Raw genomic sequence first — 57,081 nt, forward strand, 5'->3', positions numbered from 1 at the left:
ATCATGCGATCCCAGGTCGTATCCGGTATTAGACCTCGTTTCCAAGGCTTATCCCAGAGTACAGGGCAGGTTACCCACGTGTTACTCACCCGTTCGCCGCTCGTGTACCCCGAAGGGCCTTACCGCTCGACTTGCATGTGTTAAGCACGCCGCCAGCGTTCGTCCTGAGCCAGGATCAAACTCTCCAATAAGGATTGTGTTTGATCGCTCCAGACGGAATATGTCTGGCAATCTGGTATTACTCTCAAAGGAATATCTCTGACGAGAGATATTCATATTACTGGCTGTGTTATCGGCACGCTGTTGAGTTCTCAAAGAACACGCGCTCACCGGATCCTCACTCCGTTTCCGGAGTTTCTCTCTCGGGGCTTGTGTTTGAAGCTTAGCCAGTTCGTTTTCGCTTTGTCAAATCGGCCGTTTCGGCTTCTTCGCTGCGGCGCAAACTCGCTTCGCATTCAATTTTTGCTTGGTTCAGAAGTTATCTGAGTGGCTTTCCCGGTGTCAAATCGGGGTCATTTTCAGATCCCGGACAGCACGTTAGGCCGATCATTTACTTCTGGGGGTTTGACGCCGTGAGACTCTACCCGGCCCGCTTCGCGGTGTCAACCGCTCGTTCCGGGGTCTCGCTTGCGACCTGGAGAAAGTTACTCACGGGCAGGACCAAAGTCAAATCGCCTGGTCAGCGGGCTGTTTGATCGGTACGGACGGCATCGGAGCAGCCGGCTTGGCCCCGACCGGACGCGGACGCAGCCACAGGGTGACGGAACGAAGTCCCTCCATCGCCTTCACGATCTGGTCCGGCGCGGCGGCCTGACGGGTCGCCACCGGCACCAGGTCGTAGCCCCAGACGCCGAACTCCTTGAGGACCGTCACCGGATCGTCACCGAAGTCGGACGTCGCGGTCGCCGAGAACTCAAGGAACACGTGCGGCCTGTCGCGGCGCAACAGCCGGACGAGTCCCGCGAGAGCGCGATGCCCACGTCCAGGCGTGTCGACCCGGACGACGGAGAGTTTCATGCCCTGCACCAACGCGATGTCGTCGAGCTCCTTGTCCAGGCGCACGGCCCGGACGCGGGCGACGTCGTCCCCGGCGTCGGCGGCCAGCGGCGACACCGACACACCGCCGGTGAGCGTCGGCGACACCGCGAGTTCGCCCGCGCTCTCCCACGCCGCGCCCTCGACCACGGTCAGCCGGGACGCCACGGCGGCGGGCAGGTTCGCCGAGACGTTGTGCCTCAGCAGAGCGGCGGCGGACGCGTCCGGCTCCACGGCGACAACGGCGCCCATCAACCCGAGCCGCGACAACACGCGGATCGAGTGGTAGCCGACGTACGCGCCGACGTCGAGGAAGATGCCGTCCGGCTCCAGCACGGAGTCGAGCAGTTCCGCGAGGTCCGGCTCCCACACGCCGTTGGACGACAGAAGCGGGAGCATGAACGCGTCGTCGGAGGGCAGCCGCATCATGCCCGCGTCGCACAGCACCAGTGACGAACGCACTCCAGGCGCGTCGCCGGCGGCCTCGTGCTGACGGACCACCACGCGGCGCAACGCGTCCGCGGTCTGCTGCGCGTGGTTGGCCGCGCGGATCGCGACGTCGAGCCGCGAGTCGCGCTCGCGGAACACCTCGACGACCTTGGACTCCAGGTTGTCGATCCTGTCCAGCGTGCGGTCGAGCGCCACGGTCAGCTTGTCGATCCGTTCGGCGAGCACCTCGTCCGACTTGGCGCGCTTGGCCGCTTCGGCGACGACCGCGTCCTCGACGTCGCGCTGCCGGCGGCCCTGACCGGCCATGTCCGCGCGCACGCGCACGACCCCGTCGTCGACGCCGACCAGCTGATCCGCGAAGTGGGCCTGACGTGCGGCGACCTGCTCGATTTCGGCGCGCAGGAGCTCCAGCTCGCCGGCACCGACCCCGGCCTTCAGCGCGTCCTGCCGGTTGACCAGCTCGGACACCGTGCGCTCGACCCCGTCGATCAGGGTGTGCAGCACTTGGCGCATGTGGTTGTCGTAGTGGTCCAACGCGCGCAACACGACCTTGCGCAGCGCGGGCGCCATCGGCGTCCGATGGGGTCCGTCGACGGTCGGCTGGCGCAGCAACGCGTGCTTGGCCGACTGCAGGGCGAGCATCGGGTCGACCTCGTCCTTCGGCTTCGGCCGACGCGCCCGCCATCCGCGGTAGGCGTGCTCGACTCGTTCGCGAAGAATTTCGGCAACGCGCGCAACAGAACGCACGGACAGCACGTGCTCACGGCCGGCCGCACCCAGCGCCACGGCCGTGGGCAGGTCGTCGGCCAACGAGCGCAACAGCCGCGAGGCCGCCTGCACATCAGGTTCGGAGCCCTGGTGGCACGGCACGAGAACGGCCGTCTTGCCGAACAGCTCGGCAACGGCGCCGTGGTCCGACGCCACGATCGGCACTCCCCGCACCGCGAGCTCGGCGAGGCGCAACGCGATCCGGTCGTCCGCCCCACCGCGGTGCAACGACACCACGGCGTCGGCGCTCAGCAGCACGTCCTGGTCGTCGACCAGCGAGATCCGCTGGTCGGAGCCCGTGGCGAGGCGCAACCGCTCGGCCGCCTCGGGGTGCTGGAACGCACCGGACACGGCGATGCGCAGTTCGACGTCCGTGCGGTCCGGGAAAGCGCTGAGGAACGCCGACACGGCACCGAGCACGTTGCCGGACCGGTCGAGGGAGTGGTCCGCGATCGCCGCGAACACCACCACATCGCCGGACGAGTGGTCACGGACGCCGAGGTCCTGCACCGGTACGGGCACCACGCGCCCGATGGGCCCGCCGATGCGTTCCGCGGCGGCGCGCGACGCCTCGGACGACAGCCACAGCTCGTTCACGCCCGTGCGGTCGTCGGCGGCCGTGGCGTCCAACGCCACCTCGACGACGAACCGCCCGTCGGGCACCTCGTCGGCGGAAGAGGTGCGCACGACCACGGGATATCCCGCGGAGGTCGACACCGGCAGGCCGGACGCCCGCGCGGCGGCGAGCACCCGCTCGGCCAGCGGCCCCGACCCGACGACGGACACCCCGAGCTGGTCGAGCAGGGCGGGTCCCTCCGACCGGGGCTGCGGCACGGCGGGCGCCGGCAACCGGCCGGAGGCCACGCCGACTCCGGCGCACCACTCGCGCCAGGCTTCCGCGTCCGCGCCGAAAGGCGCCGGGAACTGCTGCTGGAGCGACGTGTCGGCACGCCAGACCGCGTCGGCCCACCGCGTGCCGCCGCTCTCCGTCCGCTCGCACGCCCAGAGGAGGAAGCCCCCGCCGCCGTCCTCGCCGAACGCGGGCGGCGGCGGCGGCACGAACGCCCGGTAGTCGGCGCGCAGCTCCGAAGGGATCGAGGTGCCGTTGATCAGCGAGTCGAACCGGTACGGCACGGGCACCGCGGACCAGCCGTTGCGGACCAGCTCGGCGCGGTAGGCCTGGCAGAGCTCGGCGACCTCGGGGTGCTCGGACAAGAGCACGCGCGGGCGTTCGGCGAAGTCGGCGGACAGCAGCCACGGGCGACGGGGGTCGAACCCGCGGAAGTGCACGGTCAGCAGGTCCTGGCCGACGACGGCGAGCGTCCCGGACTCGGTGCGGTGCAGCGGCCGGTCGGCGACGTTCCACACCGACAAGCCGACCCGTGCGTCACGCACGACGTGATGCGGCACGATCGCCGGCATGTCCAGCGATTCCAGGTAGGGCTCGGCGCCTGCGCCGACGGCGATGAAACCGGGGTCGAACGCGCCCAGGTCGTGCAGCTCGGCGGGTCCCGGCTGCAGGCCGTCCGGCGGCAGCGGCCGCAGGGTGCGCGGCAGCAGCACGACCGGTGCGGTGCGCAACGCCTCCAGCACGAGCTTCGTCAGCGACCCGAACACCTGGACCCACGGGTCGAGGTACAGCACGGGCATGCCCTGCGACAGCAACGCCTCCAGCAGCCTCGGCACCATCGCGGCCTTCAGCCCGGCAGCGTCCAGCGCGGTGGCGAGCACCCGCAGCTCGACCTCGTCGACACCGATGTCGAGGGGCGTGATCAGCCCGGGGCCGGAGTGCTCCGGCTGCGCGTCGACGACCAGTGCGACGAACCGGCCCTCGGGGTGCTCCGCGAGGAACGAGCTGGACAGGACCTTGACCGCGGGCAGCTCGGCCGCCGTGGCGACCGTGCAGGCGCAGATCGCCGGCTGGAACTCGGGTACCTCAGTCACGGAGAGCACGGATCTGCCTCACAGCATGGGAAGAAGAGTGCGCAACTCGTACGGGGTGACGCTACGACGGTACGCGTCCCACTCCGTCCGCTTGTTGCGCAGGAAGAAGTCGTAGACGTGCTCGCCCAGCGCCTCGGGGAGCAGCTCCGAGTTCTCCATCTCGGCGAGCGCCTCGCCGAGGTTCTGCGGCAGGTTCGCGTACCCCGCCGCGCGCCGTTCGCGGTCCGTCAGCGACCACACGTCGTCCTCGGCGGGCGGCGGCAGCTCGTAGCCCTTCTCGATGCCGCGCAGGCCGGCGGCCAGCACCACCGAGTACGCCAGGTACGGGTTGCACGCGGAGTCCAGCGAACGGACCTCGACGCGACGCGACGACGACTTGCCCGGTGAGTACATCGGCACACGGACCAGCGCGGAGCGGTTCGCGTGACCCCAGCACACGGCCGTGGGGGCTTCACCGCCGACGATCAGCCTCTTGTACGAGTTGACCCACTGGTTCGTGACACCGGAGATCTCGCGCGCGTGCTTGAGGATGCCCGCGACGAACTGCTTGCCGATGTCGGAGAGCTGGTACGGGTCCTCCTCGTCGTAGAAGGCGTTGCGGTCGCCCTCGAACAGCGAGAAGTGCGTGTGCATGCCCGAGCCCGGCTGGTCCGAGAACGGCTTGGGCATGAACGAGGCGCGCACGCCCTGCGTGATCGCGACCTCCTTCACCAGGTAGCGGAACGTCATGACGTTGTCCGCCATGGTCAGCGCGTCGGCGTAGCGCAGGTCGATCTCCTGCTGGCCGGGCGCGCCCTCGTGGTGGCTGAACTCGACGGAGATGCCCATGGCCTCCAGCGCCTCGATGGCGTGGCGGCGGAAGTGCGTGGCCGTCTCGTGCGAGGTCTGGTCGAAGAACCCGCCGTTGTCCGCGGGCTCGGGCTCGCTGCCGTCGCCGGGCAGGCCCTTGAGCAGGAAGAACTCGATCTCGGGGTGGACGTAGCAGGTGAACCCGGCCTCGCTGGCCTTCGACAGCGTGCGGCGCAGCACGTGGCGCGGGTCGGCCCACGACGGGGAGCCGTCCGGCATGGTGATGTCGCAGAACATGCGCGCGGAGTAGTTCGTGCCCTCCGGCGTCTGCCACGGCAGCACCTGGAACGTGGCGGGGTCCGGCTTCGCGACCATGTCCGACTCGTAGACGCGGGCGAAGCCCTCGATCGCCGAGCCGTCGAACCCGATGCCCTCGCTGAAGGCGCCCTCGAGCTCGGCCGGCGCGACCGCCACGGACTTCAGGAAGCCCAGGACGTCGGTGAACCAGAGCCGGACGAACCGGATGTCGCGTTCCTCTAGCGTGCGGAGCACGAACTCCTGCTGGCGGTCCATAGGGCGCAGCTTAAGGGCTACCGACTCTCTACGATCAACGCATGTCCGCCCGTTGGTTGTCGCTTTGCGCACTCGCCCTGCTCACGAGCTGCACGTCAGGGGGAGATCTCCCCGATGGTGCGACCTTGCTCTCGAAGTCGGCCGAGTCCATGAGCTCGGTGAAGAGCGTCCACTTCACGATCAAGGTCGACGGCGAGCTGCCGGACGTGCCGGTGAAGGAGGCCGACGGCGACCTCACCTCCGCCGGGGAGTCCAAGGGCACCGCGAAGGTGACGTTCGGCGGGCAGTTGCTGGCCGTCGAGTACGTGCTGACCGGCGGGAACCTGCACTTCAAGGGCCCGACCGGCGGGTACAGCAAGTTGCCGGCGGCGTTCGCGGGGCAGGTGTACGACCCGTCCGCGATCCTGGACCCCGGGAAGGGTGTGGCGAAGGTCCTCTCCTCGGCCAAGGACGCGAAGACCAAGTCGTCCGGTGACGTGTCGGTGGTCGAGGCGACCGTGCCGAAGGACGTCGCGGCCGGGCTGGTGCCGGGCATCTCCGCGGACGTGAAGTCGACCTTCTCGGTCGACAGGGACAACAAGCTCAAGGACGCGCTGTTCGAGCTGCCGGGTGGCCAGAAGGTCGACATCGGGCTGACGGACTTCGACAAGCCCGTCACCGTGACGGCACCCGCGTAGAGGCTGCCCGGGAGATGAGACGAGTCGCTCTCGCCGCGTCCGGCGCGGCCGTGCTGCTGGGTGCGCTCGACGCGTACGTCGTCGTCGGTGTCCTCACGGACATGGTGCGCGACCTCGGCATCGCGGTGAACGAGCTGCAGCAGGCCACGCCGATCGTCACCGGGTACCTGCTCGGGTACGTGGCGGGCATGCCGCTGCTCGGGCAGCTGTCGGACCGGCTGGGACGGCGGTTCGTGCTGCAGGTGTCGCTGCTCGGGTTCCTGGTGGGCTCGGTCGTCACGGCGCTGGCCGCCGACGTGCCGCTGCTCGTCGCCGGGCGCGTGGTGCAGGGGCTCGCGGGTGGCGCGCTGCTGCCGGTGACGATGGCACTGGTGGCGGACCTGTGGGAGGAGCACCGGCGGTCGACCGCTCTCGGGACCGTCGGCGCCGCTCAGGAGCTGGGATCCGTCCTCGGCACCCTCTACGGCATCGCGGTGGCGTCGTTGTTCAACGCGTTGCCGCTGTTCGAGGCGTGGGAGCCGCAAAGCTGGCGCTGGGTGTTCTGGGTGAACGTCCCGTTGGCGGTCATCGCGATGGTGATCGTGCAACGGACCGTGCCGAACACACGGCGTGAGGTGCGCATCGACGTCGTGGGCGGGGTGTTGCTCGCTCTCGCGTTGTCGTTGCTGGTCGTGGCGCTCTACAACCCGACGCCGGCCGAGTCGATGCTGCCGTCGTGGGGCTGGCCCGCGTTGGCAGCGGCTTTCGTGGTGCTCGGTGCCTTCTTCTTGTGGGAACGCCGTGCTGCTGCGCGACTCCTCGATCCCGAGGGCGTGCAGTGGCGGCCGTTCTGGGCCGTGCTCGGAGTCTCTCTCGCGGCCGGGGCGGCGTTGATGGTGACGCTCGTCGACGTCGAGTTGTTCGCGCAGACCGTGTTGCGCCGCGACTCGGCGTCCGCGGCGACCCTGCTCACCCGGTTCCTGGTCGCGTTGCCGGTCGGCGCCGTGCTGGGCGGGTTCCTCGCGTCCCGGCTGGGCGACCGCTGGGTGTCGTTCGGCGGCCTTGCCATCGCATCGGTGTCCTACGTGTTCATCGCGCGGTGGCCCGCCGATGTCGGCGGGTTCGTGCTCACGCGTGACCTGGCCATCGCCGGTTTCGGGCTGGGCCTGGTCATCGCGCCGTTGTCCGGTGCCGTGCTCCGGGTCGTGCCGCCCGTCAGGCACGGCGTCGCGTCGGCGTTCGTCGTCGTCGCGCGCATGACGGGCATGCTCGTCGGAGTGGCGGCGTTGTCCGCGTGGGGACTCCACCGGTTCCGCGAGCTCACGGCAGACCTGAACACACCGCTGCCGTTCGGCGTCGAACCCGCCGAGTTCCAGCGGCGGATGGCCGAGTACCAGCGCGGGCTCACCGAGGCGCTGCTCACCGAGTACCACGAGATCTTCCTGATCACGGCGGTGATCTGCGCCGCCGGCGCGCTGGGGTCGGTCCTGCTGCCGGGGAGGCGTCAGCAGACCGAGTCCGTTTCCGGCAGTCTCAGGTCCACCAGGTAGTTCGTGCCCACACCGTCCACGCAGCCGACGCCCGCGAGGAACGCCGTGTGCTGGTTGCCGTTGAACGTCAGCAACCGGGCGCCGAGGGCCTGGGCCAGGTCCACACCGGACTGGTAGGGCGTCGCCGGGTCGCCGGTCGTCGAGATCACCAGCACCTGCGGCAGCCCGGTCACGCTCGGCGGATGCGGTTCCGACGTGTGCGGGGCCGGCCAGAACGCGCACGGGCCGAGCGCGGTCTCGTCGGTCGGGACCGTGTCGTTGCCCAGGAGCTCCAACAGCCTCCGGCGGTTGGACTCCAGGGTGGCGCGGTCCTTGATCGGCGGTTCGTCGACGCAGCGGATGGCCACGAACGCGTCCTGGATGCGGCTGTAGGTGCCGTCCTGGGCGCGGCCGAGGTACTGGTCGGCGAGTTGCAGCAGGGTGGTGCCCTTGTTCTGCCGCAGTTCCTGCAGGCCCTTGAGCGCCGTCTCCCACAGCCGGTCGGTGTACATCGCCTGGATGATCGCGGTGTTGGCGTCCGAGTGGGACAGCTTGCGGTCGCCGACCTGCAGCGGGGTCTTCTTGAGCGGCTCGATCAGCTGCCGGAACCTGGACTCCGCCGCGGTGGTGTCCCTCCCGATGGGACAGTCGCGCTGGGCGCACCAGCCCGCGAACCGCTGGAAGGACTCCTCGAAGCCCTGCGCCTGACGTGCCGACGCGGCCACCTTGTCGCCGTTGACCTCCACCGCGCCGTCGAGCACCATCGCGCGCACGTTGCGGGGGAACATCTCGGCGTACAGCGTGCCGATGCGCGTGCCGTAGGAGTAGCCGAGGTAGCTCAGCTTCTTCTCCCCCAGTGCCGCGCGCAGCACGTCGACGTCCCGCACGACGTCACGGGTGCCGACGTTGCGCAGGAGGTCGAGGCCGCTGCGCTCGGCGCACCGGTCGACGAAGAACTTGTTCTCCTGCTCGGTCTGGTTCGCGCTCTCCCCCTTGGGCCGCAGCCGTTGCGCGTCGCGTTCGGCGTCGGTCAGGCACTGCACGCGGGGCTGGCTCGCCCCGACGCCGCGCGGGTCGAAGCCCACCACGTCGAACCGCTTGCCGACCGGGTTGCCCGGCTGCATGTTCGCGACGTGCGCCATGCCCGACCCGCCGGGGCCGCCGGGGTTCAGCACGAGAGAACCGACCCTGCGGTCCTTCTCGGTCGCGGGACGGCGCAGCAGCCCGACCGTGATCGTCCCGGCGTCCGGCTTCGCGTAGTCGAGCGGGACCTGCAGCCGCGAGCACTGGATGCCCTCGCGCTCGAACAGGCCCTTGCTCTTCGCATCGGTCGCGTAGGGCTGGCACGCGCCCCACGACAGCACCTGCGAGTAGAAGCGCTCGATGCCCTTGCGACCGGCGACGGGCGAGCCGTCGATGCGCGCGTAGGACGTGGACGTGCCGAGTACGACGATCAAGGCGAACAGGGCCGCGGTGACTCGGGATCGCCTCTTCGTCATTAGGCGCACCGGGTTCCGTCGGCGGGCAACGTCTGGTCGATCAGGTACTTCACGCCGGCCGCGTCCACGCAGGGGTCGCCCTGCAGGAAGACCGTGTGCTGCACGCCCTCGAACGTGAGCAGCCGCGAGTTGAGCGCCTTGGCCAGGTTCACGCCCGCCTCGTACGGCGTCGCCGGGTCACCGGTCGTCGAGATGACCAGCAGCGGCGGGATGCCGTCGGCCTTCGGCGGCGCGGGGGTGGCGGACACCGGGGCGGGCCAGAACGCGCACGCGTCGAGCGCCGCGCCGGGCGGGTTGCCGTCGTCGAGGAACGGCGCCGCCGCCTTGTACTGCTTCTGCGTCTCCAGCAGGGCGTTCTTGTCCGTGAGCCGCAGGTCGTCGACGCAGTGCACGGCGTTGAACGCGTCCGTGATGGTCGAGTACTCGCCCTGCTCGTCGCGGTCGTAGTACGCGTCGGCCAGGCGCAGCAGCGTGGTGCCCTTGCCGTTCTTGAGCTCGTTGAGGCCGTTGACCAGCAGCGGCCAGAGCTGTTCCGAGTACATCGCCTGGATCGCGGCGGTGATCGCGTCGTTGTAGGACAACTTGCGGCTGCCGACGTCGACCGGCTTCTGGATCAACGGGGTCGTGAGCTGCCGGAAGCTCGCGTTGGCGTCGTCGCCGAGGGGGCACTCCCCCTTCTGACGGCACCACTTGACGAACTCGTCGAAGGCCTTCTGGAAGCCGGCGGCCTGGGCGACCAGCGACGCGAGCTGGTCCTGGGTCGGGTCGACGGCACCGTCGAGGATGAGCGCGCGCACGTTCCGGGGGAAGGTTTCGGCGTACTCGGTGCCTATGCGCGTGCCGTACGAGTACCCGACGTAGCTCAGCTTCGCGTCGCCGAGCGCAGAGCGGAGGACATCCATGTCCTTAACTACGTCCCGCGTGCCCAAGTTGGCGAGCATTGCCGCCCCGAATTTTGTCCCGGCGGCACACTTCTCGGCATACGCCCTGTTCTCCTGCTCCGTTTGGGCGAGTCCAGCCGGGCTGGTGTCGATGTCGAGGTCCAGGCGCTCGGCGTCGCGCTCCGGTCCGGTGAGGCACCGGACCGCCGGTTCGCTCGCCCCGACGCCCCGCGGGTCGAACCCGACGAGGTCGAACCTGGCCGCGAGGTCGGTCTTGCGGTAGGCGGAGACCATGCCGGCGGCCGACGCCATGCCGGACGCGCCGGGGCCGCCGGGGTTGGTCAGCAGCGAGCCGATCTTCTGGCCGGTGGCCTTGTACCTGAGCACGCCGATCGTGATCGTGTCGCCGGTTGGCTTCGAGTAGTCGAGGGGAACCCTCAGCCGGGTGCATTCGACATCGCGCTTCTTGCCGTATGCGTCCCTGCTGGACCCCGTCGTGGCGTACGGCTCGCAGTTCTCCCAGCCGAGCTTCTGGCCGTAGAACTCCTCCAGACCGGCGGGAACGGCACCGGCCGGGCCTGGCTTCTCGAAGGTCACGCCGGGCTTGGACGTCCCCTCGACGATCGTCGTGCAGGACGCGAGCAGCGGAATGACGAGCAACACGCTCAAGAGACGGACCACGACCCGATGGTATGGGAGATGATGAGGGCATGCCGCAGCTTCGGATCGCGCTCGCCCAGGTCAACGCCACTGTTGGCGATCTCGGGGGCAACGCTTCACTGGTCCTGGAGTGGACGCGCAAGGCCCGCGAGGGCGGCGCCCACCTCGTGGTGTTCCCCGAGATGGTGCTGACCGGCTACCCGGTCGAGGACCTCGCGATCCGCACGTCGTTCGCACGGGCGTCGTCGGAGGCCCTGGAGGCGCTGGCCGGGTCGCTCGACGCCGCGGGCCTCGGCGAGGTCGCCGCCGTCGTCGGGTACCTGGACCGCGACTCGGAGGGCCCGCGCAACGCCGCCGCCGTGCTGCACGGCGGGAGGGTCGTGGCCCGGCAGTTCAAGCACCACCTGCCCAACTACGGCGTGTTCGACGAGCGGCGGTACTTCAAGCCCGGCTCGTCGCTCGACGTCGTGCGGGTCAACGGCGTCGAGGTCGGCCTGGTCATCTGCGAGGACCTCTGGCAGGACGGCGGCCCGGTCACGGCGCTCGGCGCGGCCGGTGTCGACGTGGTGGTCTCGCCCAACGCCTCGCCCTACGAGCGCAAGAAGGACGACCAGCGGCTGCCCCTGGTCGCGCGCCGTGCGGCCGAGGCCCGCGCGCCCCTCGCCTACTGCAACCTCGTCGGCGGCCAGGACGAGCTGGTGTTCGACGGCGACTCGCTCGTCGTGTCGGCCGAGGGCCAGCTGATCGGACGGGCGCCGCAGTTCGTCGAGCACCTGATGTTCGCCGACTTCGACGTGCCCGGCGGCCTCGAGTACGCCGAGGGCCGGGTCGGGGGCTTCGAGGTGCGCCGCGTCGCCCTCTCGGACGCCGGTCCCGCCTACGAGCCGCTGCCCGCGCCGCGCGTGTTCGAGCCGCTGTCCGACGAGGCAGAGGTGTGGCACGCCCTCGTGACGGGTCTGCGCGACTACGTGCACAAGAACGGCTTCCGGTCCGTTGTGCTCGGTCTGTCCGGTGGCATCGACTCGGCCGTTGTCGCTGCTCTAGCCGTGGACGCTCTCGGTGCCGACGCGGTCTACGGCGTCTCCATGCCGTCGTCGTACTCCTCGGAGCACTCGCGGTCGGACGCCTCGGACATGGCGGCGCGCACCGGCCTGCACTTCACCACCGAGCCGATCGGCGAGATGGTGTCGGTGTACGTGGACCAGCTGGAGCTGACCGGCTTGGCCGAGGAGAACATCCAGGCCCGGTGCCGCGGCATGCTGCTGATGGCGTTGTCGAACCAGCACGGCCACCTCGTCCTCGCGACCGGCAACAAGTCCGAGCTCGCGGTCGGCTACTCGACCATCTACGGTGACGCCGTCGGTGGGTACGCGCCGATCAAGGACGTGTTGAAGACCCTGGTCTGGGACCTCGCCCGGTGGCGCAACGCCGAGGCGGAGAAGCGCGGCGAGACCCCGCCGATCCCGGAGAACTCGATCTCCAAGCCGCCGTCGGCCGAGCTGCGCCCCGGCCAGGTCGACACCGACTCGCTGCCGGACTACGAACTGCTCGACGACCTGCTCGACGACTACGTCGAGGGCGACAAGGGCTACGACGACCTGCTGGCCGCCGGCTTCGCGCCGGAGCTCGTGGACCGGGTGCTGCGGATGGTGGACAGGGCCGAGTACAAGCGGCGCCAGTACCCGCCGGGCACGAAGATCTCGAACAAGGCCTTCGGGCGGGACCGGCGGCTGCCGATCACGAGCGGGTGGCGCGAGGGCTGAGCCTCCGGCTCGGAGCGCGGTTCGGGCGGCGGCGCCGGGTGGTGCGAGGAGTGGAGCCTGCTCCACCGCGCCGGACCTGCCCGGACCGTTAGGTTCCTCCCCATGAAACGGATCTGGGCCGCGGTGCTCTACCTGGCCACGGGGCTGCTGACGGCCATCGTGTCGTGGCTCGCCCTGGGTGTCTTCCTGCTGTCGGTCGTGGTCCTTCCGTTGCTGCCCGTCACGGCGCCCTACATTCGCCGGATCGTCGAGCTCGACCGGTGGCGGCTCGCCCGCTACAACGGGGTCCGGCTCCCGTCGCCTCCACCGCTCGACGGGCCGTGGCTGCACCGGGCCCAGCGGGTGCTGGCCGACCCGGACAGCCTGCGCGACGGGCTCTGGCTGATCACGCACGCCCTGTTCGGCACGGCGTTCGGGGCGGTCGCCATCGGGATCACCGGCTCGCTGGCCCAGCAGCCGTTCGTGCTGCTGACCTGGTGGATGATCCCGGGCGGGAACGAGAACTCGTTCGGCATCCGCGTCGACTCGTGGCCCGAGGCGTTGCTGAGCGTGCCGATCGCGATCGTGCTCGCGCTGATCGTCACCCAGCTGCCGCGACTGGCCGACCTCGACGCGCGGTGGGCGCGCAAGATGCTGTCGCCGCCGAAGGCCTCGCTGGAGAAGCGGCTGGCCGAGGTCGTCGCCACGCGGGCCGCCGCGTTGCAGGCGCACGGGGCCGAACTCAGGCGGATCGAGCGGAACCTGCACGACGGGACGCAGAACAAGCTGGTCGGCGTCGTGATGATGCTCGGCATCGCGGAACGCACGCTCGAGCAGAACCCCGACAACGCGTTGCAGGCGTTGCTGCGGGCCCAGGACGCGGCCGGGGACGCGCTGGAGGAGCTGCGCAACGTCGTGCGCAGCATCCACCCGCCCGTGCTGGAGGACCTGGGGCTCGACGGGGCGATCCAGGCCCTCGCCGCCCGGTGCCCGGTGCCGTGCGTGCTCACGGCCGAACACCTCGGACGGCTCCCGGCGGCGGTGGAGGCCGCCGCGTACTTCGCGGTGGCCGAGGCGCTCACGAACGTGGCCAAGCACAGCGGTGCCCGGCACGCGTGGGTCAGCCTCGGCGTGAACGACGACAAGCTGGTCGTCGTGGTCCACGACGACGGCAAGGGCGGTGCGGACGAGAAGCAGGGCACCGGCCTGGAGGGCATCCGGGGACGGGTCGCGGCGCTGGACGGCACCGCGGAAGTGAGCAGTCCCGAGGGTGGCCCTACCGTTCTCACCGTCGTGCTACCTGTGGGGAAGTGACCTATGCGCATCGTGATCGCCGAAGACGACGCTCTGCTCCGTGAAGGGCTGACGTTGTTGTTGCGCAACGAAGGCATCGAAGTCGCCGCGGCGACGGACAACCCGGACGACTTCCTCGACGCCGTGGCCGAGCACGAGCCGGACATCGCCGTGGTCGACGTGCGGATGCCACCGACGTTCACCGACGAGGGCCTGCGGGCCGCCGTGGAGGCACGCCGCAGGCATCCGAAGCTGGCCGTGCTGGTCCTCAGCGCGTGGGTCGAGCAAAGCTACGCGCACGAACTGCTCGCCGGCACCAACGGCGGCGTCGGCTACCTGCTCAAGGAACGCGTCGGCAAGGTCGCGGACTTCCTCGAGTCGCTGCACCGCGTCGCGAACGGCGGCACGGCGCTCGACCCCGAGGTCGTGTCGCAACTGCTGGTGCGGCGCAAGACCGACGACGCGCTCAGCGTGCTGTCGCCGCGTGAACGCGAGGTCCTCGGGCTGATGGCGGAAGGTCTGTCGAACACCGCCATCGGCGAGAAGCTCGTCCTCAGCGCGGGAGCCGTGCACAAGCACATCGGCAACGTCTTCCTGAAGCTCGGCCTCAACAGCGAGGACGGCTCGGGCGACCGCCGGGTGCAGGCCGTGCTCGCGTACCTCGAACGCTGATCACCGGGGCCGGACGAACGGGAAGAGCACGGTCTGCCGGATCGACGTGCCGGTCAGCATCATCAGCAACCGGTCGACCCCCAGGCCGAGCCCACCCGTCGGCGGCATGCCGTGCTCCAGCGCCCGCAGGAAGTCCTCGTCCAGCTCCATCGCCTCGACGTCGCCGGACGCGGCCTTGAGCGACTGCGCCTCCAGCCGGCGCCGCTGCTCCAGCGGGTCGGTCAGCTCCGAGTACGCCGTGCCGATCTCCGCCCCGAACGCCACGAGGTCCCAGCGCTCGGCCAGGCGCGGGTCGGCCCGGTGCTGCCGGGTCAGCGGGGACACCGAGGTCGGGAAGTCGATGTAGAAGGTCGGGCCGACGGTGCCGGCCTCGACGAACGAGTCGTACGCCTCCTGCACGAGCTGCCCGTGGTCCCAGTCCTCGTTGACCTCCACGCCGCGGGACGACAGCAGTGAGCGCAGCTCCGCGACGGACGTGTCCGGCGTGACGGAGGCGTGCAAGGCCGTGGAGACCGCCGTGTAGACCGGAATCACCGGCCACTCCCCCGAGAGGTCGAACGCGCCGTCCGGGCGATGGGCGACCTCTTCGCCGAACGCCTCCCTCGCCGCGTGCTGGACCAGCTCGCGCACCAGGTCCAGCATGACCCGGTAGTCCGCGTAGGACTGGTAGGCCTCCAACATCGTGAACTCTGGGTTGTGCGTGGCGTCCGCGCCCTCGTTGCGGAAGTTGCGGTTCAGCTCGAACACCCGGTCCACGCCCGCGACGCAGAGCCGCTTCAGGTACAGCTCCGGCGCGATCCGCAGGTACATCCGCATGTCGTAGGCGTTGATGTGCGTGACGAACGGCCGGGCGTTCGCACCGCCGTGCACCGCCTGCAGCATCGGCGTCTCGACCTCGAGGTACGAGTGCGAGTGCAGGAACTCCCGCACGGCGCGGATCACGTCGCTGCGCAGCTTCAGCAGGTGCGCGGAGTCGGAGTTCACCACCAGGTCGAGGTAGCGCTGGCGGACGCGCGCCTCCGGGTCGGTGAAGCCCTTGCGCTTGTCCGGCAACGGGTGCAGGCACTTCGCGGTCATCGTCCACGACGACGCCAGCACGGAGATCTCGCCGTGGTCGGACTTGACCACCTTCCCGGTGACGCCGACGTGGTCGCCGAGGTCGACGTCGGACTTCCACGACGCCAGCGCGTCGCCCAGCGAGTCGACCGACAGCATCAGCTGGATCTCGCCGCTGAAGTCCCGCAGCCGCGCGAAGCAGAGCTTGCCCATCTCCCGCAGCGCCATCACGCGCCCGGTGACCGAGACCTCCTCGCCGAAGCGCTCCCGTGCTCCCGCGAGGAGGTCCGAGCGTTCGAAGCCCACCGGGTACGGGTCGACGCCCGCCGCCACCAGCCGGTCGACCTTCGCGATCCGCACCCGGACCTGCTCGGGGCGGCGGACGGCCTTCGGCTCGACCCGGATCGCGTCGATCTCGGCGACCTTGGCCGCGAACTCGTCGCTGACGTCCGTCTTCTGCAACGCCCTCCTGCGCAACGACCGCAGCGACGGCACGAAGCCCTCGGCCACGCCGGCGGCGATGCTGACCCGCGGCAACGACCGCGACCGTGCGTAGCAGAGGAACCGCGGCTCCCACTCCGGCAGGTACTTGGCGTTCGAGCGGTACAGCGACTCCAGCTGGAAGAACCGCGACGCGAGCGACAGCACCCGCCGCCACGCCCGCAGCACCGGGCCGGCGCCGATCTTCTCGCCCTCCTCGAACACCGCGCGGAACATGGCGAAGTTGAGCGAGATCCGGTGCACGCCGAGGTGCCCGGCGGCCGCCGCGAGCTGGGCGACCATGTACTCGTTCAGGCCGTTCTCCGCCGCCCGGTCGCGCCGCATCAGGTCGAGCGAGACACCCCGGCGGCCCCACGGCACGAACGACAGCAGCCCGCGCAGCGCACCCGAGGCGTCGTAGGCCTCGACCATCACGCACCGGCCGTCGCTCGGATCTCCCAGTCGCCCCAACGCCATCGAGAAGCCGCGCTCGGTCTCGGCGCCGCGCCACGCCTCCGCGAGGTCCAGGATGGACGCCATCTCGTCCGGCGCGATCTCGCTGTGGCGCCGCACGCGCGTGGTGTACCCGGCCCGTTCGACGCGGGACACCGCCTGGCGCAGCCCGCGCCGTTCCGGACCGGCGAGGTTGAACTCGCGGACGTCGAGGACGGCCTCGTCCCCGATCTCCAGCGCCTTCAGCCCGGCGTGGGAGTAGACCCGCGCCCCTCGCTCGGAAGCTCCCAGCACGCCGGGCATCCAGCCGTACGTGCGCGCCTCGGACAGCCACGCCAGCACGGCCTCGGGCCACGCCTCCTCGTCGCCGACCGGGTCGGCCGAGGCCAGCGTGACGCCGCCGATCACCCGGTACGTCAGCGCCGCCCGGCCGGACGCCGCGAACACGACGCTCTTGTCGCGCCGGGTCGCGAAGTAGCCCAGCGAGTCGGGCTCGCCGTCGGCCGCGAGCAGCCGGCGCACGTCGAGCTCCTGGTCCGGCGTGATCATGCTCTGGGTGCGGACACCCCGGAAGAACACGTACAGCGCGCCGATCGCGACCAGCGTGCCGCCGAGGCCCAGCAGCACGCTCAGCCACTGCGGGCCCTCGGGGATGTCGAGCCGGCCCAGGCGGACGACCTCACCCGTCGCCTGGTTCGCCGCCCACGCGAGCTTGTCGGTCTGCGCGAGAAGCCTGCCGGGGAAGACCTCGGTGAGGCCCCAGCCCAGCAGCACCAGCGCGACCATGCCCAGCACGAACGCCGCCAGCGCCTGCCGCCACGCGCCGCGGGCCAGCCGGGCGGGGAACGCCTCGCGCACCACGAACAGCAGCGCGACGAACAGCAGCGACGTCGTCACCCCGGTGCCGAGGAAGACCCAGTGCGGTTCCTCGCCCGCCTCCAGGACTTCTTCAGGAGCCAGGGCCAGGATGACCATGATGAACCCGACCAGCAGCAGGCCCGTCACCTGGAAGAGCAGCAGCGCCCACAGCGCCGCTCGCTTGCGCCTGCGCAGGGCGGCGCCGAGGACGAAGAACACCAGGGCGATGAAGAGGTTGCCGTCGATGGGCAGGCCGAAGAGGAACCCGATGCCGTCCGTGACGTCGGTGAACCGGCTGTCTTCCGGGAGGACGACCCTGAGCAGCGACAGCGCTCCGGCGAGGTACACGATCGTCGCGATCGCGCCCGCGGTCTTCCACTTCCACGCCGGTGCCACATCCACTCCCGAGGTCCGCCAGTGTCGGTCATGATCCCCTCTTCGGCGGGCCGGGTGCATGTCACCTCGTCCGGGCGTGTTGACCAGCCCGTCGTGGTCCTGAGCTCCGGCCTGGGCGGGGCCTGGTTCGACTGGGACCGGACCGTGCGGCTGCTCGAGCCACTCGCCAGGGTGGTCGTGTTCGACCGGCCGGGCCTCGGGCTGAGCGGTCCCGCGCGGCGCGGGCCGTCCCTGGCGCGCGAGGTCGCCGTGCTCGACGCGGTGCTGCGCGGGGTGCCGAAGGCGGTCCTGGTCGGGCACTCGATGGCGTCGATGCACGTCGAGGCCTACGCCCGGCTGCGGCCGCACCGGGTCGACGGGGTCGTGCTGCTCGACCCGGACGCGGAGACGCCGGGCGCGGGAGCGCCGTTCGACGTGTCGGCGGTGCTCGCGCAGGGTGTGCGGGCGATCGGCAGCCGCTGGCTCGGCGCCCGGCTGACCCAGCGGTACGGGCACTCGTTCCGCAACCTGCTGACCGCGGTGTCCACGCTCGGGGTGACCGACCCGGCGCCCGCCGACCTGGTCGAACTGGTCTACCGGCGGCCCGGCGTCGGGCGGGCGGTGCTGTGGGAGCTCGCGTCGTACCCCGGCCAGGTGGCGACGCTCGAACGGCTGCGGACGCGCCGGCCGTTCCCGCGCGTGCCGTTCCTGGTGCTCACGGCCGGGCGGGAGGTCTGGCCGGAGCACCGGTCGTTGGCCGCCCTCGTGCCGTGGGGGCGCAACGTGCCGGTGCCCGGCAGTCGGCACATGATCCAGATGGACAGGCCGGACGCCGTGGTCATGGCCGTGCGGGAGGTGCTCAGGGGTCTGCCCGACCGCTGAGCAGGCAGAACTCGTTGCCCTCCGGGTCGGCGAGGGTGTACCAGCTCACGTCGCCCTGACCGATGTCGACGTGCGTGGCGCCGAGCGCGAGGAGGCGCTCCAGTTCTTCGGCCTGGTCGCGGTCCGTGGCCTTCACGTCGATGTGCAGGCGGAGCTTCTGCAGCTTGCGGTCGGGGTTGCGCAGGAACAGCAGGGTCGTGCGCCTGTCCGGCGGTCCGATCTCCACGGACTCGTCGTCGCGGCCGAGCACCTCGTAGCCCAGAACTCCTCCCCAGAAGGCGGCGAGACGTTCGGGATCGGTGCAGTCCAGTACGAGCTCGGTGATTCGCGCTGCCACGTGTGTGACGGTAGCCGCACTTGCCTCCCGTTTCCGGTCGGCGGTGTCACCCTGGAGTCCGGCAACCGTGCACCAAGCGCCCGGGGACCTGCTGACGCGGGCCTCGAGGAAAGGACCGGTCGACGATGACCACTGCCGAAGTTCCCGCGCCCTACGGCTCCGGAGCGGGCCAGAAGCCCCCCGCCAAGCGCGTTCGCGTCCACCACCTGCGGGAGATGAAGGAACGCGGCGAGGCGTGGCCCATGCTCACCTCGTACGACACGTTCACCGCCTCGATCTTCGACGAGGCCGGCATCCCCGTCCTGCTGGTCGGCGACTCCGCGTCGAACACCGTCTACGGGCACGACTCCTCGCTGCCGGTCACGGTGGACGAGCTCGTACCCCTGGTCCGCGCGGTGACCCGCTCGGTCAAGCGCTCCCTCGTCGTGGCCGACCTTCCGTTCGGGTCCTACCAGGTGTCGGTCGAGCAGGCCGTGGCGACGGCGGTCCGGTTCATGAAGGAAGGCCAGGCGCACGCGGTCAAGCTGGAGGGCGGCTCGTACTTCGCGCCGCACATCCGCGCGATCACCGCCGCGGGCATCCCGGTCATGGCGCACATCGGCTTCACCCCGCAGTCCGAGCACCAGCTCGGCGGCTACCGCGTGCAGGGCCGTCACGACAACCACGACGTCGTGGTGCAGGACGCGCTGGCCGTGCAGGAGGCGGGCGCGTTCGCGGTCGTGCTGGAGATGGTGACCGCCGAGGTCGCGAAGCAGATCACGCACGACCTGGTCATCCCGACCGTGGGCATCGGCGCCGGTCCGGACACCGACGCCCAGGTGCTGGTGTGGCAGGACATGATGGGCCTGAACCGCGGCAAGGCACCGCGGTTCGTCAAGCGCTACGCCGACATCGGCAACGTCATGCTGGGCGCGGCGGCCGAGTTCGCCGCGGAGGTGCGCGGGCACCAGTTCCCCGGCCCCGAGCACACCTTCCACTGAGCCGTGCCCTTCAGCGGGTCCAGGCCTCCGGGTCTGGGCCCGCCGGCACGATTCCGGTCGGATTGATCCGGTGGTGCGTCACGTAGTAGTGGCGCTTGATGTGGTCCCAGTTCACGGTGTCGCCGAACTGCGCGTGTAGACGCCGTTGTCGACGTTGTGGAAGATCGGCTCGATCCAGGCATCGACCTCGTCCCTGAGCTGGGGCGGGTAGAGGGTGCTCTCCGGGCTCCACTTCAGGCTGAAGTCCAGGGTGATCTGCGGGTAGTCGTTGGTGACGACCTGCTTGGTGGTCGTGTCGACCAGCGCCGGAACCGTGACGCGGCCCTCGTGGTGCTCGTCGGCGTTGTCGTAGGCCTGCTCGAGGTAGTCGATGCCGAGGACCGGGTCGGTCTCGGGGAAGCGCCAGCCGCGTTCGTCGCGGATCGGGTCGACGACCGCGAGCGGTGAAGCGGTTCGGCTGCCGGACGAACGCGCCGGTGGCCGACGTCTCCTTCGCGAACTGCGCCGTGTGCTCGACGATAGGCCCATGTACCCGGAGATCGACCCCCACACGTCAGGCCACCTGGACACCGGCGACGGCAACCTCGTGTACTGGGAGGAGTGCGGCAACCCGTCCGGCAAACCCGTCGTCTTCCTGCACGGCGGTCCCGGTGGCGGGTGCTCCCCGACGCACCGGCGTCTCTTCGACCCGTCGGCCTACCGGATCGTCCTGTTCGACCAGCGCGGCTGCGGCCGTTCGACGCCGCACGCCTCCACGACGGACGACCTGTCGCTGAACACGACCTGGCACCTCGTGGCCGACATGGAGCTGCTGCGCGAGTCGCTCGGCATCTCGCGGTGGCAGGTCTTCGGCGGCTCCTGGGGCTCGACGCTGGCGCTCGCCTACGCCGAGAAGCACCCGTCCCGCGTCTCCGAACTGGTGCTGCGCGGGATCTTCACGCTGCGTTCGTCCGAAGTGGACTGGTACTACCGCGGTGGGGCGGCGCACCTGTTCCCCGACCTGTGGGAGGAGTTCACGGCGCCGTTGGCCGGACTTGCCGGTGATCCCGTCGAGCTGTACGCGGAGCTGCTGTCCTCGCCCGATCCCGAGGTGCACGGGCCGGCGGCCGTCGCGTGGAGCACGTGGGAGGGCGCGACGGTGACGCTGCTGCCGCGGCCGGAGTTGGTGGCGGAGTTCGCCGAGCCGTCGTACGCGCTGGCGTTCGCGCGGATCGAGAACCACTACTTCGTGAACGGCGGCTGGTTCGAGGAGGGGCAGCTGATCCGGGACGCCGTGCGGCTGGAGGGCATCCCGGGCGTGATCGTGCAGGGCCGGTACGACATCGCGACGCCCGCGGTGTCGGCGTGGGACCTGCACAAGGCGTGGCCCGGTTCGGAGCTGGTGCTGGTGCCGGACGCCGGGCACGCCTACGACGAGCCCGGCATCCTGTCCGCGCTGCTGGAGGCGACGGACCGGTTCCGCGACTAGCGGAGCCCGACCCACTTCGCGCTGGACGTCGTGCACGCCGCGACGGTCACCGCGGCGGTGAGGCACTTGCGCGGTCCGAATCCACCCGGGGGTTGTCAACCCCGGACGTAGGCGAGCGCCCGCTCCAGGCTTCGGCGCGCCTCGACGAGCGACGGGCCGTACCACGTCAGGTGCCTGCCGTTGACCAGCACGTACGGCAGTCCGGGGAAGCTCTCGGGGCCGTCTTCGTGCGTGAACTCGTACGGTTCGTCGGGCAGGACCACGACGTCCGGGCGCTTCGAGTTCAGCTCTTCGAGGCTCGGCCTGGGATAGCGCTCGTCATGGGTGGCGTAGACGTTCTCAAACCCCAAGCGCCGCAACACATCGGTGGCGAAGGTGTCCCGGCCCGCGACGATCCACGGACGCCGCCAGACAGGGACCAGTGCGGTGAGCGTGACCGGTTTCGTGTCGCGCCAGAGGTCTTCCGCCCTGGTGAGCCAGTCCGGTTCGAGGTCCCAGCCGAGGCCGAAGAGCCGCCGCAGCGAGCCCAGGGCCATCGGGACGGTCTTCGGCGCCTCGGTCACCCACACGTTGACCCCGTTGGCGCGCAACCGGTCCACGTCTTCCGGGCGGTTCTCCTCGGAGTTCGCGATGACGAGGTCCGGGGCGAGCGCGAGCACCGCGTCGACGTCCGGGTACTTCGACCCGCCGATCCTCGCGACGTCCACACCGGACGGGTGCGTGCAGTAGTCCGTCGCACCCACGAGGGAGTCCGGGACGGTCACCGCGACGGCCTCGGTGATCGACGGCACCAGGCTGACCACTCTGCGCGGCTGGTCCAGTGCGACCGGCTCACCGAGGTCGTCGACGGGGAGCATCAGACTCCCGTGATCTTCAGACCGGCGTGGGTCTTGTAGCGGCGGTTGACCGCGATGAGGTTCGCGGTGAACGCCTCGACCTGGTGGGCGTTGCGCAGCCGGCCGCCGTACACGCCGCGGAAACCGGGCACGAGCTCGGCCAGTGCGCGAACCGTGTCGGTGGCCTCGCGGTCGTCGCCCAGCACCAGGACGTCCATGTCCACTTCGGACACCGACAGGTCGGCGAGCAGGACGGCGGACACGTGGTGGAACGCGGCCGTGACCCGCGATTCCGGCAGCAGCAGCTCGGCCTGCTGCGCGGCGCTGCCCTCGGTGACGGGCAGGGCGAACGGGCCCTGCTTGTCGAAGCCGAGCGGGTTCACGCAGTCGATGACGATCTTGCCGGCGAGCTGGTCGCGCAGCGCGGCGAGGAGGTCGCCGTGGCCGTCCCACGGAACCGCCACGAGGACGATGTCCGAATCCGCGGCGCAGTCCGAGTTGTCCGCACCCCTGACGTCGCCGCCCGCCGCCTCGGCGATCTCCCCGGCCGCGAGGCCGGCGCGGTCGGCGCTGCGGGAGCCGATGATCACCTTGACGCCCGCCTTGGCCCAGCGGATGGCGAGGCCCTTGCCCTGGGCTCCGGTGCCGCCGAGGACGCCGACTGTGAGGTCACGAATGTCTGTCACCCCTGCATCTTCACACGGGTGGGTGGGGGTGGGCTGTGCAAAGTGACCTTTGTCGGGCAGTGGTCTGGTCGGGTCGCCGGCGACGACAGCGGTTGCCCCCGTGTGGTCAGGCGCGTTCGAACCTGACCTTGCGCTCTGCCGGATCCGCCTCGGTCAGCTTCACGCGGATGCGTTCGCCTTCCGGGATGTTCTTCCCCGAGCACTTGGCGAGCACCGGGGGTTCCGCCACGAAGATCTCGGCGTCGTTCTCGTTGGAGCGCAGGACGGCGGCGTCGAACTCCTCGCCCACGCGTCCGGCCAGCACCCGGGCTTCGACCTGGTCCAGGGTGGCGCGGTCCACCTTGGCGGCCAGGGAGTCGGAGGCGCCCATCAGCGACGGGAGCCGCGGGAGGGCTTCCGCGAGCCAGGCCGGGAGGTCCTGTCCCGAGGTGACGGCCAGGCAGACCTCGGTGGCGAAGCGGTCCACGAGGCGGCGCAGAGGTGCGGTGACGTGGGTGTACGGGGCGGCTACGCCTGCGTGGGTGGTCAGTTCGGGGACCTCGCCGTTGAACGCCGAGTAACCCGCGCCTCGCAGCAGGCGGGTGGCGTCGGTGAAGAGGACCAGGGCTTCCGGGGTGCCGGCGTCGAGGCCCGCCAGGAACGCTCCCGGGGAGAGGTCGTCGGGCCACGGGACCTGGAGGGCCGCCGCGGACTTGCGCAGGGCCTTCACGGCTTCCGGGTCCGGGTCGGGCAGGGTGCGCAGGACGCCCACCCCGGCCTCGAGCATGACCTCGGCGGCGGCCATGCCCGTCATCAGGGAGATCTCGGCGTTCCAGCCGTCGACCTCGGTCCGGGGGCGGGTGACGAGCCGCCAGTCCGAACCGTTCGATTCGATCTCCTGTTCCGGGAGCTGGAGTTCGATGGCGCCGCGTTCCCGTGCGTAGGCGCGCCGGAGGGGGCCGAACTCGGCCAGGGCCGCCACCGAGGGGTGCGGGGTGCCCGCGTCGAACGACTCCTGGACCGCGGCGTAGTCGAACTGGGCCGTGGAGCGGACCAGGGCTCGGCGCACCTCGACGGAGGTGGGCTTGCCTTCGGCGTCGCACTCGAAGGTCCAGAGGACCGCGGGGCGGGTCACTCCCGGCAGGAGCGAGGCCGCGCCTTCGGAGAGGACCGTCGGGTGCAGGGGGACGTTGCCGTCCGGGAGGTAGAGGGTCTGGCCGCGGCGGCGGACCTCGGTGTCGAGGGGGCCGCCCGGCGTCACGAAGGTGCCGAGGTCGGCGATCGCGTAGTGGACGGTGAAGCCGCCGGGGCTCTTCGTCACGCAGAGGGCCTGGTCCAGGTCCTTCGCGCCGGGTGGGTCGATCGTCACCAGGGGGATCGAGGTGAGGTCGGGGCGGTCTCCCGGGTCGCGGGAGACCGCCGCCTCCGCCTCGGCGAGCACGGCTGCCGGGAAAGAGGAGGGCAGACCGAATTCGGTGCGGATGCCGTCGAAGGAAACGTCAGCACGGCCGGAGCGGATCACCAGTGAAGCCACCCGCACAGCCTAAGCCGATCAGTCCTCGTCGTCGCCGCGCCACTTCTTGTCGGACTCGTCGGCCGCTCGGGTCCGCTCCCTCGCGATCTCCAGGGCTCGGGCCGCGGTGGCCTCGTCCGGGTAGGGGCCCATGCGGTCGGGGCCCTTGCAGCCCTTGCCGTGCTCCACCGCCTGGTGGGTCAGGCAGTAGTACCAACCGCTGCTGTCACTCATACGCGTTCGCCTCCCAAAGGCGCCGGGAATCCCCGCGGCGGCGTGGACTGGTTGGCGTTGGCGTACTCCGCCGGGATCGGGTCCAAACACGAGACCAGCACCGTGCGGTCCTCGGCGTTCTCGATCTTGCGTCCGGAGCGGTCGCGGTAGACGAGCGAACCGTCGGAGTCGATCTCCATGATCGCGCCGACCTCGGCCAGCTGCTCCTCGTCGAGGTCGCCCAGCTTCTCGTAGCGGGACGGCACCACGCGGTAGATCGGCCACTTGAGGTGGCCGTACGTGCGGTGGAACTCCGCCAGCAGGTGCGTCAGGTGCTGCTGCCACGGCAGCGGCATGGCCTCGGCCAGGGCACGTGGGATGACCACGTAGTCCGCCGAGACCCCCGGAGCACCGGCCGCCATGTAGTCACGCACCGGAGTGCTCGACGCGGGCGGTCCGGAAGGCCTCGGGATGGGGTCGTGGTTGAACATGCAGCGCCTCCCCGCGATCTACACGCCCGGCCGGACGGCCAGCGGCATCAACTCGTGGTAGTTCCAGTTGATCTTGCTGATCTTCACGACATCACCCGTCTGAGGTGCGTGGATGTACTCGTCACCGCCGAGGTACATGCCCACGTGGTGCACCGTGCGCGGGTTCGACGTGTCGGTAGCCCAGAAGATCAGGTCACCTGCTTGGGCGTCGCGCACCGGGAGGTGGGCGCCACCCTTCTCGTACTGGTCGTTCGCCACGCGGGGGATCTGCACCCCGGCCGCGCGGAACGCCTTCACCAGGATGCCGGAGCAGTCCCACGCGTCCGGGCCGTTGCCACCCCACAGGTACGGCTCGCCCAGCTGTTCCTTGGTGAACTGGATCGCGATGCCCGCCGCGTTCGACGCCAGCAGGAACTGGCCCGCGCCCGAACCGCACCCGGCCGGGTCGGTGACGGCACCGAGCTCGCCCAGCAGGAAGGCGGCCATGCCCTCCCAGTTGTGGTAGCGGTCGGGGAACGCCGAGCGCTCGACGGCCTGCGCCGAGTCGCCGGGTCGCCTGTTCTCCCAGTCCGGCACCTTCAGCAGCACGTCGTAGAACTTGTTGATCGAGTACGTCGGGTCGGTCACCTGGGCCGGTGTCCCCCAGCCCATCGACGGGCGCATCTGGAAGATGCCCAGCGAGTCGCGGTCGCCGTAGTTGAGCGGCCGCAGGCCCGACTCGGTCATGCCCGCCTGGATCGCGATCTGCCACGCGAGCGGCGGCAGCTTGCGCTCCTGGCCGATGGAGATGATGCGCGCGACGATGTTGCGCTGCTCCTCGTTCAGCCGCGACGCGTCGTGGCGGCCCTTGTCGCCACCGCCCGCGTCCCACGGGCCGATGGCGGCGTTGCAGCTCATCCGCGCGAAGTTCGTCCCCGCCGCCGGGTTCGTGGAGTTGCTGACGACCTGCGTCACGCCCGACGTCGTCACAGCGATCACCACGACGGCTGCGAGGGCTCCGATCAGCACCAGCACGCGCATCGTCAGTCCGCCTTCGTGTAGCTGTTCACACGCCACTCGTTGGCCGGCGTCTTGACCAGCGTGATGACGACCTTGCCCGAGTCCGTGCCCACCTCGAAGTCGGCCGACGAGGTGAAGGACTTCTTCGCCTTGACCTTCTGGGTGATCCTGGTGGGCACGTTCTTCGGGTCGATGGTCGCCATCTGGGCCAGGAACTCCTCCGTCGTGTACGGGCGGAGCTGCGCGAGCCACTTGTTCACGTCGTCGTCCGGCGGCGGCTTGATCCAGTTCTCCGCCCACAGCTCGGCGATCAGCTGCGCGTCGGCCTGCGGCGGCGCGGCGGACGCCGAGATCGACGGCGGCGCCACCTTGGTCGGCAGCGACGTGGCGCTGGACGGCAGCTGGCCCACCTGGGTGCCCTGCGCCGACGTCGAGGTCTGGCCGGCCGCCGCCGACGGGTCAGCCGGCTTGCGGTCGAGCACCCTGGGGATGATCACACCGAGCGCGACGACCACCACCACGAAGATGATGATCGACACGGCCAGGTGCCGCGGAGAACGCAGCGGCCATCCCCACAGCCTGCGGTAGACCGCGGCACGGCCGCGGTTGGTCCGGATCGGCACTCACGCCCCCTCTCAGCTGTTGTCCCGGACTTCGAAGCCACGCGAAGGCCGGTAGATCACGTGCACCGGACGTCCTGCCACCACTTCTGTCTCGGCCCTGCGGGGTTCCTGCACCGGGGCGGAGTAGCCGCTGGTCCGCGACGGCACGAGCACCGCGTCGTCGACCCGGTCCCACTGCCTGTCGGTGACCGGCGGGCTGTCGACCACGCGCGAGCGGGCGACGGGCAGTGCCGCCGGGCCCGAGCCCGCGGGCAGCGCTCCCACCCGCACGCCGGAGTTGTCCGGTGCGCTGATGATCTGGGCGGACTGGGAGTCGCGGTCGAGCCGCTGCGCCGTCGCCATGACCGGGTTCGAGGCCTCCGGGCGGACGCGACCACGACCCCGCTGCGGCACCTCTTCGCCGCCCGCGTCGCTGTCGCGCACGGACTCCCAGAACTCGTCCTGCGGCGTCGGGCCGACCTGCTTCCTGCGGCCCGTCATCTTCGACCAGACGCCCCCGCTCATCGGCAGGACGTTGCTCGCCGAGCCGACGGACATCTCGACCATCTGCCACATGCGCCGCAACGGTTTGCCGATCACGAAGCACACCAGCGTGAGCATCAGGCCGAGCAACGTGCGCGTCAGCAGCGACAGCCCCGTCGCGTTGAAGATCGCCTGCAGCAGCAACGCGTGGACACCCGCGAGGACCGCGAGCACCAGCACGTTGAAGATCGTCACGGCGGCGGCGCGGGCGACCTTGCGCAACAGGTCGTGGTGCAGCAGCGCGACCAGGCCGATGAGCGGCCCGGCGAGCGTCAGGATGCGCAGCAGCAGCTGGGCCAGCAGCACCGCGGCCTTCGCGAACAGCTGGAACAGCGAGAACGCGATGGACTGCAGCAGCGCGAGGAAACCCGCGCCGGTGCGGCTGCCGTCGGTGCCGCCGAAGTAGCCCCTGGCGGTGCCGAGCTGACCCTCCAGTGCCTTCCACTCGGCCTTCTTGGCGTCGAGCGCGGCCTGGTCGCCGTCCTTGCCCTCGGCGATCTCGGCCGTCGTCCACGCCTGCGTCTTGAGGATGCGCGGGCCGTACTCGGCGGCCTGCGGTGCCTCGGGCGTGCCGAACGCGCCTCTCAGCCAGCTCTGGTAGACGACGGCGTCGTGCAGTTTCGTCGGCAGTACGTGGAGGGTGCCTTGTTCTTCCGGCGCCTCGATGAACCCCGCCTGTATCTCGGACGTCTTGGAGACCAGCGTGTTGTCGAGGAGGTTGTAGAACTGGGGCAGGGCCAACGTGGACGTCGCCAGCCACATGGCCGCCAGCGCCCAGAGCCCGCGTTTGGAGATCGCGGCGAAGTCGCCCGTCCAGATCTGCCGGAACATCAGGATCGCGAGGATCAGCGCCACCAGGCCGAACCAGCGCAGGTAGACGTTGTCGTAGACCTTCTGCACGCCGTTCTTCACGGCGTCGTCCAGCGGGACCAGCAGGCCGCGGCCCATCACGGTGTAGTGCAACGCGTTCGTGGCGCCGACGATGTTCTTGCCGACGCTGAACAGCTCGTTGCCCGCCCACGTGTCGAGCGTGGCGTTCGCGTCCGGCAGGACACCGCACTTGGCGTTGTACTGGTGCCAGACCATGCCGGCGTAACCGTGTTCGAGGTACGGCGAACCGGGCAGGCCGTTGCCGACGGGCGGGTCGAGCGCGCCGACCATGCCCGCACCCGGACGCTCCGGGTTGGGCGGGTCGGCGCAGGTTTGGGCGTGCGCCATCGGGGCCCCGATGACCACCTGCAACGCCAGGATGGCGGCCACCATCGTCACCGATTTGGTGCGTGCCGACGCGCGCAGCGCGAACCGCCGCCTTGCCCAGAGCAAGGCGGCGATCGCGAGCACGATCGTCAACGCCGTCATGCGCCGCCGTCCCGGCGGCGGTTGGTGCCGTCACCGTGGCCCACCAGCTGGGCCTCTTCCTCCGTCAGTCCGAGCTCCATGTCCGCCGCCAGTTCGTCGTCGATCTCGTCGGGCACGTAGGCGGGCGGCTGGGGAGCCGCGCTGGTGTCCTCCGCCGGCACGAGTTCGCCCTTGCCGTTGTCGCGCTTGGCATCGGGCGTCGTGTCGAGGGCGTTGCGCAGGTGTTCGAGGTGCGGGCCGCTGAAGTCGATGCGGATCCGCTCCACGCCACCGGCGCCGTCGCCGAAGATGAACTGCCTCGGCGCGCGGTCGCGTTCGGTCGCGGTGCGCTCGCCACCGGGGCGGCGGCCGAGCGAGGCGACGACCTGCTCGTAGCCGGCGCCGACCGGAACCTTGAGCAGCCGCAACGCGTCCGCCTGCGCCTGGTCGTCGTCGAGACGGCCGACGAAGACCGAGTCGAGCAGCGCGACGAAGCCCTGGATCTTGAGGAAGTCGGCGGGGATCTGGCTGGACAGCAGCACGCGGACGTTCCACTTGCGCGAGTCACGCGCGAAGCGGTTCATCAGCACACGACCCGTCGGGACCTCCGAGAGGAAGAACGCCTCGTCGATCCAGACGCCCTTGCGCTGGTCCTTGGGCTTTTCGTAGATCGAGCGCTGGGTGAGCCAGGCGGCGAGGTTCAGCATCTCGACGCCGAGCGACTCCGCGTCCGTCCAGTGCTCGCGGCCGACGCCGTCCTTGGGCAGGTTCAGGCCGGCCATCGTGAGGACGGTGAGGCGGTCGTCGCGCACCTCGTTGTACGGGTCGTGGTTCTCCTCGGGGATGAGCAGCGACATGCGCTCGCGCATCTCGTCGAGGAAGTCCGCGACCACGACGGCGTGCTCGTGGTGCTCGGACGCGTCCCGGCGCAGCGCCTCGAAGACGAGACCGGGGTGGGCGTCGAAGCGGCCACCGACCGTGCGGACGGCGCGCAGCAGCACGATGCGCGTCTGCGGCAGGCGCGCGACCTCGTACGGCAGCAGGCCGGTGAGCACGTCCAGCACGAGACGGCGGCGGGTGGCGGCCGCGAGGGCCTTCTCCCGGCGCCAGGCCCGTTCCGGGTCGTCCTCGTCGAGGAAGTGCTCGATCATCGGCTCGGCGACCACCCGGTACGGGTTGAGGATGCCGGGCTGGGCGTTGAGCAGGTTGATCGGCCGCGCGTACGGGCGCAGCTCCGGCAGTTCGCACAGCGCCGAGAGCGGGCCGGACGGGTCGAGCAACGTCCAGTGGGCGCCCGCGCGCAGCGTCTTGTAGACCATGCCGCCGCCGAGGAACGACTTGCCGGCACCGAGACCCGCGACCATGGCCGTGAGGCCCGAGGCGTCGCGGAGCTCCTGCGCCATCCACGGGTCCCAGGCGACCGGGCGGCGGGTGGCCGTGACGGTCTCGCCGAGCAGGATGCCGCGGCGGTCACCGACCTCGGCCGTCGCCGTGGGAACGGCGCTGGCCGCCCACAACACGCTGCCGCGGCGCAGGTACGCGCCGTTGGACAGCGGTTCGCCGGGGATGAACTCGCGGGCGATCGCGTACTGGGCCTCGGGGTGTTCGATCGCGATCTTCGGCTTGTAGAGCTCCAGCAGCTGCTGGGCGAGGCGCAGGGCCTCGCGCTCGGTCGGGCCGCTGACGGCGAGCCGCCACCAGCTGCGCACCCGGGTGCCCAGCGCGGTGAAGCCCGACGTCATCTCGTCGTCGATCTCCAGCACGCGGCCGGCCTGGCGGGCGAGCGACTGCGGCGGTTCGAGCTCGTGCTCGTCGGTGTAGTGGCGGACCTGCGAGCGGACCTTGCTCATCTGCCGCGACAGCTCGCCCGAGACCTCCTCGGGCCTGCGCACGTAGATGCGGGCCGACCACTCGACGGACGCCGGCAGCCGGTCCGCGCGCTGCACCCACGGGTCGTCGACCTCGGGGATCTGCAGGCCGTGCATGAGCCCGACCGTGAGCACGGCGACATGGCGCTTGATGCCCGCGTTCGAACCGGTGCGGCCGCGCACGGTGACCGTCGGCGAGTAGGGCTCCTGGTGGAAGTCCGCGGCGTCGGTGAAGCTGGCCAGGTCCTCCGGCTCCCACGCGGCGCCCGGCACGGCGGGCATGTTGCGCGGCGCGGGCAGGCCCAGCGAGCACGACCGGTGCATCAGCCAGGACATCTCCTCGGCCGTCGCGGGACGGCCTTCGAGACCCGCGGAGCCGATGACCTGGTCGAGGTGCTCCACCTCGGAGTCGAGCGCCACCAGCTCGGCGTCCACGGCGTCCGGGAAGACCTTGCGCAGCACGGGAGCGGCGCGTTCGACCGCGCGGTCCATCATGTTGCGGGTCTGCACCTGGACGCCCAGGTAGACCTCTTTCTCCGCCATCGAGCGGCCCATCAGCTGCTGCTGCTCGCCGACCATGTAGTCGTCGAACGACAGCGTGCCCGGGGTGTCCGGGAGGCGCTTGACGGCGTTGTGCACGTGCGCCTCGGCCCACATGCGGATCGGATACGGCCGCGTGGTGACCCGCAGGTGCATCCATCGGCCCTGCAACTCGGCGTACTGGCCCGCGATGGCGGCGATCAGGTCCTGGCGCTGCGAGTCGCTGCGGAACGACCAGCGCTGCGGCGCGAGCCGGTACCAGGCGTAGACCTCCTGGCCGGTGCGCAGCAGGTGACCGTCGATGCTGCGGGCGCTGATCGACGGCGTGTAGCTCGGCACGGCCTGCTCACCGGGCAGGCGGCGGCCGCGTTGGGAATAGGCGGCCCTGTCGCGCTCACGGGGGTCGGCCGCGGCGTGCTGGGCGATGTGCTGGGCGGAGCGACGGTCACGGTCTCGCCGGCGTCCGAACACCGCGAACCTCCTTCTTACGGCTGTCTGACGTCCGGCGGGGCTGGGCCTGCTGTCTCGCCCGTCGTTGTTGTTTCTTGCTCGACTTGGGACGAGGCCGCTGCGGGGTGACCCGGATCCGGGCGGCGCTGGCCGCTCCGCCGGTGCTGGCCGTGCGTTCTCGAGGTGCGGTGAGCTCGCGGACCCACATCGACATGACGGCCGTGAGGGGCCGTTCATGGCTGATCCGCTGGGTGATGAACCTGGTCAGGATGATCGTCGCGACGAGGGCCCACGCGGTCGAGAAGAACCCGAACCCGACGCCCATCTGACGCTCGATCGTGAGTACGAGGAGGAAAACGACGATCCCCACGCCCCACGCGACGTATCGCGCGCGCCAGGGGAAAGTCGCTTTGGGCGGGCCCAGCCAGACGGCGTCGACCCGGTAGACCTCGTCGTCGGTGCGCACCCGCACGTGTCAGCCTCCGACGAACAAACCGGCGAGCCACTGGCCGATGTTCGCGCCAGCGTCTGTCGTGACGGCGAGGCCGATGATGGCCAGAGCGACGATCACGCCACCGAGGCGGCGCATGACGCCCGCGTTGTCGCCCTTGCCGCCGCCCAGCCACAGGAGCAGGAGCGCGACTGTCAGCAGGAGCAGCGGGACGATGTTGTCCAGGATCCAGTTCCGGACATTGCCTGTGCCCGGCACCGTCGGCTGCTGCTGAGCGAGTGTCACCAGGTCCATGGCGGTCATTTCTTAACTCCAGAGTGCGCGGGGGCTGGCGCTACGAGTAGAACACGAGATCGTCACGACGTGTGGGGCTGTTGCTGCGGGCTGTTGATCAACTGGCCGTTCCCCCTGGGGAGAATTACGTCTAATCTGGCCGACACATCATCACCGAGGAGACGTCAGTGGGGAACACCCGTCCCAAGATTCTCTCCGTCGCCGACAAGGTTCACCCGACTGCGGACGCGCTGGTCACCCACAGTGCGTGCGCCCTGAACCCGCGCACGTGCACACTCATGTGATTACCCTGAACGGCCGGTTCGCGCCCCCGCCGCGGGTGCGGCCCGGAGCGACGACTCCGAGGAGATTCGCTCATGCTCGAACCTGACCTCGTGCCGGACGGAAGTGTGGACGGAATCACAGCCTCCCCTAGCGCTCCAGGCGTGAGCGAGCCTACCGGGCAGACCCCGCAATCCCGGCGGCGGGTCCAGCGGACGATCAACTTCGACCGCTCCGTGCTCGAGCGGGCCCGTGCGGCGGCCACCTACCTCGCCTCGTACGAGCCCCAGGCGGGGGTGCGGTCGCTCGCCGACATCGTCAACCCGGCCGTGCTGGCGTACGTGACGGAGCTGGAGGAGCTCTACAACGGCGGGGAGCCGTTCCGGCCGGTGCTGCGGATGCCGTCCGGGCGGCCGGCGAACCGGTGAAGCCCGGCGACCTGGAGGTCACCGGGCCGCACGGCCGGGCGGACGGTCACGAGGTGCCGGAGATCCTCCAGAACCAGCCGGTCGAGGCGTAGTCGGGCCCGACCGCGCCCTTGCCCCAGAAGTAGTCGTTGTAGTTGCCCAGCCCACCGGTCGCCGGCAGGTACACGCCCATCGTCGCCCAGCGCACGGACGCGGGCTGCGTGTCGATGCTGGCCTGAGCCCACGCGTCGCGGACCTTCATCGGCTTGTTCCACCACAGGAACGGCGAGCGCCACATGTAGTGGCCGAACTTGCCGCCGTGGTTGGCGGAGTTGTAGCTGACCGTGGTGAAGCTGTTGATCTGGTGCAGGCCGCGGAACGCCTGGCCCCAGCGCTGCGCCCAGTTCTGGCCGCCGGTCGAGTCCTCGAGGACGAGGCAGGTGAAGAGGCTCATCCACTCGACGTCGCCGTTGCCCCAGCGCGCCTCGGTGTTCGAGAGCTTGGTGTCGTTGTGGTTCGAGCAGCCGGTGAAGTAGAAGCCGGTGCCGCTGCCGTGGCCCTGCCAGTACGTCAGGTCGACGTCGTCGGCCCAGCGCGTGTCCTGGCCGCCCGCGAAGGCCGGGTCCTTGAAGTCGCTCTCCCACGCGTTCTGGTCGAGCCAGCTGAACGCCTGCGGGATGCCGTGGTTGCCCGCCTCGGTGTTGAACGTGCCGATGTTCGCGGCGGTGTTCGGCAGGCCCGAACAGGTGCCGGTGCCCTCGCTGCCGACCTGGGTGCCGCCGGCCTCCGCCTCGAACCGCGCTTCGGGGCGCGGGGACTGCGGCGGCTGCGGCACGGGCAGTTCAGCGCCGACCGCGGCGGGCAGGGTGATGGCCTGCGGGGCACCGCCGTCGGAGTTGCGGCCGGTGCAGCGGAAGGACGGCTCGATCTTGTCGACCCTCTGCTCCAACGGCGGTGCGACGTAGACGTAGGAGACGTCGGGCTTCACCTCGGCACCCAGGTACTCGGCGCACAGCTTGGCCCCGTGCGCGAGGTCGTTCACCTTGACCGTGCCGGCCTCGTCGTAGGTGCGGGCGGCGTGGCTGACCGCCGTCACGCCCTGCGCGTCGAACGAGACGCGGATGTTCGCCCCCTCGCCCTCCAGCGGCAGGCCGCCGAGCTGGAACGTGTACGACACGCTCGTGTCGAGGTTGGCCGTGAGTGCGTTGCGGCCGTTGGGATCCGCGAGCTCGAACGTCGTGTGCTGCGCGGTCGGCGTCGCGTTGGCGGGCAGGACGCCGGCGGCGCGGAGCCCCTCCTGCGCGCGCTTGGCGGCCTCTTCGGCGGGGATGGTCCTGATGCGCTTCAACGCTTCGGTGTCGAGCGCGGTCTGCGTGGTGGCGTTGCCGTCCTCGTCCGGCCCGCCCTGTCCTTTGTCGACGGTCGGCAGGTACTGGTAGCGCCGCTCGTCGGCGAACGCCACCGCGCCCGCCTCGGACCTCTGGACGTCCTCGAGGCCGAAGGCCCGTTGCAGCCTCTGGGCCTGTTCCTGGTCGAGACCGGAGCTCGTCACCCCGTACACGGGCAGTTCCGCGGGGTCGGCGTGCGCGACACCGGCCGCCCCGGCGGCGACGAGGCTGGACAGGGCCAGCACCACCGTCAGCTTGCGTTGCATGTCTCTTCCCTCCCTGGGTGACGGCCGACTGCAGGGGCCGGCCGTCTGACAGGAGGATCCGGCGTTCGCGCTCGTGATACCGGGAGTGGCACGGCGCCCGGACTCACCACCCGAACGGCCGAAGTTCTGTAACACCCCTGGCGCGGCAACGAACCTAGAGGCGGACAGCTGGGTACTTGATGCCCGCTCCGGTGTTCAGCACGACCACCTCGTCCCGCGCTCCGAGCCAGCCGGACCGCCGGAGGTCCCGGACGGCGCTGATCGTCGCGGCGCCCTCGGGGCACAGGAAGACGCCCTCGCGTCGTGCGCACTCGGCCCGGTCGGCCTCGATCTGCTCGTCGGTCACGGCGATCGCGGTGCCGCCGGTCTCCGCGATGGCACGCAGGATGATGAAGTCGCCCAGCGGTTTCGGCACGTTGATGCCGAACGCGCTGGTGTAGGCGTCGTCCCAGAAGGCCGACTCGGGCCGTCCCCCGTCGAACGCCCGGACGATCGGCGCACAGCCGGTGGACTGGACGGCGACCAGGCGCGGCAGCTCCCCGTCGATCCAGCCGAGCTCGCGCATCTCCAGGAGCGCCTTGTGGATCCCGATCAGCCCGACGCCGCCGCCGGTCGGGTAGACGATCACGTCCGGCACGCGCCAGCCGAGCTGCTCGACGATCTCGTACCCCATCGTCTTCTTGCCCTCGATGCGATACGGCTCCCTCAGCGTCGACGCGTCGAAGAGGTCGACGTCCGCGATCGCCTTGCCGGCGTCGGCGATGGTGCCCGGCACGATCCGCAGCTCGGCACCGCTCGCCTCGACCTCCTCGCGGGTGATCAGCGGGGCGTCCTCGGGCATCGCGATGACGCTGCGCAGGCCCGCGCGGGCCGCGTACAGGGCCCAGGCGGCGCCCGCGTTGCCGTTGGTCGGCATCTTGATGCCCTCGATGCCGAGCTCCCTGGCCCGCGCCACGCCGACGGCCGCGCCCCGTGCCTTGAACGAGCCGGTCGGGACGAGCGACTCGTCCTTCATGAGGATCTTCGCGTCCAGCTCCCGGCTCAGCGCGGGCAGCGGCACGAGCGGCGTCATGCCCTCGCCGAGGCTGAACGCGGGGTCGGGGTCGCGGACCGGGAGGACGTCGCGGTAGCGCCAGAGGCTGTTGTCGTCGTTCGGCCGCCGCACGCGAGTGAGGTCGTAGCGGGCCAGCAACGGCGAGGCGCACTCGTGGCAGAGGTTCTGGACGGCGTCCGCGTCGTGTTCGCGGCCGCAACGTGCGCATTCGAGGTGCGAGAGCATGGCCTCATGCATACAGGCGGATGAGCCGGCATGTAAGCCGGATCCTGTTCGTGGGACCGAGGTCCCAGTCGGCGGCCATCCATCTGGGCCTGCCGTCGCCGGCAGGCTCTAGCGGCCTACCCGCGAGCATCGGGCGGGCAGCCCTCGAACGCTCGCGCAGGCACCTTCGCTTTCGCTCCGGCGCCCCTCTTGGCCTTGCTCCGGGTGGGGTTTACCTAGCCGCCCCAGTCACCTGGGGCGCTGGTGGTCTCTTACACCACCGTTTCACCCTTACCCCGGCTGACGCCGAGGCGGTCTGTTCTCTGTGGCACTGTCCCGAGGGTCACCCCTGGTTGCCGTTAACAACCACCCTGCCCTGTGGAGTCCGGACTTTCCTCGACGCTCGCGCGCCGCGGCCGCCCTGCCGACTCATCCGCACCCCGAGGATATCCCAGCCGCTGGAACCGCTTGTCCACCGGTGCGGACGTTGGTTGACTTCGCCCATGACACGACGTCGCCACGTCGACCACGGCCGCGTGGCAGCAAGCCTGTGTTGCCTCCGCTGAGTGCGTTCTCACCGTCCGCGACCTCAGGGAGCCCCGTCATGTCCGATCTGCTGATCATCTCCGGCGCGCCGTCCCACTCCGCGCCCACCGGCGTCGTCGTGGCGCACGTGGCCGACGTGCTGCGGGCCGCCGGACACCGCGTCACCCTGCTCGACGTGCGCTCGCTGCCCACGTTGTCGCTGCTCACCGAGGACCTGCGGGACCCGGAGATCGCCTCCGCGGTCAGCAGCGTGCTGGCGGCGGACGGCGTGGTGGTCGCCTCCCCCGTCTACCGCGCCGCCTACAGCGGTCTGGTCAAGGCGTTGCTCGACCTGCTGCCCAAGAAAGCCCTGCGCGGCCGGGCCGTGCTGCCGCTCGCGACAGGCGGCAGCCAGGGCTTCCTCGTCGCGATGGACTACGCCCTGCACCCGTTGCTCGCCGCGAAGGGCGCCGACCAGGTCGTGCGCGGCGAGTTCGTGCTGGACCAGAACGTGGGCACCCCCGCGGCCTCGGCGGCTCTGGACGCGGCGGCGGACCGCTTCACCACGGCCCTGACCCCGCGCCTGCGCCGCGTCAGCTGAGGTGCGAGGTGTCGTTGACCAGCTTCACCGAGGCGTGCCCGTCGGCGTAGAACTCGGCGATCGACACGCCCGTCAGGTCGAGGTGCATCCGGAACAGGAACTGCGGCCCGACGTCCAGCGCCTGGCGGAGCAGCGTCTTGATCGGCGTGACGTGGCTGACGACCACAATCGTCTTGCCGCCGTACTTCGCGATGATGTCCGCCCGGGCCTTCCTGACCCGCGCGTGCACCTCGTCGAAGCTCTCCCCGTTCGGCGGCTTCACGCTCGTGTCGCCCAGCCACCTGCGGTGCACCTCGGGGTCCTGCTCGCTCGCCTCGGCGAACGTCAGCCCCTCCCAGGTGCCGAAGTCGGTCTCGATCAACCCCTGGTGGGTGACGACCTCGAGGCCGACCTCGTCCGCGAGCTTCCGCGCGGTCTGCTGGGCCCGCTGCAGCGGCGACGAGATGACCGCCGCGATGCCGTCCAGTGTGGACAACCTCTTCGCGGCCTTCTCCGCCTGCTCCAGCCCGAGCTCCGTGAGCGGGTGGTCACCCCGACCGCTGTAGCGGCGGTCGACCGACAACTTCGTCTGCCCGTGCCGCAGGAGGATCAGCCGTGTGGGCTCCCCCACAGCGCCGCTCCAGTGCGGCTGCCGGGCACCCTCGGCCTTCTCGGACTTCTCAGTCCTGCCGGACTTCTCAGTTTTCCCGGACTTCTCGGTCTTCCCGGTCTTCTCGTCGTCCATGGCCTCGTTCGCGAGCCGGTCGGCCTGCTTGTTGCGCTCGCGGGGGATCCACTCGTACGTGACCGCCTTGAACCCTTGGGCGAGTGCTTGAGCTTCCTTCGCGAGAGGCTGCATCGAGGGGTGCTTGATCTTCCACCGCCCGGACATCTGCTCGACGACCAGCTTCGAGTCCATCCGCACCGCGACCGTCTCGGCGTCGAGCTCCCCGGCGGCCCTCAGCCCGGCGATCAACCCCTGGTACTCGGCCACGTTGTTGGTGGCGACCCCGATGAACCCCTTGCGCTCGGCCAGCGTCTCGCCGCTTCGAACGTCCCTGACCACGGCCCCGTAACCAGCAGGCCCGGGGTTGCCCCGTGACCCGCCGTCGGCCTCGACGATGACCTTCACGGGGCCGATCGTAACCCCGCGTTCAGACCCCTCCCGGCACCCTGTATCCTGTTCACATCGGTCTGGGTGGCGGAATGGCAGACGCGCTAGCTTGAGGTGCTAGTCCCCGCAAGGGGGTGGGGGTTCAAGTCCCCCCTCGGACACAGATGAAGGGCTCGTCCTGCGGGACGGGCCCTTCTGCATTGCCGCTACACGAAGCCTCGGTAACCCCGCCTCGCCGGACACCGATGATCTGGGCATGCGCGCAACAGACGACGTCGGCGTCGTGCTCAACGCCGAGTTCGAGATCGAGCCGGACGGCGACCACCTGGCGTTGGTCATGAGGAGCGCGGGCGGCAAGGTCAACGGAAGTCCGCACGGCCGCAACCACCAGTACAACCTCGCCCTGGAGCTCCTGCTCCGCCGCCTTCGCGAGCGCGGCGCGGCACTGGAGAACGGTGTCGTGGACTCCGCCCAGGTCAAGCACCTGCCCGAGGCGGAACGCACCATCGTCGCCTCACGGGTCGTCCTGGCCGCGACGCCCGACATCGGGGCGTTGCGCAAGGAACTGGGCCGCGCGCAGGGCAAGATCGGCCAAAGCGGCGACGGCAACGCCACCAAGCAGATCCGGCTCAGGTTGCGGGTGCCCGGCTACGCCGCCGACGACGCCGACCGCCTGGCCGCGGACCTGGCGAAACCCGCCAACCGAGGCAAGGCACCGGACGCGCTGGCCCTGCTGCGCTCCCTCATCGGCGATCCCATCGAGACGGTGACCGGCAACACGAACACCATCGTCGAGGTCGAGCACAAGCGCGTGAAGGTGACTACCGAACGGTCGCCTCAGGGGCAGTGGGTCGACGTTCTCGATGTCGAGGCCGGTCTGGAAAAGCTGTACGCCCAGGGGTCCGTGCTCGTGAACGTCGACGAGCTCGGTCACCGCTCCGCGTTCGTAGGCGCCGTGCTGGCGACCATCCCCGGAACGGTCGTCACCCTCCGACCCGCCGTCGTGACGTTGCACGACCCGGAGTTCCCGGTGCGCATCCGGAAGTTCGCCGTGCTCGACGGGACCGCACAGGTCACGACCCGCAAGGAGCAGAGGGAACTGCGCAGGCTGCTGCTCGGCGGCCGGACCTCCGCACCCTGCGATCTGTGCGGACACGACTACCCGGAGGAGTTCCTGGTCGCGGCGCACATCAAGAGGCGGTCGTTGTGCACCGACGACGAGCGCAACGACCTGACCAACGTGGCGATGCTGGCCTGCAGGTTGGGTTGCGACAGCCTGTTCGAGTCCGGTCACGTCACCGTGGACGACACCGGTCGCGTTCTCGCCCGGTTCGAGGACGGATTCGGCGGCCGGCTGCGCGATCACCTGAGCGAGCTGCACGGCCGTCGTTGCGGGGCACATCGCACCGGTTCCCGGCAGTACTTCACGTGGCACCGCGACAACGTCTACCGCGGTTAGCGACGAGGGCCTTGTCGTGCAGGGAACAAAAGGGCCGCCCGGCTGGGCGGCCCTTCACGCGAAGCCCGGCTCTACAGGCCCGACTCCGAGGTGCGGACCAGGATCGCTCCGCACTCCTCGCAGCGCACGACCTCGTCGGCCGCCGCCTCCTTGACCTTCGAGACGGCGCTGCGGTCCAGCTCGATGCGGCACGCGCCGCAGCGGCGGGACTGGATGAGGGCCGCGCCGATGCCCCGCTGCTCGCGCTGGCGGTCGTAGGCCTTCAGCAGGTCGTCCGGGAAGCCCTTGGCCATCACCGAGCGGTCTGCGGTGCGGCGGGTTTCGGTGGCCTCCAGGTCGGCCAGGGCGGCGTCGCGGCGGCCCTGGGCGTCTTGGAGCCTCTCGCCCGCCTTGTCGAGTTCCACGCGGGCGAAGGAGGCGTCGGCTTCCACCGCCTCGCGGCGTTCCATGAGCTCCAGGAGGTCGTCCTCGAGGATGCCCTGGCGGCGCTGGAGGGTGGCGAGCTCGTGTTCGAGGTCGGTGAGCTGCTTGGCGCCGACGGAGCCGGACTGCATCAGCTTGCGGTCGCGCTCGCCGCGGGCGCGGACCTGGTCGATCTCGGTCTCCTGGCGCTTCACGTCGCGGTCGAGGTCGCCCAGGGTCGTCTCGACGGCCACCAGTGCGTCCTGCTTGGCGCGCATGAGCTGCTCGGCCTCGGCGATCTCCGCGATCTCCGGCAGCGTGCGGCGACGGTGGGTCACACGCGCCAGTTCGGCGTCGACCTGGGCCAGGTCGAGCAGCCTGCGCTGCACTGCGGGATCGGCTTTCACGCATGTCCTCCTGCTGCTGTGCTCGACGCGCCGACGGTCCACGGGTCGGTCCGGCGGGTGGAGACGAGTACGTCGACCCTACCGCCGACGGCCGCGCGCAGGATCTCGGCCGCCTGCTCGCACCACGGCCACTCACTGGCCCAGTGCGCCACGTCGACCAGCGCGGGGCCGCCGGACTCGACGTGCTCCAGGGCGGGGTGGTGCCGCAGGTCGGCCGTCACGTACGCGTCGACGCCTGCTCGCTTGACCGTCTCCAGGAAGCTGTCGCCCGCTCCGCCGCACACGGCGACGCGCTTGACCAGCCTGTTCGGGTCGCCCGCGGCGCGCACGCCCTGCACCGTGGCGGGCAGGGCGCCGGCCACGCGCCGGGTGAAGGCGCTCAGCGGTTCGGCCTCGGGCAGCTCACCGATGCGGCCGAGGCCGGTGCCGTCGGGTTCGGCCGGTTCGAGCGGGCCGGTGACGGTGAGGCCGATGGCCCGCGCCAGCGCGTCCGACACGCCCGGCAGCGCGCTGTCGGCGTTGGTGTGCGCGCAGTACAGGGCAGCGCCGTTGCGGATGAGCTTGTGCACCAACGCGCCCTTGGGGTCGTCGGCGGGAACACCGTTGACCCCGCGCAGGAGCAACGGGTGGTGCGCGACCACGAGCTGCGCGCCGACCTCGACCGCCTCGTCCACAATGGACGAAGCGGGGTCGACGCAGACCAGCACCCTGGTGACGTCCTCGGCAGGGTCACCGCAGACCAGGCCCACCGCGTCCCACTTCTCCGCGGTCTTCGGCGGATACGCGGACTCCAGGACCGCGATCACGTCGGCGAGCTTCACACCAGTTCCTCCATCACTACCCGCAGCGCGTCCACGAACACCGCGAACTCCTCCGGGGGCCGGATCGCCACGCGCAGGTACGTGTCGTCGAGGCCGGGGAACGTGTCGCAGCGGCGGACCGCGATCCCCTTGTCCCGCAACGCCAGGCGTGCGCCCCGAGGAGCCCTGACCAGCAGGAACGGCGCCTTCGGCGGCACCACGACCAGGTCTTGGAGCTGTCCCAAGGCATACGCGGCGTGCTGTTCGGCTTCCTCCGCGAACCCCGCGGACTCCTCGAGCGCGGAAGGCTCGCAGCACGCGGTGATCGCTTCCAGCGTCAGGCTGCCGACGGGCCAGTGCGGACGGCCGTGGGCGAGGCGGCGCAGGGTCTCGGGGTCGCCGAGGAAGTACCCGGCGCGCAGGCCGGCGAGGCCCCAGGTCTTGGTGAGGCTGCGCAGCACCAGCACGTCGGGGTCGTGCGCGAGCGACTCGGGTTCACCGGGAACGGCGTCCATGAACGCCTCGTCGACGACCAGCCTGCCGGGCAGCGCCTTCAGCGCGGCGGCCTCGTGCAGCACGGACGTCGGGTTCGTGGGGTTGCCGATGACGGTGAGGTCGGCGTCCGCCACGACGTCGCGCAGGCGGAAGTCGCCGTCGAGCAGGACGTGCTCGACCGGGATCCCGGCGTCGCGGAACGCCACCTCGGGCTCGGTGAAGCCGGGGTGGACGATCGCGGCACGACGGGGCGCGAGCTTCGGCAGCAGCGCGAAGCCCTCGGCGGCACCGTTGAGCAGCAGGACCTCGTCAGGCGAGCGCCCGTGGCGGCGTGCGACGGCCTCACGGGCGCGCTCCTCTGCCTGTTTCGAGGGGTAGCGCCCGAGCTCGCCGAGCGCCGCGGCCAGCCGTTCGCGCAGCCAGGCGGGCGGGTGCGGCACCCGCACGTTGACGGCGAAGTCGGCGAGGCCGGGTGCGGCGTCGACGTCACCGTGGTGGCGCAGGTCTGGGCTGGTCATCGCGCGGATTCTAGGCGACCGGCCCAGAGCACCACGTCACTGCATGTAGCGGCGGAGCTCGGTGAGGTGGCTGATCAGCTCGTCCAGCTGGAACGTGTCGAGCTGCGCGGACTCACCGGGCGGGGTGCGGAAGCAGACGCGACCCTTCTCGTTGAGGTACACCTCGAACGCACGACGGCGCCCGAGGGCGTCGGTGCACCCGATGATCTCCCGTTGCGGGGGCACGTCGGTACCTGTCTGCATGGGCGGCCTCCATGTCGTTTGTCCGTACATCTTGCGACAACGGTTGAGCGTTACCGTGCGGCGGTGCTCAGCCTCCGGCGGACAACGTGATCTGCCGAGCCTACTTGTGCTCGACGCCCAGCACCGGCTCAACGGCCTAGGCTGCGCGGCATGCACGTCTCCTTCGTCTGCACCGGCAACATCTGCCGGTCCCCCATGGCGGCGCTCGTCTTCCGCGAGTGGCTGTCGCGGGAAGGGCTGTCGTCCCGGGTCCGGGTGTCGAGCGCCGGCACCGGCGGCTGGCACGTCGGCGACCCCGCCGACCCGCGGACGCTGAAGGCGTTGGCGGCCAACGGGTATCCCGTCGACCACGTGGCCGCGCAGGTCGGGCCCGAGCACCTCGACGCGGACCTGCTGGTGGCGCTGGACGCGGGTCACGCGCGGGCGTTGCGCCGGATGGTCGACCCGGACCGCGTGCGGCTGCTCCGCTCGTTCGACCCGGACGCCGACGGCGCGGACGTGCCGGACCCCTACTACGGCGACGAGGCCGGCTTCGACGAGGTGCTCGTCATGACCGAGGCGGCGATGCCGGGGCTGGTCGCGTGGGTTCGCGAGCAGCTCTGAGGACGAAGCGCCAGTCACCCCGGGCGACCGCGGCCGAGGCGGCCGGCCTGCGCTGGCTGCGGGTCGGCGGCGGCCCGCCGGTCCCGTTCGTCCACAGCGCGTCCGGGGGCGAGCTGGTGATCGACGAGATCCCTCACGGCGAGCCGGACCTCCAGGCGGCCGTGACCTTCGGGCACCGCCTCGCCACCCTGCACCTCGCCGGCGCGGACGCGTTCGGCTCACCACCGCCCGGCGGTCCGCGCGAGGCCACGATCGGCTTGGCGACCATGGTCAACGAGGCCGCGCCGGAGTGGCCGGAGTGGTTCGCGTCACAGCGGATCGAGCCGTACGCGCGGGAAGCGGGCATCGACGTGAGCGAGGTGTGCGCGAACATCCAGGAGCTCGCCGGTCCGCCGGAACCGCCCGCACGGCTGCACGGCGACCTGTGGAGCGGCAACGTGCTGTGGGGTGCCGACGGGCAGGTCTGGCTCATCGACCCGGCGGCGCACGGCGGGCACCGCGAGAGCGACCTCGCGATGCTCCAGTTGTTCGGCTGCCCGTTCCTCGACCACGTGCTCGGTGCGTACCGGGAGGTCGCGCCGTTGGCCGACGGCTGGCAGGCGCGGGTGCCGTTGCACCAGCTGTTCCCCCTGCTCGTGCACGCCGTGCTGTTCGGCGGCGGCTACCGGGCGCAGGCCGAGGCGGCGGCTCGGGCGGCCTTGCGGTGACGACCCGGTTCCACCAGGTGCGGCTCACCCAATAGCGGCGTTGCGCTTGCTTCGAATGTTGCAGATAATTCGAATAGCGGAAGGAGGGACCGATGAGTTCTGCAGCACTGCGAGCTGTCCAGCCCGATGATGACGCCGTCGTCACCGCCCACGCCGCTGTGAGCAGGGTCAAGGCGTATCTGCACAGCCATCACGACGACGAGGGCGATGTCCGCGTCAGGGTCGAGGAGAACGACGACGTCTTGGTCCTGCCACGCGCCGCGGTCGAACTCTTCGCCCAGATCCTCGCGTACATGGCCGCTGGGCACGGTGTGTCCGTCGTACCCGCCGACGCCGAACTGACCACGCAACAGGCCGCGGACATGTTGAACGTGTCACGTCCGTACCTGATCGGTCTGCTCAAGGCGGGCGAGATCGAGTACCGCATGGTGGGCAAGCACCGCCGCATCAAGGCTGCGTCCCTGGTGGAGTACATGCGCTCGGACGACCAGCGGCGGCGACGGGCCGCCGACGAGTTGTCAGCGCTCACGCAAGAGATGGGCATGGCCTGAGTGAGTTTCGTCGTCTACGACGCCAACGTCCTCTACCCGAGCACCTGCGAGACCTGCTGATCCGGACGACCGGCACGTGCTCGCGGCGGCGGTCCGGGCTCGCGCCCAGGTGATCGTGACGAACAACGTCAAGGACTTCCCGCACGAAACCCTTCAGCAGTGGGACATCGACCTGAAAGACGCGGACGACTTCGTCTGCGACCAGATCGGGCTCGACGCGAAGGTCGTGTGGAGCTGCGCCCAGCAGATCGCGAACTCGTGGCGGACCCCTCCCGGGACGATCGAGGACGTCCTCGCTTCCCTCGAACGCTGTAGCCTGGTCCAGTCGGTGGCCGAACTCCGGGCGCTCTGAACAGTCATCTACCGTGAAGACGTGCGGTTCAAGTTCCTCCTCAAGCCGGGCTGGCTGGCGCTGACCCTGGCCGTCTGGGTGTTCGCGGGCGCCTGCGTCTACCTGCTGTCGCCGTGGCAGTTCGGCCGCAACGACGAGCGCCGGGCGCAGAACTCCGCCATCACCAAGTCGCTGGGGAGCGACCCCGCCCCGTACGGCGGGCGGCACGACGAGTGGCAGAAGGTCGAGCTCAAGGGCCGCTACCTGCCGGAGCTCGAGGCGCTCGCGCGGCTGCGCACGGTCCAGGGCGAGGCGGCGTTCGAGGTCATCACGCCGTTCGAGACCACCACGGGCCGCAAGGTGCTGATCGACCGCGGTTACGTGCGGCCGGTCAACGGCATCAAGCCGCCGGACTTCGCGGCGCCGCCGGCCGGCGAGGTCACGCTCATCGGGCTCGCGCGGCCCAACGAGTCGAACGACCAGCCCGCCTTCGCGCAGGACGGCCGCAGGCAGATCTACTCGATCAACAACGACGCGGTCGGCCAGGGCATCGAGCCCGGCTACTTCCAGCTGCTCGAGGGCCAGCCGGGCGTGACCGCCTCGCTGCCGCTGCCCCGGATCGAGTCCGGGCCGTTCTTCTCCTACGCGCTGCAGTGGATCGCGTTCGGCGTGATGGCGGTCGGTGGCTGGTTGTACTTCACGATCCGCGAGGCGAAGCCGGGTGGGGTGCTGCACGAGAGCAGCACGAAGAAGCGCAAGAAGTCGATCGCCGAGCTACTTGCGGAAGAGGGCGATGAAGGCGCTGACGACGCCCGCCCCGAACCCGACGACGCGGGACAGCTCCACGGCACGCGTCACGTGCCCTGAGTCCGGGTTGCGGCCGTGGCCCAGCACCGGGCGTTCCTCGACGCCGTGCGAGTAGGCGGTGCGGCCGCCGAGCCTGATCTCCAGGGCTCCGGCGAACGCCGCCTCGACCTGGCCCGCGTTGGGCGACGGGTGCGCTGACGCGTCACGGCGCCAGGTCTGCAGCGCCTGCGAGGCCGAGCCGCCGACGACCGGGGCGCCGCCGACGGTGAGCAACGCGGCCAGCCGGGAGGGCACGAGGTTCAGCAGGTCGTCCAGGCGCGCCGAGGCCCAGCCGAAGCGCAGGTAGCGGGGCGAGCGGTGGCCGACCATCGCGTCGAGCGTGTTGGCCGCCCGGTACCCCAGCAGCCCGGGAACGCCGGAGACGGCACCCCAGAACAGCGGCGCCACGACGGCGTCCGAGGTGTTCTCCGCCACGGACTCGACGGTCGCGCGCGCCAGGCCGGTGGTGTCGAGCCGGGCCGCGTCACGGCCGCAGAGGTTCGGCAGCCGGTCGCGGGCCGCCTCGATGTCGCCGGCCGCGAGCTCGCGGCCCATGGACGTGCCCTCGGTGGCCAGCGAGTTGCCGCCGAGCACCACCCAGGTCGCCGCACCGGTCGCCAGGGCCTGCGTCAGCCAGTGGCGGCGCGCGGCGCGTTCCACGGCCACTCCCAGGGCTACGGTGCCGCCCACGAGAACAGCGGAGTACGCGGCACCGGCGGCCTGCGAGTCGGCGTACAGGCGCTTCTCCAGCGCCGCCGCGGACGAACCGAACGCCGCCACCGGGTGAAATCGGCGTGGATCGCCGAACACCGCATCCGCGGCGACGCCCAGCAACAACCCCAACGCGCGACCCGCGCCCACGGCATCCTCCCCAGCTCGTCGAAGGCACGGTAGCGCCGGGCCGGGTCGGCGCGCGCATTAGGGTGGCCGGTCGTGGAGCACAAGCGGCTGAAGCTGTACGCCTACCTGGACGCGCGCGATCACCAGCGCACGTACCTGGCGATCATGCGGCTGTTCACCTCCACGCTGCTGGCCGACCTGTCCGCGGGTGAGGTCGCGGGAGCGCTGGCGGGACAGGAGCGCGAGGGCCGCGTCGAGCAGGGCGAGTCGCGCATCGAGAACGTCATCAACCGCCTCAGGCAGCTGGTCGAGTGGGGCAACCTCGTCCAGGGCCGGCGCGAGGTCGTCGCGGCCAGCATCGCCGAGTTCCAGCACGGCAGCGTCCGCTACCAGGTCTCGAAGCTCGCCGTCCGCGTCCAGCGCGACGTCGACGAGCTGCTGCGGGTGCCGGAGGGCGCCCGCGAGGTCTCCCGCGAGCTGCTCCCCGCCATCGAACGCGGTCTCAACGAGCTGGGCGGAACCCTGAGCGTCGCGCTGCTCAACGAGGGCGACAAGACGAAGGAGCTGCTGGCCGAACGCGTCACCACGCTGTTCCTGCAGCACGCCGAGCTCGCGGCGACCGTCCGCGACTTCTACGCCTACCTCGGCCAGGTCGTCACGAGGAACCACCTGGCGCCCGAGGAGATCGCGGGCTTCCGGAACCTGCTGGTCGAGTACATCCAGCGGGTCGTCGAGGACGTCCTGAAGTTCACACCGCCGATCGCCGCGGCCCTCGCCGGTCTCGCGAAGGCCCGCGCGGAGCTGCTCAGGCTGCTCGGCACCGACCTCGGCCACCACGTCGAACGCGCCCGCGGCCGCACGCCGGAGGACTGGCAGGAGCTGACGGACTGGTTCGTCGACCGCCCCGGCCGCCCGAGCCAGGTGACGGCGCTGCGCGAGGCGACGGCCCGCGCGATCGGCAGCCTGCTGGCGAGCGTGAAGCGCGCGACGTCCGGCGGCGGCCTGCTGCCCGGCCGGCGTGCCGAGCTGCTCAAGCTCGCGGTCTGGTTCGACAGCTCCACCCGCGAGGAGGCGCACGAGATCTACGCCTCCGCGTTCGGGCTCTACAGCTCCCGCCACCTCTCCCCCGCGCCGGAGCACGACTCCGACAACGAACGCACGCCGTGGCGCGACGGCCCGGTCTGCGACGTGACCGTGTCGGTCCGGAGCAGGGGTGACCGCGGCGGCCGCGGCAGGCCGTCCCGGATCCTCGACGACCCGATGACCGAGCAGTCGCTGCTCGCGGAGGCCCGGGAGGCGGACGAGGTCCGCGCCCGGCACGTCGCCGAACTGACCCGGGCGGCGGGCGACCTGGAGAACGCCACGCTCACGCACGGCGCGCTGGAGGTGTTCTGCGAGCTGCTGACGCTCGCGATGGCCCAGCGCGACTCCCCGCAGGACGCCGGTTCGGCCAGCGACCCCGTGCGAGGCCTCGCGCTGGAGATCGCCCACGGCACCACGACCCGGATCAGGTCCGCCGCCGGAACGCTCACCCTGCACGACGCGACGGTGGCCCTGAGGCGATGAACCACTTCGACAACCTCTCCGAGATCGACGCCGCGAACGTGGTGCGGTGCGCACGAACGTTGCTGCGCAGGCCTTTGCTGCGCTCCGACGGCCCCGACGGCGAGCTGCTGGGCCTCGTCTACCGGCACCGGGCGACGTTGCAGGACCTCTTCGCGGGCCTGCTCGGCTACCGCCTCGTCGTGGAACGCCGGTTCGCGCGCCTCTACAAGTCGGGCCCCGGCGAGGACGACACGCGCGGCGTGCTCGGCATGTCCCCGCGCGGCTACGCCTACCTGGCGCTGACGCTCGCCGTGCTGACCGGCACCGGCCGCCAGACGCTGCTGTCCCGGCTCGTCGCCGACATCCGTTCCGCCGCGGTGGAAGCGGGCATCGGCGCACCGGACGACGTCACCGAACGGCGTGCGCTCACCTCGGCCCTGCGCCACCTCGTCTCCCTCGGCGTGCTCCACGAGACCGAGGGCTCGGTCGCGCAGGACCTGCTGCCGCAGGAAGCCCTGATCACGATCGACACCGACCTGCTGGGCCAGCTCGTGACGGGCCCGGTCGGCGAGGCGCGGAGCCCGGCGCACCTCGTCGAGCTGGCGGCGCGTCCCGGTCCGCGCGGCGTCGAGCACGCGGTGCGGCGCAAGCTCGTCGAGACGCCGCTGGTGCTGTACGCGGACCTGCCGGACGACCAGGCGGAGTGGTTGCGGCGCAACCAGCGCAAGGAGACGGCGTTGCTGGAGCAGGCGTTCGGCCTGCACACCGAGTGCCGGGTCGAGGGCGTGCTGGCCGCCGACCCGGAGGAGTTCCTGACCGACCTGTCGTTCCCCGGCGTCTCGACGGTCGCGCGCATCACGTTGCTCGCGCTGCCCGAGCTCCTCGACGGCGAGGAGGAGGTCGCGCCCGCACGGCACGTCGTCACGACCGGCCGCATCCGCGAGGTGTGCGCCGGTCTGGTCGAGGACTACCCCGCCGCGTGGTCGAAGCAGTTCACCGACGACCTCGACCGCCTGGTCGCCGAGGTGACGGAGCTGTTGCGCCGCATGGGTCTCGCCGCGAAGACCGGCGAGGACGCGTGGGCGGTCAGCGCGGCCGCGCACCGCTGGCTGCCGTCGCCCGACGGCGACCCGGAACGAGAACAACCCGAACCCGTTGTGGTGCGAGAAGTGCCGAGCTGGTCCCTGTTCGACGAGGAGAACGTTTCATGAGCAGGTGGCGGCTGCACCGCGGCGGCGTGGTCAACATCTGGCAGTACACCGAGCAGACGTTCGACTTCTCCGGTGGCCGCGCGATCTTCCAGGGCACCAACGGCTCCGGCAAGTCCCGCACGCTCGAGCTGCTGCTCCCGCTGTGCCTGGACGGCGACCTGCGCCAGCTCGGCTCGAAGGGCTTCGACACCGTCAGCCTGCGGCGCCTCATGCTGGACGACTACGACGGCGGCCCGAACCGCATCGGCTACGCGTGGGTCGAGCTGATCCGCGAGGCCGCCGACCACAGCGGCAACGAGTACCTGACGTGCGGCCTGGGCGTGAAGGCGTCGAAGACCTCGCAGGCGATCACGGACTCGTGGCGCTTCGTCACGCCCCTGCGCGTGGGCGCGGAGCTGCAGCTCGCGGGCCCGGAACGCGTCCCGCACGGCCCGGCCCAGCTGCGCGACCTCATCGGCGCGGACTGCATGTTCGAGGAGCCGGCGTTCCGCGCGAAGGTCGCCGAGACTGTCTACGGCGTGCCCGCGGCCCGCTACGGCGACCTGCTGCACCTCCAGCGGACGCTGCGCAACCCGGACGTCGGCCTGAAGGTGCTGGAGGGCCAGCTGGAGCAGATCCTCTCCGACGCGCTGCCGCCGCTGGACCAGGCGATGGTCGAGCAGCTGGCGACGTCGTTCGACGACCTGGAGTCGATCCGCGAGAACATCGTGCGCCTGTCCTCAGCGGACAGTGCGCTGGGCACGTTCCTCAAGACCTACCGGGACTACGCGTTCGGCGGTCTGCGCTCGGCCTCCGAACGGCTGGAGGCCGCCGAGAAGTCCGTGGCGAAGCTCCAGCGCGAGCAGGCGAAGCTGACGCAGGAGCTCGACGTCACGCGGGTGGAGCGCGCGGCGGCCGAGCAGGCCCTCGCCGGCATGGAGACCGGCGAGCAGCAGGCCGAGGAGACCATCGCGGCGCTGAAGGAGCTGCCGGCGTTCCGCGACCTGCAGGACCTCAAGACGCGCGAGAACCTGGTGGCGGAGAAGCGTTCCTCCGCCGTCGCCGCTCTCGAGACGGCGCAGCGCCAGCGCGCCCGGGAGGACGCGGCCGTCGACACCGTGCTGCGGCTGCTGCGGCGGCTGGCGGAGGACCTCCAGGCCGCGGACGCGCTGAGCGACCCGCTGCGCGAGAACCTGCGCCTGGCGGGCATGGACGCCGGCCTGGCGCCGGAGGTGCCGCAGGTCCCGGCGGCCGAGGCCACGACGACGACGGACGCCGTGCGCGCCAAGCCGGATCCGGAGGCCGGGCCGCTGCCGGTCGAACGCCGCGTGCCGCCCGCCGCCGCCACCGAGGACGTGCTGGCCGCACTGGACTCGGTGGTCGACCAGGCCGCCGGCATCGTCTCCCTGGCACGTCAGCGGGGTGCGCTCGCCCTGGCGCTGCACGAGCAGGCACTGGCCCTGGACGCGCAGCAGCGCGAGGTGGAGTCGTTGCGGCAGAAGGCCCGCGACTCCCAGCTCGGCGCGACCGAGTCGACGTCGCTGCGCAACCAGGAGGCGCAGGAGCTCGCCGAGGTCGTGCGGGCCTGGCTGGAGCAGGTCGAGGTGTGGGCGTCGAGCGGCCCGCTGCACGACGAACGTCCCGCCGAGGCGCTGCGGCTGCCCGGGACCGCCGATCCGGCCGCCGCGAAGGAGCTGAGCGCGGCCGCACGCGAGTGGGCGGCACCGCTGGTGCGGAAGGCCCGCGACGCCGCGCACGCCTTCACGCAGCAACGCGCCGAGCTGCGCGCCCGCCTGGACGCGCTGGACGAGGAACTGGTCGGGCTGCGGTCGGGCGACGAGCGCGTGCCGGTGCCGGGGCAGTACGTCTCCGCGAACCGCGACGCCTCCCAGGGCGCGCCGTTCTACCGCCTGGTCGACTTCGCGCCGTCGCTGACCGACGCCGACCGCGCCGGACTGGAGGCCGCGCTGCAGGCGAGCGGCCTGCTCGACGCCTGGGTGACGCTGGCGGACACCGAGCTGAACGACGTGCTGGCCGTGGCGAGCTCACCGGTCGGCGGCCGCACCCTCGCGGACGTGCTCGTGCCCGCGGTCGAGGGTTCACCGGTGCCGGAGGGGTTCGTCGCGGACCTGCTGCGGGCGGTGTCGCTGGACGACCGGGACACGTTGAGCCTCACCACGGACGGCGTGTGGCGCTCGGGCGTGCTGACCGGCCGCTGGACCAAGCCGGAGGCCGAGTTCATCGGCGCGGGCGCACGGCAGGCGGCCCGTGACCGGCGCATCGCCGCGCTCGAAGAGGAACTCGCCGATCTCCGGGCCCGGCTCGGCACCGCCGAGGACGAGCTGGCCCGCGCCCACGAGCACGTCGCCACCTGGGAGGCGCACCTGGCGGCGTTCCCCGGCGACGGCGAGCTGATCGCGAAGCACAGCCGCGTCCAGGCCGCCGAGGAGTCGGCCGCGCGGTCGCGGCAGCGCACGTTCGAGCTGCGGGAGGCGCTGGAGGACGCCGGTTCCCGGTTGGAGGCGGCGCGGTCGGAGCTGACCCGCCAGGCCGGTGACGCCGGGCTGCCCCCGGACACCGAGGCGCTGCGGCAGGCCCGCGCGGCCGCGGGTGAGGCCCGGCGGACCGCCGACCTGCTCGGCGACGCGGTGAGGAGGCGCTGCCGGGAAACGATCTCCGACCTCACCGACGCCTCGCACCGCTACCACGAGGCCGTCGCCGAGCGGCAGGCCGCGGAGGCCGACGCCGACAGCCGCTGCGTCGACCACGCGGCCCAGGCCGGCACCCTCGCCGAGCTCACCGACGCGGTCGGCGGTGAGGCCAGGGAGATCAGCGAGCAGCTCACGTCGCTGGAGAGGTCGCGCAGGAAGATGCGCGAGGACCTCAAGGGCGTGCGCGAGAGCATCACGACCGCGCGCGAGCAGGCGGCGAAGCTGGAAGCGTTGCTGGAGACCAACACCACGCAGGTCGCCGAAGCCGCCGAGGCGAAGCAGCGGGCGAGCGCCAACTTCACGGCGGCCGTGCGCGCGCCGGGGTTGGTCGCGGCCGCGTTCCCGGACCGGGAGGGCGCCGGCGACGAGGCGTCGGTGCGGGCGTCGATCGCGGAGACCCCGGACCGCCGCGGCGGCACCGAGGCGACCGTGATCGCGAAGCTGCAGGCGTTGCAGACCTCGCTGGCGGGAAGCCACGACATCGCCGCCGAGCACCACGCGGGCCTGCTGACCGTGACGGTGACCGGCGAGGAGGGCGCGAAGCCCGTCGCCGTCGCCGCCCGCCAGGTCACGACGAAGCTGGCCGAGCAGCGCGGGTTCCTCGACGAGCGCTACCAGGGCATCTTCGCCGACTACCTGATCCGCGACCTGGCCGAGTGGCTGCGCGGCCAGATCACCGTCGCCGAGGACCTGACCAAGCGCATGAACGAGGTCCTCGGCCAGGCCCGCTCCAGCCAGGGCGTGCACGTCAAGCTGGCGTGGAAGTCGTCCGGTGCCCTGGACGACTCGACGCGGCAAGCGCTTGCGCTCGTGCGGCTGCCGTTCGGCGAACGCACGCCCGAGCAGGACGCCACGCTGCGCCGCGTCTTCACCGAACGGATCGAGAACGAGCGCGACACGCACTCCGGCGGCTACGCCGAGATCCTGTCGCGCGCCCTCGACTACCGCACGTGGCACCAGTTCACCGTGACCGTCGCCGACACGGGCCCGGACGGCAACCCGCGCGAACGGCGGCTGCGGCAGCTCTCGTCCGGCGAGACCCGCCTGATCTCGTACGTGACGCTGTTCGCGGCCGCCGCGAGCTTCTACGACGCCGTGAGCGACGAGTTCGACCCGCTGCGGCTGGTGCTGCTCGACGAGGCCTTCGAACGCCTCGACGACCCGACCATCGCGCGCATGCTGGGCCTGCTGGTCGACCTCGACATGGACTGGGTGATCACCTGGCCGAGCGGCTGGGGCGTGTCCGACAAGATCCCGCGCATGCACATCTACGACGTGCTGCGGCCCAAGAACGGTCGTGGTGTCGCGTGCACGCAGACCACGTGGGACGGCGCGGCCCTGGACCGGGTCGACCCCTAGGAGGGCACCTCGGTGTTCAACGGGGCCGCGACCTCGCGCACCGTGACGGCACCCGGTCCGTCGCGCGATCTCCCGGGCGGCGTCGACCGCCCCCTCCGGGAGGCCTAGGTTGGGGTGGTGACCGAGTACGACCGCCCCGAGCTCGAAGCCTTCTGGCGCCTCGCCCGCGAGACGGTGGAGGGTGGCGGCCGCTCGGCGTTCAGCTTCCGCGTCGAGGACGCGGAGACCGCCACCGCCCTCGGTGAGCTGCTGCGCAAGCCGATCGCCCACCCGGCACGCCGGCAGATCTCGCTGGCACGCCTGGACGAACACCTCCGCGCGCACGGCAGCACGTTGCCCGAGGTGCTGGAGTCGGTGCACGGCAGGCCGATCGGCCTGTCCACCACCCAGGAGGCCTCGACGGCCGGTGCCGTGCTGAGGTTCGCCCTGCGCGAGCACGGGCTGCTCAACGAGCCGTGGGCCGCCGAGTGGATCGAGCACGTGCGCCGGTACGGCAAGATCCCGCAGCCCGCGCTGCCGATGATCGCGAACCAGGCCGCGGCGATCCTCGCCCGGCTGCGCCCGGAGCCGCGGCGGTGGACGACGCGTTTCGCGTTGGCGGGCAACGACCTCGACGACGGCAGGCCGCTCACGCGGATCGTCCACAGGGCGCTGTCGCTGGCGGGGCTCGACTGGGAGCGGGCCGGGGTGCTCCGCGACGCCTACGGCGACCCGGTCCTGACCTCGCGGGGCTACCTGACGCTGAACGACACCCTCGAGGCGGACGAGGTCACCGTCGTCCGCAACCCCCGCCTGCTCGAGTCCGGCCTGCCCGGCCCGCTGGTGGTGCTCCCGCACGGCCTGACGCCGCAGGCGAAGCACCACCTGGACGGCAAGACCGTGCTGTGCCACAACGACTTCACGCCGGACGGCATCCGGGTCGTGAACGAGGTCCTCGCCTGGACCGGTGGAACGGCGTGGCGGATGTCCTCAGCCGACTACCGGGGGGCCGTCGCCACGCTGATCGCACGCGGCGTGGAGCTGCCGACGCTGAACAGCCGCCCGGTGGAGGCGAGCTGGGACCCCGACCTCGCCGCGACCTTGGCCACCACCGGGCTGGTGGTCACCGAGGAGCACGTGCTGCCGTCACTGCTCTGACGGTGCGAACCTCTTCACGTCCCACCGGTCGTGCCCCTCCATCAGCTTGCGCCCGATCCGCCGCAGGTCGGCGAGGTCGCGCTCGCTGAGCAACTCGGTGAACTCCTCGGCCAGTGACGCCCGGTAGACCCGCGCCGTCGTCCCCACGCACGCCTCCTCGCCCTCAGGCGTGAGCACCGCGATGACCAGCCGCCGGTTGTCCGCGGGCTGCTCCCTGCTCACCCAACCGCGCTGGACCAGCCGTTCGACCAAGCGCGTCACACCGGACGGGCTGACGTCGAGCAGCTCGACGAGCTCGGACATCTGCAGCCGACCGCCGTTGTGGTGAAGCTGGTAGAGCGCCACGTGTTCCAGCAACGAGCACCCGGCCTCGGCCTCCATGCGCCGCCCCAGCGCGGCCTTCACGGCGTCCACGCCCTGCTGCACGTACAGCCACGAATAGATCGGCTCCGTCACCACCTCATCCTAAAACACGTTTGACGGAGAGATGTTTTCACGCTCAAATGTTGAGCATGAAAACCTCAGTGGACGTCACCGTCGTCGGCGCGGGCCCGGTCGGCCTCCTGCTGGCCTGCGAACTGGCCCTCCAGGGCGTCCGCACCACCGTGCTGGAACGCCTGACCGCCCAGGCGGACACCATCAAGGCCCAGATGATCAGCGGCCTGACCCGTCAGATGCTCGGCATGCGCGGCCTGGGCCCCGCGATCGACGCCGCGAGCGAGGAGGAGGCGGACCGCCTCGCGTGGAACCCGCGGCGCTCCACCGGCCACTTCGCGGGACTGTTCAAACTGGACGGTCTGCCGCTGGTGATGCTGTCGCAGCAGGCGTTGGAACGGATCCTCGAAGCCCGCGCCCTCGACCTGGGCGTGGAGATCCGCCGCGGCGTCGAGGTCACCGACCTCGGCCTGGGCTCGGAGTACGTGGTGGGCTGCGACGGCGGCCGCAGCACCGTCCGCCGGCTCGCGGGCTTCGACTTCCCCGGCACCGGCCCCACCCTGACCGGCTACCAGGCGGTCGTCGACCTGGAGGGCGACCTCCCGCACGGCTGGCACCGCACCCCGCGGGGCGTCCACGCGTCAGGTCCGTTGCAGGGCCGCGTCATGCTCATCGAGTACGACGGTCCGCCGGCGACGCGCGACGTGACCCGCGAGGCGCTGGAAGCCGCGTTGCGCCGGGTGAGCGGCCGCGACGTCCGGATCACGCACGTCCACACCGCCACCACCTGGACCGACAACACCCGCCAGGCCACCACTTACCGCCGCGACAACGTCCTGCTGGCGGGCGACGCCGCCCACGTGCACTCGCCGTTCGGCGGCCAGGGCCTCAACCTGGGCCTGCAGGACGCCCTCAACCTGGGCTGGAAGCTCGCCACCGGGGACTCCGCGCTGATCGACACCTACACCGCCGAACGCCATCCGGTGGCCGACCGCGTGCTGCGCAACACCCTGGCCCAGGTGGCGTTGACCCGCCCCGACCCCCGGTCCCGCGAACTTCACTCCCTGATGAGCGACCTGCTCGACCTGCCGGAGGTGAAGGCGCGGATCTCGGCGATGGTGCAGGGCACCGACATCCGCTACGAGACCGGGTGCGACCACCCGCTGGCGGGCACGTTCCTGCCTGGGCTCGACCTCGCCGACGGCAAGGGCGCCACGACCGCGGTCGACGGCCGGGAAGCGGTGGTCCGCCCCGACGGGTACATCGCGCGAGTCGGGCGATGAGCCGCGGCCGGGGCGACCGAACGGCTAGGCCTCGGCGCCCGACCAGCTCTGCAGCATCCGGAACGCGATCGACGCACCACCGGCGAGGCCGAGGCCCGGAACGCTGCCCGGTTCCTCGATGGCTCGCCGCACGTCCGCCCGCGAGACCCACTTGGCCTCGGCGATCTCGCCCTCCGCGAGCCGCAACGGCTCGGCGGGGTCGGCCACCGCCTCGAACCCGATCATCAGCGACCGCGGGAACGGCCACGGCTGGGAGCCGAGGTAGCGGATGTCGTGGACGGCGACCCCGACCTCCTCGTCGATCTCGCGCGCCACGCAGGCCTCCAGCGACTCGCCCGCCTCGACGAAGCCGGCGAGGACGGAGAACCGCCCTTCCGGCCACTCCGGGCCGCGGGCCACCAGGACCTGGTCGGCGCCGTCGTGGACCAGGCAGATCACCGCGGCGTCGGTGCGCGGGTACTCCTCGCGGCCGCATCCCGAGCACACCGACGTCCAGCCGGACTTCTCCAGCACGGTCCGCGCGCCGCACTTGGCGCAGTACTTGCCGAGGCGGTGCCACTGGAACAGCGCGGCGGCGGTCGTGAGGAGGCCCGTCCCCAGGTCGTCCAGGGTCGCGCCCGCCTGCCGCAGGTCGAGCCACTGCGGCTCGTCCGTGAGCTCCGGCGGGCCCCAGGCGCGGCCGGCCGGTGCCGCCTCGCCCTCCTCGGCGGGCATCAGGACGGCGAAGTACGCCACGCCGTCCTGCTCACCCAGCAGGACGGCGTGCACGGGCGGCTGGTCGCCGAACTCGACGGCCGGGCGGTCGACCACCCGCGTGCCGCGGTCGGCGACCAGGGTGCGGCCGCGCGTGTCGACGACCAGCATGCGCGCCTTGGGCCAGAGCGCGGCGAGCTTCTCGTCGTCGCCGCGCAACGGCTCGCACCTGTCGACCGCGGACCGCGACAGCGCGGGCAGACCGGCCAGTTCGAAGCTCACCGGGACGAGACCTCGCCCAGGTCGACCCCACCCAGGGCCGCGAGCTTCGGCTCGAGCTGCTCGGCGTCGCCGACGAGCACACCGGTGAAGTTCGCCGGCGCGAAGAACTCCAGCGCGGCCGCGGCCACCTCCTCGGCGGTGACGGCGGCGAGGCGCTGCGGGTGCGCCACGAGCCAGTCGATGCCGAGCCCCAGCGCGACGAGGTTCACGAGGAACGACGCCAGGCCGGACTGCGAGGACGTGCTGGTGAGCAGCGTGCCGA

General features: G+C 71.0%; 50 protein-coding genes, 1 tRNA gene, 1 rRNA gene and 1 other RNA gene (1 of these 53 only partly in view). 22 read left to right on the forward strand and 31 right to left on the reverse strand.

Going from position 1 to position 57,081, the window contains the following annotated elements; genetic code table 11:
- From BLQ91_RS36925 to glnA, 3 genes are all read right to left on the reverse strand, one after another.
- Positions 1 to 191 (reverse strand): 16S ribosomal RNA (locus BLQ91_RS36925); the annotation flags it as partial.
- 475 nt (positions 192 to 666) lie between these two features.
- On the reverse strand, positions 667 to 4,197 hold the full coding sequence (locus BLQ91_RS36930; RefSeq protein ID WP_143023016.1) for an FkbM family methyltransferase: 3,531 nt from the start codon (positions 4,195 to 4,197) through the stop codon (positions 667 to 669).
- Positions 4,198 to 4,215: 18 nt separating this feature from the next.
- Positions 4,216 to 5,559: a type I glutamate--ammonia ligase gene (gene glnA, locus BLQ91_RS36935; RefSeq protein WP_090104796.1), complete on the reverse strand. Its 1,344-nt coding sequence runs from the start codon at positions 5,557 to 5,559 to the stop codon at positions 4,216 to 4,218.
- A 41-nt stretch (positions 5,560 to 5,600) separates the two neighbouring features.
- On the opposite strand from glnA, the gene BLQ91_RS36940 reads away from it, so the two are divergent.
- Together BLQ91_RS36940 and BLQ91_RS36945 are read left to right on the forward strand one after the other, a co-directional pair.
- On the forward strand, positions 5,601 to 6,236 hold the full coding sequence (locus tag BLQ91_RS36940) for an LppX_LprAFG lipoprotein (protein WP_090104798.1): 636 nt from the start codon (positions 5,601 to 5,603) through the stop codon (positions 6,234 to 6,236).
- Positions 6,237 to 6,250: 14 nt separating this feature from the next.
- On the forward strand, positions 6,251 to 7,765 hold the full coding sequence (locus BLQ91_RS36945; RefSeq protein WP_090104800.1) for an MFS transporter: 1,515 nt from the start codon (positions 6,251 to 6,253) through the stop codon (positions 7,763 to 7,765).
- Here the strand turns inward: BLQ91_RS36945 and BLQ91_RS36950 are convergent.
- On the reverse strand, positions 7,720 to 9,243 hold the full coding sequence (locus tag BLQ91_RS36950) for an alpha/beta hydrolase (RefSeq protein WP_090104802.1): 1,524 nt from the start codon (positions 9,241 to 9,243) through the stop codon (positions 7,720 to 7,722). The two genes, BLQ91_RS36945 and BLQ91_RS36950, sit on opposite strands and share 46 nt — an antisense overlap.
- Positions 9,243 to 10,805, reverse strand: coding sequence for an alpha/beta hydrolase (locus tag BLQ91_RS36955; protein ID WP_090104805.1), 1,563 nt, complete (start codon positions 10,803 to 10,805; stop codon positions 9,243 to 9,245). The genes BLQ91_RS36950 and BLQ91_RS36955 overlap by 1 nt, the downstream gene beginning before the upstream one ends.
- 29 nt (positions 10,806 to 10,834) lie before the next feature.
- On the opposite strand from BLQ91_RS36955, the gene BLQ91_RS36960 reads away from it, so the two are divergent.
- The 3 genes from BLQ91_RS36960 (at position 10,835) to BLQ91_RS36970 (ending at position 14,491) form a co-directional block, all read left to right on the forward strand.
- On the forward strand, positions 10,835 to 12,547 hold the full coding sequence (locus BLQ91_RS36960) for an NAD+ synthase (RefSeq protein WP_090104807.1): 1,713 nt from the start codon (positions 10,835 to 10,837) through the stop codon (positions 12,545 to 12,547).
- Positions 12,548 to 12,649: 102 nt separating this feature from the next.
- The gene (locus BLQ91_RS36965; protein ID WP_090104809.1) at positions 12,650 to 13,840 is read left to right on the forward strand and encodes a sensor histidine kinase; all 1,191 of its coding nucleotides are present in this window, start codon (positions 12,650 to 12,652) and stop codon (positions 13,838 to 13,840) included.
- A gap of 3 nt (positions 13,841 to 13,843) precedes the next feature.
- Positions 13,844 to 14,491 carry a response regulator gene (locus BLQ91_RS36970; RefSeq protein WP_090104811.1) on the forward strand — a complete coding sequence of 216 codons (648 nt, stop codon included), beginning with the start codon at positions 13,844 to 13,846 and terminating at the stop codon, positions 14,489 to 14,491.
- Here the strand turns inward: BLQ91_RS36970 and lysX are convergent, their stop codons facing one another.
- Complete coding sequence (lysX, locus tag BLQ91_RS36975) at positions 14,492 to 17,794, reverse strand: bifunctional lysylphosphatidylglycerol synthetase/lysine--tRNA ligase LysX (protein WP_090104887.1); 3,303 nt, start codon at positions 17,792 to 17,794, stop codon at positions 14,492 to 14,494.
- Here lysX and BLQ91_RS36980 point away from each other — a divergent pair.
- Complete coding sequence (locus BLQ91_RS36980) at positions 17,765 to 18,595, forward strand: alpha/beta fold hydrolase (protein ID WP_090104889.1); 831 nt, start codon at positions 17,765 to 17,767, stop codon at positions 18,593 to 18,595. The two genes, lysX and BLQ91_RS36980, sit on opposite strands and share 30 nt — an antisense overlap.
- Here BLQ91_RS36980 and BLQ91_RS36985 read toward each other — a convergent pair.
- Positions 18,573 to 18,932, reverse strand: a complete 360-nt coding sequence (locus tag BLQ91_RS36985; RefSeq protein ID WP_090104813.1) for a VOC family protein — start codon at positions 18,930 to 18,932, stop codon at positions 18,573 to 18,575. The genes BLQ91_RS36980 and BLQ91_RS36985 overlap by 23 nt on opposite strands.
- Before the next feature lie 125 nt (positions 18,933 to 19,057).
- On the opposite strand from BLQ91_RS36985, the gene panB reads away from it, so the two are divergent.
- Entirely contained in the window at positions 19,058 to 19,912 is an 855-nt protein-coding gene (gene panB, locus BLQ91_RS36990) for a 3-methyl-2-oxobutanoate hydroxymethyltransferase (RefSeq protein WP_090104815.1), read from the forward strand.
- Between the two features lie 111 nt (positions 19,913 to 20,023).
- On the opposite strand, the gene BLQ91_RS36995 is transcribed toward panB, so the two are convergent.
- Positions 20,024 to 20,440, reverse strand: coding sequence for a glutathione S-transferase family protein (locus BLQ91_RS36995; protein WP_245734216.1), 417 nt, complete (start codon positions 20,438 to 20,440; stop codon positions 20,024 to 20,026).
- Here BLQ91_RS36995 and pip point away from each other — a divergent pair.
- Positions 20,439 to 21,380 carry a prolyl aminopeptidase gene (gene pip, locus BLQ91_RS37000; RefSeq protein WP_090104817.1) on the forward strand — a complete coding sequence of 314 codons (942 nt, stop codon included), beginning with the start codon at positions 20,439 to 20,441 and terminating at the stop codon, positions 21,378 to 21,380. The genes BLQ91_RS36995 and pip overlap by 2 nt on opposite strands.
- Before the next feature lie 95 nt (positions 21,381 to 21,475).
- Here pip and BLQ91_RS37005 read toward each other — a convergent pair whose 3' ends face one another.
- The 11 genes from BLQ91_RS37005 to BLQ91_RS37055 form a co-directional block, all read right to left on the reverse strand.
- Entirely contained in the window at positions 21,476 to 22,237 is a 762-nt protein-coding gene (locus tag BLQ91_RS37005) for a helical backbone metal receptor (RefSeq protein WP_090104819.1), read from the reverse strand.
- A complete protein-coding gene (gene npdG / locus BLQ91_RS37010) occupies positions 22,237 to 22,902 on the reverse strand; it encodes an NADPH-dependent F420 reductase (RefSeq protein WP_090104821.1) in 666 nt (221 codons plus the stop codon). The genes BLQ91_RS37005 and npdG overlap by 1 nt, the downstream gene beginning before the upstream one ends.
- Positions 22,903 to 23,008: 106 nt before the next feature.
- Positions 23,009 to 24,415, reverse strand: coding sequence for an RNB domain-containing ribonuclease (locus BLQ91_RS37015; RefSeq protein WP_090104891.1), 1,407 nt, complete (start codon positions 24,413 to 24,415; stop codon positions 23,009 to 23,011).
- Between the two features lie 18 nt (positions 24,416 to 24,433).
- A complete protein-coding gene (locus BLQ91_RS37020) occupies positions 24,434 to 24,628 on the reverse strand; it encodes a hypothetical protein (protein ID WP_090104823.1) in 195 nt (64 codons plus the stop codon).
- Entirely contained in the window at positions 24,625 to 25,098 is a 474-nt protein-coding gene (locus BLQ91_RS37025; RefSeq protein ID WP_090104826.1) for a hypothetical protein, read from the reverse strand. The genes BLQ91_RS37020 and BLQ91_RS37025 overlap by 4 nt, the downstream gene beginning before the upstream one ends.
- A gap of 18 nt (positions 25,099 to 25,116) precedes the next feature.
- A complete protein-coding gene (locus tag BLQ91_RS37030; protein WP_090104828.1) occupies positions 25,117 to 26,118 on the reverse strand; it encodes a C40 family peptidase in 1,002 nt (333 codons plus the stop codon).
- A 2-nt stretch (positions 26,119 to 26,120) separates the two neighbouring features.
- Positions 26,121 to 26,720, reverse strand: a complete 600-nt coding sequence (locus BLQ91_RS37035) for a hypothetical protein (RefSeq protein WP_090104830.1) — start codon at positions 26,718 to 26,720, stop codon at positions 26,121 to 26,123.
- A gap of 12 nt (positions 26,721 to 26,732) precedes the next feature.
- Entirely contained in the window at positions 26,733 to 28,601 is a 1,869-nt protein-coding gene (locus tag BLQ91_RS37040) for a hypothetical protein (RefSeq protein WP_090104832.1), read from the reverse strand.
- The gene (locus tag BLQ91_RS37045) at positions 28,598 to 31,459 is read right to left on the reverse strand and encodes an ATP-binding protein (protein WP_090104834.1); all 2,862 of its coding nucleotides are present in this window, start codon (positions 31,457 to 31,459) and stop codon (positions 28,598 to 28,600) included. Before BLQ91_RS37045 ends, BLQ91_RS37040 begins: the two co-directional genes overlap by 4 nt.
- Positions 31,434 to 31,910, reverse strand: coding sequence for a hypothetical protein (locus BLQ91_RS37050; protein ID WP_090104836.1), 477 nt, complete (start codon positions 31,908 to 31,910; stop codon positions 31,434 to 31,436). The genes BLQ91_RS37045 and BLQ91_RS37050 overlap by 26 nt, the downstream gene beginning before the upstream one ends.
- 3 nt (positions 31,911 to 31,913) lie before the next feature.
- Complete coding sequence (locus BLQ91_RS37055) at positions 31,914 to 32,192, reverse strand: hypothetical protein (RefSeq protein WP_176960163.1); 279 nt, start codon at positions 32,190 to 32,192, stop codon at positions 31,914 to 31,916.
- A gap of 416 nt (positions 32,193 to 32,608) precedes the next feature.
- On the opposite strand from BLQ91_RS37055, the gene BLQ91_RS37060 reads away from it, so the two are divergent.
- The gene (locus BLQ91_RS37060; protein WP_245734219.1) at positions 32,609 to 32,872 is read left to right on the forward strand and encodes a hypothetical protein; all 264 of its coding nucleotides are present in this window, start codon (positions 32,609 to 32,611) and stop codon (positions 32,870 to 32,872) included.
- 46 nt (positions 32,873 to 32,918) lie between these two features.
- On the opposite strand, the gene BLQ91_RS37065 is transcribed toward BLQ91_RS37060, so the two are convergent.
- The 3 genes from BLQ91_RS37065 to rnpB form a co-directional block, all read right to left on the reverse strand.
- Positions 32,919 to 34,505: a DUF6345 domain-containing protein gene (locus BLQ91_RS37065; protein WP_090104842.1), complete on the reverse strand. Its 1,587-nt coding sequence runs from the start codon at positions 34,503 to 34,505 to the stop codon at positions 32,919 to 32,921.
- Between the two features lie 154 nt (positions 34,506 to 34,659).
- Positions 34,660 to 35,784 carry a threonine synthase gene (locus tag BLQ91_RS37070; protein ID WP_245734221.1) on the reverse strand — a complete coding sequence of 375 codons (1,125 nt, stop codon included), beginning with the start codon at positions 35,782 to 35,784 and terminating at the stop codon, positions 34,660 to 34,662.
- Positions 35,785 to 35,801: 17 nt separating this feature from the next.
- An RNA gene (rnpB, locus tag BLQ91_RS37075) (RNase P RNA component class A) lies at positions 35,802 to 36,195 on the reverse strand.
- A 172-nt stretch (positions 36,196 to 36,367) separates the two neighbouring features.
- Here rnpB and BLQ91_RS37080 point away from each other — a divergent pair.
- The gene (locus tag BLQ91_RS37080) at positions 36,368 to 36,889 is read left to right on the forward strand and encodes an NAD(P)H-dependent oxidoreductase (RefSeq protein WP_090104846.1); all 522 of its coding nucleotides are present in this window, start codon (positions 36,368 to 36,370) and stop codon (positions 36,887 to 36,889) included.
- On the opposite strand, the gene BLQ91_RS37085 is transcribed toward BLQ91_RS37080, so the two are convergent.
- Positions 36,882 to 38,000 carry a bifunctional RNase H/acid phosphatase gene (locus BLQ91_RS37085; RefSeq protein ID WP_425412578.1) on the reverse strand — a complete coding sequence of 373 codons (1,119 nt, stop codon included), beginning with the start codon at positions 37,998 to 38,000 and terminating at the stop codon, positions 36,882 to 36,884. The two genes, BLQ91_RS37080 and BLQ91_RS37085, sit on opposite strands and share 8 nt — an antisense overlap.
- A 60-nt stretch (positions 38,001 to 38,060) precedes the next feature.
- Here BLQ91_RS37085 and BLQ91_RS37090 point away from each other — a divergent pair.
- Positions 38,061 to 38,143 (forward strand) — tRNA-Leu (locus tag BLQ91_RS37090).
- Between the two features lie 95 nt (positions 38,144 to 38,238).
- Positions 38,239 to 39,441 (forward strand): HNH endonuclease, encoded by a 1,203-nt coding sequence (locus BLQ91_RS37095; protein ID WP_090104848.1) that lies wholly within the window; start codon positions 38,239 to 38,241, stop codon positions 39,439 to 39,441.
- Positions 39,442 to 39,512: 71 nt separating this feature from the next.
- Here the strand turns inward: BLQ91_RS37095 and BLQ91_RS37100 are convergent, their stop codons facing one another.
- Genes BLQ91_RS37100 through BLQ91_RS37115 form a run of 4 tightly spaced genes read right to left on the reverse strand, consistent with a single transcriptional unit; the run spans position 39,513 to position 42,306 of the window.
- Positions 39,513 to 40,250, reverse strand: coding sequence for a zinc ribbon domain-containing protein (locus BLQ91_RS37100; protein WP_090104852.1), 738 nt, complete (start codon positions 40,248 to 40,250; stop codon positions 39,513 to 39,515).
- Entirely contained in the window at positions 40,247 to 41,071 is an 825-nt protein-coding gene (locus BLQ91_RS37105; protein WP_245734223.1) for a Nif3-like dinuclear metal center hexameric protein, read from the reverse strand. Before BLQ91_RS37105 ends, BLQ91_RS37100 begins: the two co-directional genes overlap by 4 nt.
- Positions 41,068 to 42,063 (reverse strand): Rv2231c family histidinol phosphate aminotransferase CobC, encoded by a 996-nt coding sequence (gene cobC / locus BLQ91_RS37110; protein WP_090104854.1) that lies wholly within the window; start codon positions 42,061 to 42,063, stop codon positions 41,068 to 41,070. Before cobC ends, BLQ91_RS37105 begins: the two co-directional genes overlap by 4 nt.
- A gap of 36 nt (positions 42,064 to 42,099) precedes the next feature.
- The gene (locus BLQ91_RS37115) at positions 42,100 to 42,306 is read right to left on the reverse strand and encodes a hypothetical protein (RefSeq protein WP_090104856.1); all 207 of its coding nucleotides are present in this window, start codon (positions 42,304 to 42,306) and stop codon (positions 42,100 to 42,102) included.
- Between the two features lie 150 nt (positions 42,307 to 42,456).
- On the opposite strand from BLQ91_RS37115, the gene BLQ91_RS37120 reads away from it, so the two are divergent.
- From BLQ91_RS37120 to BLQ91_RS37140, 5 genes are all read left to right on the forward strand, one after another.
- Entirely contained in the window at positions 42,457 to 42,909 is a 453-nt protein-coding gene (locus BLQ91_RS37120; protein ID WP_090104857.1) for a low molecular weight protein-tyrosine-phosphatase, read from the forward strand.
- The gene (locus BLQ91_RS37125; RefSeq protein ID WP_090104858.1) at positions 42,888 to 43,616 is read left to right on the forward strand and encodes a fructosamine kinase family protein; all 729 of its coding nucleotides are present in this window, start codon (positions 42,888 to 42,890) and stop codon (positions 43,614 to 43,616) included. The genes BLQ91_RS37120 and BLQ91_RS37125 overlap by 22 nt, the downstream gene beginning before the upstream one ends.
- Before the next feature lie 92 nt (positions 43,617 to 43,708).
- Positions 43,709 to 44,167, forward strand: coding sequence for a helix-turn-helix domain-containing protein (locus tag BLQ91_RS37130; RefSeq protein WP_090104859.1), 459 nt, complete (start codon positions 43,709 to 43,711; stop codon positions 44,165 to 44,167).
- 76 nt (positions 44,168 to 44,243) lie between these two features.
- On the forward strand, positions 44,244 to 44,519 hold the full coding sequence (locus tag BLQ91_RS37135; protein ID WP_090104860.1) for a VapC50 family PIN domain-containing toxin: 276 nt from the start codon (positions 44,244 to 44,246) through the stop codon (positions 44,517 to 44,519).
- Positions 44,520 to 44,540: 21 nt separating this feature from the next.
- Positions 44,541 to 45,365 (forward strand): SURF1 family cytochrome oxidase biogenesis protein, encoded by an 825-nt coding sequence (locus BLQ91_RS37140; RefSeq protein ID WP_090104861.1) that lies wholly within the window; start codon positions 44,541 to 44,543, stop codon positions 45,363 to 45,365.
- Here the strand turns inward: BLQ91_RS37140 and BLQ91_RS37145 are convergent.
- Positions 45,273 to 46,205 carry a cobalamin biosynthesis protein gene (locus tag BLQ91_RS37145; RefSeq protein ID WP_090104862.1) on the reverse strand — a complete coding sequence of 311 codons (933 nt, stop codon included), beginning with the start codon at positions 46,203 to 46,205 and terminating at the stop codon, positions 45,273 to 45,275. The genes BLQ91_RS37140 and BLQ91_RS37145 overlap by 93 nt on opposite strands.
- 72 nt (positions 46,206 to 46,277) lie before the next feature.
- Here BLQ91_RS37145 and BLQ91_RS37150 point away from each other — a divergent pair, with 72 nt between their 5' ends.
- From BLQ91_RS37150 to BLQ91_RS37165, 4 genes are all read left to right on the forward strand, one after another.
- Positions 46,278 to 47,750, forward strand: a complete 1,473-nt coding sequence (locus tag BLQ91_RS37150) for a DUF2397 domain-containing protein (protein ID WP_090104863.1) — start codon at positions 46,278 to 46,280, stop codon at positions 47,748 to 47,750.
- Positions 47,747 to 48,940 carry a TIGR02678 family protein gene (locus BLQ91_RS37155; RefSeq protein WP_090104864.1) on the forward strand — a complete coding sequence of 398 codons (1,194 nt, stop codon included), beginning with the start codon at positions 47,747 to 47,749 and terminating at the stop codon, positions 48,938 to 48,940. Before BLQ91_RS37150 ends, BLQ91_RS37155 begins: the two co-directional genes overlap by 4 nt.
- Entirely contained in the window at positions 48,937 to 52,989 is a 4,053-nt protein-coding gene (locus BLQ91_RS37160; RefSeq protein ID WP_090104866.1) for a TIGR02680 family protein, read from the forward strand. The genes BLQ91_RS37155 and BLQ91_RS37160 overlap by 4 nt, the downstream gene beginning before the upstream one ends.
- Positions 52,990 to 53,106: 117 nt before the next feature.
- On the forward strand, positions 53,107 to 54,126 hold the full coding sequence (locus tag BLQ91_RS37165) for a DUF2399 domain-containing protein (RefSeq protein ID WP_176960164.1): 1,020 nt from the start codon (positions 53,107 to 53,109) through the stop codon (positions 54,124 to 54,126).
- On the opposite strand, the gene BLQ91_RS37170 is transcribed toward BLQ91_RS37165, so the two are convergent.
- Entirely contained in the window at positions 54,115 to 54,582 is a 468-nt protein-coding gene (locus BLQ91_RS37170; protein WP_143023017.1) for a MarR family winged helix-turn-helix transcriptional regulator, read from the reverse strand. The two genes, BLQ91_RS37165 and BLQ91_RS37170, sit on opposite strands and share 12 nt — an antisense overlap.
- 56 nt (positions 54,583 to 54,638) lie before the next feature.
- Here BLQ91_RS37170 and BLQ91_RS37175 point away from each other — a divergent pair, with 56 nt between their 5' ends.
- Complete coding sequence (locus tag BLQ91_RS37175) at positions 54,639 to 55,844, forward strand: FAD-dependent monooxygenase (protein ID WP_176960165.1); 1,206 nt, start codon at positions 54,639 to 54,641, stop codon at positions 55,842 to 55,844.
- Between the two features lie 24 nt (positions 55,845 to 55,868).
- Here the strand turns inward: BLQ91_RS37175 and nudC are convergent, their stop codons facing one another.
- A complete protein-coding gene (nudC, locus tag BLQ91_RS37180) occupies positions 55,869 to 56,819 on the reverse strand; it encodes an NAD(+) diphosphatase (RefSeq protein WP_090104874.1) in 951 nt (316 codons plus the stop codon).
- Positions 56,816 to 57,081: the final stretch of a M16 family metallopeptidase gene (locus BLQ91_RS37185; RefSeq protein WP_090104876.1), read on the reverse strand. It continues 1,156 nt past the right edge of the window; the window shows 266 of its 1,422 coding nt (coding positions 1,157–1,422); its start codon lies off the right edge, out of view — the gene reads right to left on this strand; it ends in the stop codon at positions 56,816 to 56,818. Before BLQ91_RS37185 ends, nudC begins: the two co-directional genes overlap by 4 nt.

The organism is Lentzea jiangxiensis (assembly GCF_900104175.1).
GTDB lineage: Bacteria > Actinomycetota > Actinomycetes > Mycobacteriales > Pseudonocardiaceae > Lentzea > Lentzea jiangxiensis.

Coding starts and splice junctions, on each gene's coding strand:
- BLQ91_RS36960 (WP_090104807.1), top strand. CDS start 10,835: ATGCCGCAGCTTCGGATCGCGCTCGCCCAGGTCAACGCCACTGTTGGC.
- BLQ91_RS37175 (WP_176960165.1), top strand. CDS start 54,639: ATGAAAACCTCAGTGGACGTCACCGTCGTCGGCGCGGGCCCGGTCGGC.
- BLQ91_RS37055 (WP_176960163.1), bottom strand. CDS start 32,192: ATGACCGCCATGGACCTGGTGACACTCGCTCAGCAGCAGCCGACGGTG.
- BLQ91_RS36980 (WP_090104889.1), top strand. CDS start 17,765: ATGATCCCCTCTTCGGCGGGCCGGGTGCATGTCACCTCGTCCGGGCGT.
- BLQ91_RS37040 (WP_090104832.1), bottom strand. CDS start 28,601: ATGACGGCGTTGACGATCGTGCTCGCGATCGCCGCCTTGCTCTGGGCA.
- cobC (WP_090104854.1), bottom strand. CDS start 42,063: ATGACCAGCCCAGACCTGCGCCACCACGGTGACGTCGACGCCGCACCC.
- BLQ91_RS36965 (WP_090104809.1), top strand. CDS start 12,650: ATGAAACGGATCTGGGCCGCGGTGCTCTACCTGGCCACGGGGCTGCTG.
- BLQ91_RS37030 (WP_090104828.1), bottom strand. CDS start 26,118: ATGCGCGTGCTGGTGCTGATCGGAGCCCTCGCAGCCGTCGTGGTGATC.
- BLQ91_RS36970 (WP_090104811.1), top strand. CDS start 13,844: ATGCGCATCGTGATCGCCGAAGACGACGCTCTGCTCCGTGAAGGGCTG.
- BLQ91_RS36945 (WP_090104800.1), top strand. CDS start 6,251: ATGAGACGAGTCGCTCTCGCCGCGTCCGGCGCGGCCGTGCTGCTGGGT.
- BLQ91_RS37130 (WP_090104859.1), top strand. CDS start 43,709: ATGAGTTCTGCAGCACTGCGAGCTGTCCAGCCCGATGATGACGCCGTC.
- BLQ91_RS37160 (WP_090104866.1), top strand. CDS start 48,937: ATGAGCAGGTGGCGGCTGCACCGCGGCGGCGTGGTCAACATCTGGCAG.
- lysX (WP_090104887.1), bottom strand. CDS start 17,794: ATGCACCCGGCCCGCCGAAGAGGGGATCATGACCGACACTGGCGGACC.
- BLQ91_RS37095 (WP_090104848.1), top strand. CDS start 38,239: ATGCGCGCAACAGACGACGTCGGCGTCGTGCTCAACGCCGAGTTCGAG.
- BLQ91_RS37080 (WP_090104846.1), top strand. CDS start 36,368: ATGTCCGATCTGCTGATCATCTCCGGCGCGCCGTCCCACTCCGCGCCC.
- BLQ91_RS37005 (WP_090104819.1), bottom strand. CDS start 22,237: ATGCTCCCCGTCGACGACCTCGGTGAGCCGGTCGCACTGGACCAGCCG.
- BLQ91_RS36950 (WP_090104802.1), bottom strand. CDS start 9,243: ATGACGAAGAGGCGATCCCGAGTCACCGCGGCCCTGTTCGCCTTGATC.
- BLQ91_RS36940 (WP_090104798.1), top strand. CDS start 5,601: ATGTCCGCCCGTTGGTTGTCGCTTTGCGCACTCGCCCTGCTCACGAGC.
- BLQ91_RS37025 (WP_090104826.1), bottom strand. CDS start 25,098: ATGTTCAACCACGACCCCATCCCGAGGCCTTCCGGACCGCCCGCGTCG.
- BLQ91_RS37155 (WP_090104864.1), top strand. CDS start 47,747: ATGAACCACTTCGACAACCTCTCCGAGATCGACGCCGCGAACGTGGTG.
- BLQ91_RS37115 (WP_090104856.1), bottom strand. CDS start 42,306: ATGCAGACAGGTACCGACGTGCCCCCGCAACGGGAGATCATCGGGTGC.
- BLQ91_RS36995 (WP_245734216.1), bottom strand. CDS start 20,440: ATGGGCCTATCGTCGAGCACACGGCGCAGTTCGCGAAGGAGACGTCGG.
- pip (WP_090104817.1), top strand. CDS start 20,439: ATGTACCCGGAGATCGACCCCCACACGTCAGGCCACCTGGACACCGGC.
- BLQ91_RS37070 (WP_245734221.1), bottom strand. CDS start 35,784: ATGCTCTCGCACCTCGAATGCGCACGTTGCGGCCGCGAACACGACGCG.
- glnA (WP_090104796.1), bottom strand. CDS start 5,559: ATGGACCGCCAGCAGGAGTTCGTGCTCCGCACGCTAGAGGAACGCGAC.
- panB (WP_090104815.1), top strand. CDS start 19,058: ATGACCACTGCCGAAGTTCCCGCGCCCTACGGCTCCGGAGCGGGCCAG.
- BLQ91_RS37065 (WP_090104842.1), bottom strand. CDS start 34,505: ATGCAACGCAAGCTGACGGTGGTGCTGGCCCTGTCCAGCCTCGTCGCC.
- BLQ91_RS37020 (WP_090104823.1), bottom strand. CDS start 24,628: ATGAGTGACAGCAGCGGTTGGTACTACTGCCTGACCCACCAGGCGGTG.
- BLQ91_RS37120 (WP_090104857.1), top strand. CDS start 42,457: ATGCACGTCTCCTTCGTCTGCACCGGCAACATCTGCCGGTCCCCCATG.